We start from the raw sequence: 57,671 nt of genomic DNA on the forward strand, positions 1-57,671 counted from the left end.
TCCAAAACCAGGCAAGCCGCATCCCGCTTGAAATCTGTCGAAAAATATCGTCTGGTCAAACTACACCTCGTCGTTGGGCGTAGATTACCGCCCTTTAGGGGTGTCCAGAATCATTAAGCCAGATCAAAAGTAACGCCCAACCCACCAGAAACCGATCCCGCATCCCCCTACGATTCCCTCAACCCCAAAAAACTCCACGAAGCCGCCGAGCGCGCGCTCGATCACTACCTCCTTCCCGCCGGACACATCATGGCCAGCGTCAACGAGCCCGAGCGCATGTACCTCGCCAACCCCAAGTACGACTCGGAATCCCTCTTGGCCAATGCCAGTGAAACGCTGAGTTCCGCCTCGGAAATGCTCAACAACTTCGCCGCAGCACTCGAACCCTCGCACCGCAAAACCGCGTTGGGCATCGCGCAGGTGGTGATGTTGGGGGAGTTGGCGGTGAATCAGGCGTTGGATAACGTTGAGGTGAAGGCGTGAAGCCTGTCTCGCCATGGGCAGGTGAAATGCTCGTTCACTGATAACAAAAAGCCGTCACTTCCAAGTGACGGCTTTCGCTTGCAGATCTAACCAAACTGACTCGCCGACCCAACCGCAGATTTCGGCTTCCTCAACCGCGTCAACTGATAAGCAATCGCCAACCAGACAAACCACCCCGGCATCACCATCAGCGCAATCCGCGTGTCAGGCCGTAACGCCAGTAACCCCAGCACAAACCCCAAAAACGCCAACGAAAACCAAGCCATCGGCACACCGCCCGGCATCTTGTAAGCCGACTTCGCATGCAGATCCGGGCGCTTTTTGCGGTAGGCGATGTAAGACGCGAGGATGGTCGACCAGGTGAAGATCACCAGAATCGCCGACACGGTGGAGACGATGGTGAATGCGGTCATGACTTCCGGCACGATGAATAGCACCAGCACGCCGACCAGCATCAACAGTGTGGTGAACGCCAGGCTCAGCAGTGGCACGCTGTTGCTCGACAGTCGGCGGAATATGCCGGGGGCGTTGTCTTGGTTGGCCAGCCCGAACAGCATGCGGCTCGATGAAAACACGCCGCTGTTGGCCGAGGAGGCCGCCGAGGTCAGGACCACGAAGTTGACGATGCCGGCCGCTGCGGGAAATCCGGCGACGAGGAACAGTTCGACAAACGGGCTCTTGACCGGGGAGACCTGTTGCCACGAGGTCACGGCGATAATGCAGGTAAGCGCGAGTACGTAGAACAGGATGATCCGCAGCGGAATCGAGTTGATCGCTTTGGGCAGGGTCTTCTCCGGCGAGCGGGTTTCGGCGGCGGCGGTGCCGATCAGTTCGGTGCCGGCGAAGGAGAAGATCGCCATTTGAAATCCGGCGAAGAAGCCGAACAAGCCGTTGGGGAACGCTGCCTGTTTGTCCACGAGGTGACTCAGGGACGCGGTGACGCCGCTGGGCGAGACGAACGAGCTGGCGATCAGCACGGTGCTGACGCCGATCAGGGTCACGACGGCAATGATCTTGATGATCGCGAACCAGAATTCCACTTCACCGAACAACCTGACGGTCAGCACGTTGAGGGCGAACAAGGTTGCCAGCATGCCGACGGCGGGTATCCACGCGGGTACGTCGGGGAACCAGTACTGGAAGAAGCCGCCGACCACGACGGCATCGCCGATCACCGCCACGCTCCAGCTCAGCCAGTACGACCAGCCGAGGAAGAACGCCGCGCGCGGTCCGAGGTAGGCGCCGGCGAAGTCGGCGAAGGTTTTGAAGTTGAGGTTAGACAGGAGCATTTCGCCCATGGCGCGCATGACGAAAAACACGAACAGGCCGATGATCATGTAGATGAGGATGATCGACGTCCCGGAGAGGGCGATGATTTTCCCGGAGCCCATGAACAGGCCAGTACCGATGGCACCGCCCATGGCCATTAGCTGGATGTGACGATTGCTGAGCGTGCGCTGCAGCGCGGGCTGTTCGAGCAGCCCGGAAGGGGTCGATTTCATTGCAAAACCTCTTGATTTTATGTTTTTGAGTTTTGGCAGAAAGTAGGTGTCGAGCGTTCTTGTTAGAGGTGCAGCGGCTAATCACAAGGTCAATCGCCCCCTTTCGCTTGGGGGCGGTCATGACCGATCAACTGACGGTGCGCAGACGCGAGGCTTTGGCCGGTTGCGGATCCAGCAGTTGGAAGAGGTTTTTGATGTTGGCTGGTGTCGGCACCAGGTGGATGCGCTGGCCGATTTGCTGTGCCTGAGCCAGGTCGTTGAGGTAGCGCAGTGAGGAAAAGTCTTCCAGAGCAAAACCCACCGAATCGAACACCGTCACCTGCGCATCGTTTTCGCGTCCGGTGACTTCGCCCAGCACAATGCGGAAAAACTCGATCACCGGGGAATTGCCTTCCAGTTGCTGAATGTCGCCTTCAATGCGCGTTTGCGGTTCGAATTCGACGATGACCCGGGCGTTGCGCAGGATGTCGGCGTGCAGCTCGGTTTTACCCGGGCAGTCACCGCCGACCGCATTGATGTGCATGCCGGGCTCGATCATTTCGGGGGTCAGAATGGTTGCGTAGGCTTTGTCGGCGGTGACCGTGGTGACGATGTCCGCGCCTTTGACCGCGTCCTTCACCGAGCTGGCCAGAACCACGTCGATGTCCGGGAACGCCGCGAGGTTGTGCTTCAACTTGAGTGAAGCGTCGCGATCGATATCGAAGATGCGGATTTCGTTGATGCCCAACATTTCGTGAAAGGCCAGCGCCTGAAATTCACTTTGCGCACCGTTGCCGATCAGGGCCATCGAGGTCGCACCCGGACGAGCCAGCGATTTCGCCACCAGCGCCGAGGTTGCGGCCGTGCGTACGGCGGTGGTCAAGGTCAGTTCGCTGAGCAGGGTCGGATAGCCACTCTGCACATCGGCCAGCAGACCAAAGGCCATGACCGTCAGCAAGTTCTGCTGGCCGTTGTTCGGGTGGCCATTCACGTATTTGAATGAGTACTGCTGGCCGTCGTCGGTCGGCATCAGCTCGATCACGCCGTCTGCCGAGTGATTGGCCGTGCGCGGTGATTTATCAAATTGCGCCCAGCGTGCGTAGTCCGCTTCGATGTAGCCGGCCATTTCGCGGATGGCGCGGCGGATACCGACTTGGGTGAACAGGCGTGCAGCATCATCGACATCAATAAAAAGCGTCATGTTCTTGTTCTCCGATTCAGATTTTGAAAGGCTGTAGAGCGCGGCTAGGCTCAGCTGCGTTTGCTCTCGAAACCGTGCAGCACGTTGACTGCATTGATGCCGATTTCATCGACCATGTAGCCGCCCTCCATGACGAACAGGGTCGGGCAGCCGACGCTGGCGATCAGTTCGCCGATGCCGATGAAGTCCTCGCTTTCCAGCAGGAAGTGGCTGATGGGATCGTCCTTGAACGTGTCGACTCCCAGAGAGATCACCAGCACTTCAGGCGCGAACTGCTGGAGTTTTTTGCAGGCGTGGAGCAGGGCGTTGCGATAGCTCTCCCACGTGGTGTTTTTCGGCAGGGGATAGTTGAGGTTGTAACCTTCGCCGACCCCCGCGCCGACTTCGTGGCTGTAGCCCGAGAAGTACGGATAGGACACCGCCGGTTCGCCGTGCAACGAGACGAACATGACGTCGCTGCGCTGGTAAAAAATGTTCTGCGTGCCGTTGCCGTGATGGAAGTCGACGTCGAGCACCGCGACACGTTTGGCGCCCCGGGTGATGGCTTGTTGTGCGGCAATGGCGGCGTTGTTGAGGTAGCAATAACCACCCATGTATTCGCGCGCGGCGTGATGGCCGGGCGGGCGGCACAGGGCGAAGGCACTGTCGTGGCCTTCATCGATCAGGGCCAGGCCGGTGAGGGCGATATCGGCGCTGGTTTTCACCGCTTGCCAGGTTGTCGCGGTGATCGGCGAACCGGCGTCCATCGCATAAAAGCCAAGCTTGCCGTCGATGAACGTCGGCACCTCTTCGCCGGCCAGATCGCGCACCGGCCAGACCAGTGGCAAGGCGTCGTGGGTGCGACCGGTTGCGCACCATTCGCTCCAGGCAGTTTCGAGAAAACTGACGTAGCGCTCGCTGTGTGCTTTGACGTAGCACGAGCGATCAAATGCGCGCGGTTCGACGATCTGCCCGAGGCCGACCTGTTTTACGCGGTTGTGCACGGTGTCGGCCCGACTCGGTTGTTCGAACGACGGCTTGAGCACGCCGTCTTTCAATTCGGTGCCGTGGTGCAAACGGTGGGAATCACTGAAAACTGTAAACATTCTGCGCATCCGTTATTGTTAGCCAGTGCAAATATTCTGTTCCGGCTGGGCTGCGCTTTCTTTGCTTTGTGTTCGTGGTTTGGTGGATTGATCGGGCGTTTTTACTCAGGAATGGCGTCATGCAGAAAAAAATATCCAAACGCATCAGCCTCGACGAGACCGACCTGGCGATTCTTGAGTTGTTGCAGGAAGACGCCAGTATTTCCAATGCTGAACTCAGTGAGCGGCTGTCGTTGAGCCTTACGCCGTGCTGGCGGCGGCGCAAGCGCATGGAGGAGGCGGGAGTCATCAAGGGCTATCAGGCCAATCTGGATCGGCGAATGCTCGGGCTGGATATCATGGCGTTTGTGCACATTCGTTTTTCCACCCACGCCGACCACGCGCCGGACGCTTTCGAGGCGGTGATTGCGCAATTGCCGCAGGTGGTGGCCTGTCACAAGATCACCGGCGATGCCGATTATGTGTTGCAGGTGTTGGCGGAGGATCTTGATCACTACAGTGACTTTATCGAGCAGGTGCTCAGGCGTCAGGTGGGGATTGCGTCGATCCAGTCCAGCCTGGCGTTGCGTGAGGTCAAGTCCGGTAGCCGTATTGCTATTCCCAAGCCGGGAAAGGACTGAGTCGGCAGGCATTTAAATCAGCCTTTTCAACTGCGGTTTACCCCGATAGCGATGTGCCACAAATCGTGATGGCAATGCGTCATCACGCCGGTCAAAAAGTTCAACGATTGTACAAAAATATAAAGTTGTACAAGTTTTCGCAAAATTACTAGCATCCCTCCAGACACCTTTGCTGAAACGATAAATCCAGCGTGCAGACGCCCTGTCTGCGACGTGATGGTTTTGTCTGCCGATGCTCGCGTCGGGTTTCTTTTCGACGCTTCAACAGCATCCGCATTTTGCATTTCCGGGACAGCTGGAGCGTCCCGTATTACGCCTTGGATGACGACCCCCGAATATCTGGACGGTGACTGTGGTTACCGGAGATCAATTTTTTGTGCCTGGCGTTTCGCGTCAGGGCGTTTGAGGCTGAATATGGCAGTTGCATCGAATTTCCTCGGAGATATCAAAGTTTCCCGCAAGCTGGGCACCGGCTTTGGCATTCTTTTGCTGGCTGTTTTGGCGGTGGCCTTCATTGGCTATAACAGCAACAGCGTGCTGGTTGATCGCTTGAGTACGACGCGTCTGATCGGCACGTTGAATGACGCGACGCAAGATATGCGGCTGTCCGAGAAACAGTACGAAGCCGCCGCTGACGCAGCGTTCGCCGATTCCTATAACGCTCAGTTGAATGTTTTGCAGGGTCTTGTCAGCAAGGCCCTGGAAACGTTGACCCGCGCTGAAAACCAGCAAGCCTTGAAGGCCTTGCAAACCACGATTGTCGCCTACGACCAGAAGGTCAAACGGCTGATCGCTGCCGATAAGTCGACCACCGATGCCCTGAAACCGCTGACTGCACTGTCGGACAAGTACGCGCAAACTTTTGCCGGCATGCTTGAGGCCACCACGACGAGTGCGCTGGCGTCTGCCGATGGCGAACGCATTCGGGATCTGCGCACGGTGGCCGACTTGCGCAATGGCATGACCACGTTTCGCCTGATGTTGCGTCGTTACATTGCGGTGCCCAACGACGCGAACAAAAACCTGCTGATGGAAACCATCGATACCTTTTTGAGTGATATCACCAAGGCGCGTAGCAACTTGCCGGCGACCCTGTCGAGCCAACTGGAAGAAGCGCACGCCGGGATGCGTCGTTATCGCGAAGTATTGGTGGAAGTGGCCGGGCTGTTTGAGCAGAAGCAGAACATGCGCGAGCAGGTCGACCAGGAAAGCAAGGCGATGGACAAGATCATGAATGGCCTGATGGACACCCAGCAGCGCCTGGCGCGTGAAGATCAGCACTCAGCCTTTATTCAGATCGCCGTGTTGACCGTGTTGGCGCTGGTGATCGGGCTGATTGCTTCGGTGGTCATCTCGCGCCAGATCACTGCGCCGCTGGCGCTGACGGTTGAACTGGCTCGACGGATCGCCAAGGGCGACCTGACGGTACAGGCCAAATCAAACCGCAAAGACGAGTTGGGCGATCTGCAAAATGCAATGCAGGACATGGCGCAGAACCTGAACACGCTGGTGCAAGGTATCGGCAATGGCGTCACGCAGATTTCCACTTCTGCGGAAAAACTCTCGGCCATGAGCGAGCAGACCAGCGCGGGCGTGCGTCAGCAAAAAAGCGAAGTGGATCAAGTCGCCACGGCGATGCACGAAATGGCTTCGACGGTGCAGGAAGTTGCGCGTAACACGACCGATGCGTCCGCCGCCGCGACCTTGGCCGATCAACAGGCTCGCCACGGCAGTACAGTGGTGAAGCAGGCGACTTTGCAGATCAGTGAACTCGCTGCGGCCATTGAAGCGTTGGGCGGCGCGATGAACGTGCTGTCCCAGGACAGTGAGCAGATCGGCAAAGTGATCGATGTCATCAAAGCCGTCGCCGAGCAGACCAATTTGCTCGCATTGAACGCCGCTATCGAAGCCGCGCGAGCGGGAGAGCAGGGGCGTGGGTTCGCCGTGGTCGCAGACGAAGTGCGCTCGCTGGCGCAGCGCACGCAGGACTCGACCAAGGAAATCGAAGCGCTGATCATCACCCTGCAACAAGGCGCGCAAGCGGCCTCGACACTGATGGCCTCCAGCCGCGAGCGCACCCTCGATACGGTGGTGTTGGCGCAGAAGGCCGAGCTGGCCATTACCGAGATCAATCAGTCCATCGGTACGATCCAGGAGATGAGCCTGCAGATCTCGGCCGCTGCCGAGCAGCAAAGTGCCGTGGCCGACGAAATCAATCGCAGCATCGTCAGCGTACGGGATGTGGCTGACCAGTCGGCTGTTGCCAGTGAAGAGAGTGCGGCTGCGACGGTTGAGTTGGCGTCACTGGGGCAGGACTTGCAGCGAATGACTGCGCATTTCCGCACTTGATTTTTGGAACGATGAACCTGCGGCGATTTCGAATATTCAAGCGTCGCAGGGCTACCGATGGGGCGTGGTGAGCAGGTGACTCGGTTCAACAGCAGTTTTTTACCTATAGCCAAGCAAGGTTATAACCCGATATCAGGGGGTGTCATGACCGACTTTCCAGAATCATTCGCGTCTCGCGGAGGCTGCCAGGGCTGTAAGGACAAAGGCGTGCCGGACATGGATTTCGCCTTCGCTTTTCAGCCCATTGTGGATGTGCGTGATCAAACGATTTTTGCCCATGAGGCCTTGGTTCGCGGCGTGAAGGGTGAGGGCGCCTTGTCAGTTCTGGAGCAGGTGGACGATCAAAACCGTTATCGATTTGATCAACTGTGTCGAGTGCGGGCGATTTCCACGGCGGCTGAGTTAGGGATGACGCAGTACTTGTCGATCAACTTTTTGCCGAATGCCGTTTACCGCCCGCAAATGTGCATTCGCAGCACGCTGGAGTCGGCGCGTGCTCACGGCTTTCCACTGGAGCGCCTGATCTTCGAGGCGGTGGAGGGCGAGCACGTTGAAAGCAATAAGCACTTGATGAATATCTTGCGTGAGTATCGTGAGTTTGGGTTCAAGACGGCGATCGACGACTTTGGCGCAGGCTATTCCGGCCTTAACTTGTTGGCGGATTTTCAGCCGGATTTGATCAAGCTGGATATGGCGCTGATCCGCGATATTCACCGTGACCGGGTTCGCCAGACCATCGTGCGTAATGTGGTGAACATGTGCAGAGAGTTGGACGTGGAGGTGATCGCCGAGGGCATAGAAGTTGCCGATGAAAGAGACTTTCTCGCCGATTGCGGCATTTACCTGATGCAGGGGTACTGGTTCGCCAGGCCTGCCTTCAAATCGTTGGCGCAGATCCCGACAAGTGCGTGGCTGAAGCGATGATCGCTTTCAGCTCGCGCTGATCCGCTCGATAACCTGGCTCAGCGCCGGACGTTTGTTGAGCCTTTGGCGTTGGTAATCCCCTGTCGATGAGCAAAGTTTCATCTTGCCGGGTTCGGCGCAGGCCTAGGATGTTGGCACAAGATCGTCGCTTTTCATCCCGAGGGGAATCGTGCCATGCGCCTTAATGTCGTCAAAGTGCTGTTGATTACTGCAGCGGTATCGGTGTTGAGTGCCTGTTCGGGCGCGGGTGGCCTGACCACCACCAGTTGTTTCTCCAGCGACTGTCAGTCGCCGGAGGGGCGCAACGCCAATACGTTGAAGTTTGGCGGCAACAGTATTGGCAGCAGTCTCAATCAGTACAGTTCTGGCATGTTGAAGGATGACTAGATAAATCAAACCCTGTATGTAAAAAGCCCCGCGTATGCGGGGCTTCGTGTTTAGCTGCTGGATTCAGTTCCAGGCGCCTTGTGGGCGGTTTGCACGCAGGTAGTCGGCAAATGGATCGCTGTTGGCAACTGCAACGCCGTGTTGTTCCAGATAGACACCCGGCTTGAAGTTCGTGCCTGGCGACGGCGGGTTGATGCCGCTCGCCCATGCCCGTACATAGCGTCGTACATCCTGCTCCTTGCTGTTGAACACGCCGGAATCAAGGATGGTTTTGACATCCAGTTTTTCCTGTTGCGCACGCACGGCCGCCTGAGTACCGATGGCTTCCAGTTCAGCGACATATTTGTCCATGTCGAAGTAGCTGGCGGACGCATCATGGCTGAGCGTGGCAGCCTGTTCGTACAATTGGCTGGAGTTGGCCAGGGCAAATATTTTCTGAACCGCGCTATCGACATCCAGGTAATCAGCGATGCAAGACTCACGCAAGCCACACGTCGACAGAAAGTCGGAAATGCCTGTGGCCTTGTCGAAGCAAAGTACTGGAAGGCGAGCGCCCATGGCGTCGATGGCGACGTTTGGCAAAGGGTCCAGTCGGGACGAAATAAACAGCAAATCCGCTTCTTCGTAGGCAACTTCGATTGCCGATGTTTCATCCAGCATCACGAAACGATCCTGCAGCCCGGATCGCTTGATCTGGTCGGCCAAATATACCGAATAGCCATCTTCTACATCAGGGTTGAATCCCTTGCCGATCCAGACGAAGCGAAACTTCTCGCCGCCAGGCGTCAGCATGGTTTTGATGGCGCACTGAATGAAAAGATCGGCACCTTTGCGGAAGTTGACGTAGCCGGCGCCGAGGATCACGAACTTTCTGTCGGTGTCGCTGGCAGGGCGCATTTTGTTGCGCAAGTAGTTGGCGTCATCTTGCTTCTTTTGCGCATCGGTTGCCTGCTGAGGCAGTACGCAGTGCCCCTGCGGAATGATGTGCGCGGTCAACGACAGCAGGGCCGGGCAGGAATCCTGTGCGCTTCTCCAGGTCAGGTCGGCGGAGAACACCAGGTCGCTGGACCACAGTTTCGCATCGCTGAACAATGCGTTCGACTGAGGGTAGGCAGACGCAAATTCGTGGATCAGAGGGATGGCAGGAACAAAGTGTCGGGCCAATGGCTCCAGAACGACACGGCACTCCATGCTATTAACCAGTGCGAATTTGAAGTTGTAATCACTGCACAGTTTCTCGATGGCGAACTGTGTGTATTGAACGTTGTTCTTCAGCCGAGGGCTGGCCATTGTGGCGACGGCAGCGGCTTCGAAAGATTCAAGAAGTGCGCCTTGACCCAACAACAAAGCCACCACGTTGTAACGGCTGGCCAAGCGCTCGACCAGATTGAGTGCAAGTATTGGAGCACCGGAACGGGACGCTTCATGGCTGACCACCATGACTGTTTCGCGCGCCGGATCAAAAGCGCGGTTATTCGACAGCTTGATTTCTGGCAGGGTGACTATCCGCCAGCTTTCTTGATGACCGTGGTTCAGATAGTGAGCGACCGGATCCATGGCTGTACCCAGGTCCGGATTGAGCTTCAGGTACAGCGCCGGGTCGAAATTCGCCGGAAGCTTAACGCGATTGGCGACAGTGGCCTGGCGTTTAGCAACCACTGGCTCAACCGCTTCAACGGCCGGGATGGCTGGAACGGCTTCGGCTTGAACAGAGATCAATGGCTCGCTTTGAACCGGCGCAGACACTTCAGGAGTTCTCAGGATTTCTGATTCTTTGTTGGAAAACTTGAGAAGTTTTGAGAGAAACCTGTTGCGAGCCAAAATCTGTTCCTTTTAATTGAGCTGTATCAAAAACGAAGTCTACCGGGGAGATTACCCATGGGAGGCAGAGGCTGCCGGGGTGCGCCTCTGGTTCTCTTTATAAAGTAATATCCGCGGTCAGCGCATGGCTGACAATTACTGCAATTCGTCGTCAACCGAGCAGGGACGGCGCTTCCGTGCCGGTTGTGCATCATACACATTTTGTACAGCTTTCAGATGAATGTTGACATGCAAGACAGGTGTTTTTTCAACTTCGTTACACAGTTGTGACCAGTTGATGATCATTTCTCGGGTGTTTACCGCCGAAACGCCAATACTTTGGCGATATTGGTGTGCGGAACATTGGCGCTTTGCGGATTGAGAGTGCTTCAAGAAGACCTTGTCGGCACCTGTGAAGTGGACTCGGTTTGAGACGCCAGTTTTAGAGGGGCGCAGGCACCGCAATCCATTCGCTCAAAGTTTTCTGGTAAGTACCGGTGACTTTGCTCAAGTGCAGCCACTGATCGACATACAGTTTCCAGCTGATGTCATCGCGCGGCAGCAGATAAGCCTTCTCGCCATATTGCATGTACTGATGCGGATTGACCGCGCACAAGCCCGGTTTGAGTTTCTGCTGATACAGCGCTTCCGAGGCGTCGGTGATCATCACGTCGGCCTTGTTGTCGAGCAGTTGCTGGAAGATCGTCACGTTGTCGTGCAGGGCCAGTTGCGCCTTGGGCAGGAAGGCGTGGACGAAGGCCTCATTGGTGCCGCCAGCGGGTTCGACCAGACGCACAGCGGGCTGGTTGATCTGTTCGACGGTCTGGTACTTGCTGACATCGGCGCAGCGCACCAGCGGAATCTTGCCGTCGGTGTCGAGGGTATTGCTGAAGTAGGCTTTTTTCTGCCGTTCGAGCGTCACCGAGATGCCGCCCATGGCGATGTCGCACTTGCCGGCCTGCATGTCCGGCATCAGGGTTTTCCAGGTGGTTTGCACCCATTGCACTTTGACCCCGAGGCTGTCGGCCAGCGAACGGGCCATGGCGATGTCGATGCCTTCGAAATCGCCGTCGGGGCGTTTGAAGGTGTAGGGCTTGTAGTCGCCGGTGGTGCACACGCGCAACTGGCCCTGTTGCTGAATGCTGTCGAGGTGCGAAAGGGTTTGCTCGGCATGGGCGCCGGCGGCCAGGGTCAGCAGGCCGCAGAGGATCATCGTGCTTTTTAGTGTTGTCATTGCGATCGGGGCTTCTGATAAGGACGGTGGCCCAGTGTAGTGAAAGGCTTTCCCGGGTGTCATCCTGCTTCCGGGCTTAACGTGCCGAGCCACGCTACCAGTGCCACGATCAACAATGCGATTGCCAGTTCAACTACCACGCTGCGCCTTAGCGCATTGGCCGCGATGGCATGCTGCCCATCGCGCAACGATTGTTGCAGTGACGGGCCAAGGTGAAAGCGATTCAGCGCCGCCAACACCAGCATCCCTGCGAACAACAGAATCTTGATCGCCAGCAGAATCCCGTAAGTGCCGAGCAAGACTTCACCCAGCTTCGGGCCGACGATAAACAGGTAATTCACCACGCCGGTAATCGACAGCGTCAGCACAATTACTGCACCGATCCACTCAAAGCGCCGAACCGCAAACGCCAGCGAACGAATGCGAGCCTCATCGACCGGCCCCCGCGCCATCAACACCAGCGCCAGCATCGCACCCAGCCACGCGCCCGCCGCGAGCAGGTGCAGAATGTCGCTGAGAAAATGCCAGAACCGCAGTGCTCCGTCGTCCATCGCCCCGTGTCCGCTCCAGGCCAAAGAGGCGAGGGCGACAGCGCCGGCAATCGATGCGAGCCATAAACCCGGTCTGATCAACAGCACAATCAGGGCAATCATCCGCACTGCCCACGCCAGCCCGATGTCGGTTTCCAGCAGCATCATTTGCAGATGCGGCCACAGCGCCGCGAGCGCCGTTTCGCCGCTCATGGCGCGGGTCATCAGCAACAGTCCCGCCATCGACAACAGCGCCCCGATCAACGCCATCCCGCGCAGCATCGGCCGCAACCGCAGCAGCGCATCAGTGCTGTACAGCGCAAACAACGCCAGCCCGAACAACAGCAGCAAATCCACATACAACGTAAACCGCAGGACGATGTTGATCAGCTCAGCCATCGCTTACTTCACTTTGAACGTGACGTTGCCGGTGATCGGGTGCGTGTCGGAAGACACCGCGCGCCATTGGACTTGGTAGGTGCCGGCGGGCAGCGGCGCGAGCGGGGTGATCAGCATGCTTTTCGGGTCGCTGCCGGCGCTGACTTTGGCTTTCATCGGCATTGGTGAGTGGGCCATGCCGGGCATCTCGGTCATGACCAGTTTGGCGCCGGAGAATTGGGTCAGCAGGTTCTCGGAAAAGTGCAGTTCGATCTTGCCGGGCGCGGCGCCGTCGGCACCTTCGGCGGGCGTCGACGAGAGCAGTTTCGGGTGGGCTTGAGCGAGGCTGCTGAGGAGCAAGCCGCTGGCGAGTACAAGGGTGATTTTCAAGGTGCGCATGCAAGACCTCTGGGTTGTTTTCTATTGGAATTCAGAACCACATCCGCACGCCAAGCACGAGCCGCGCTTCGCTGCGATCCTCGCCTTCTTCGCGTGCGTAATCGGCGCTGTTGCCGTAGGTGCGGTTCCACGTCACGCCGATGTAAGGCGCAAATTCGCGGCGGATTTCATAGCGCAAACGCAGGCCGACTTCGCTGTTGGATAGCCCTGAACCGATGCCACGTTGCGCATCGTTTTTGCCGTAGATATTGAGTTCAGCGGTGGGCTGCAGGATCAGGCGATTGCTCAGCAGGATGTCGTAGTCACCCTCGAACCGCAGCGCGCTCTGGCCGCCTTCGCCGATGAACGCAGTGGCCTCGGCTTCGAAGTTGTACAGCGCCATGCCCTGCACACCGAACGCGGCCCAAGTCTGCGGCGCGCCGGGTTTGAAGTCCTGACGCACGCCGCTGACCACATCCCACCACGGCGAAATCGCGTGGCCCCAGAGCGCTTGAATCTCGGCGTCTTCGGTCTTGCCGTTGCTGCGTTCACCTTCGGAGCGCAGCCACAGGCGATCGATGTCGCCACCGATCCAGCCGGACAGATCCCAGGCCAACGCGCTGCCGTCATCGGCGTCCTGCCATTCGAGTTTGTCGGCGAGGAAGTACGTGTTGATCGCGCTGTCGTGGACTCGATGACCGCCGGGGCTGGTGAATACGGCGGCGCGGTCGGCGTCGGTCAGTGGCGGGATCGGCGTGCGGCTTTCGGTCGGCGCGGCGGGCTGCATCATGCCGTCGTCCATGCTTTGCATCGCGGAATGATCCATGCCGGACATCTGGCTGTGGTCCATGCCCGGCATGTCGCCGGCGGCCATCGCCGAACTGCCGATCAGTAACAAGGAAAGCGCGGTAAATCGAGTCATCATCGGCCCCTTCATTCTTCTACCCGCACTTCGCGGAACATGCCCGTTTCCATGTGGTACAGCAGGTGGCAGTGATAGGCCCAGCGACCCAGTGCGTCGGCGGTCACGCGGTAGGAGCGGCGGGTGCCGGGCGGCATGTCGATGGTGTGTTTGCGCACCTGGAAGTCGCCGTTTTCGTCTTCCAGATCGCTCCACATGCCGTGCAAGTGAATCGGGTGGGTCATCATCGTGTCGTTGACCAGCACCAGACGGATGCGCTCGCCGTACTTCAGCCGCAAGGGTTCGGCGTCGGAGAATTTGATGCCGTTGAACGACCAGGCGAATTTTTCCATATGGCCGGTCAGGTGCAACTCGACCGTGCGGCTTGGATCGCGGCCATCCGGGTCTGCGAAGGTGCTGCGCAGGTCGGCGTAGGTGAGCACGCGACGGCCGTTGTTGCGCAGGCCGAGGCCGGGGTCGTTGAGTTTCGGCGCGGTGGTCATGGCTTGCATGTCGACCAGCGGGTTGTCTGTTTCGCTGTCGGGATGGGATTGCATCGGACCCATCGTCGAGTGATCCATGGCGCTCATGTCCATCGAGCCGTGATCCATGCCACCCATACCCATGTCGTCCATGCTCACCAGCGGGCGCGGATCCAGAACTGGTACGGGCGCCGATAGCCCGGCGCGAGTGGCGAGGGTGCCACGGGCAAAACCGCTGCGATCCATGGCCTGAGCAAACAGGGTGTACGCCTCGGCGTCCGGCTCGATGATGACGTCGTAAGTCTCGGCCACGGCGATGCGCAATTCATCGACGCTGACCGGTTTGACGTGCAGGCCGTCCGCCGCGACCACGGTCATTTTCAGCCCGGGAATACGTATGTCGAAGTAGGTCATCGCCGAACCGTTGATCAGGCGCAGGCGCAGTTTTTCGCCGGGGCGGAACAACCCGGTCCAGTTGTTATCCGGCGCGTGGCCATTCATCAGGAAGGTGTAGGTGGCGCCACTGACGTCGGCAATGTCAGTGGGGTTCATCTTCATCTGCGCCCACATCTTGCGATCGGCAACGGTGGCGCCCCAGCCTTTTTCGCTGACGTCATCGATGAAATCGCCGACGGTGCGTTTGTCGAAGTTGTAGTAGTCGGACTGTTTTTTCAGGGTCTTCATCAGGCTGGCCGGGTCTTCGTCGCTCCAGTCACTGAGCATCACCACAAACTCGCGGTCGTAGTGGAATGGCTCAGGGTCTTTGGCGTCGATCACCAGCGGGCCGTAGACGCCGGCCTGTTCCTGTAGCCCGGAATGACTGTGATACCAGTAGGTGCCGTTCTGCCGCACCTTGAATTGATAGACGTACACGCCACCCGGTTCGATGCCGTGAAAACTCAGGCCCGGTACGCCGTCCATGTTCGCCGGCAGCAGAATGCCGTGCCAGTGAATCGAGGTGCTGGCGCTGAGCCGGTTGCGCACCCGCAGCGTCACCGTGTCGCCTTCGCGCCAACGTAGCAGGGGGCCGGGCAAGCTGCCGTTGATGGTCATCGCCGTGCGTGGGTTGCCGGTGAAGTTGACCGGGGTTTCGCCGATGAACAGCTCGAAGTCGCTGCCGCTCAGTTCATCCAATTGACCGGGCGCATTCAGCGCCCAGACCGGCGTGCGCCACAGGCCGAGGCCACCGAGCAGACTGCCGGCGGCGAGGCCTTTGACGAAGGTGCGTCGTGATGGGTTGGAAGGCATGCGCTGGAAATCCCCGTTTGACTCATGACGAGGAGGCTAACCAGCGCCGGCTTTCAGTTAGCTGAGTAGGGGATTACAGTTTTGACAGGTTCAGCCAATTGCTCAATGCGGCGTTGGAGTTGGAAGACCTGTGGCGATAGGTGAATCGGCTTGAGAATGGCTGAGCGCAAGTGATCCCAGCCAACGACGTGTTCAGCACGCTGCTGCCAGCTGAGTAGCGGCGCAAGCCCTGGACGCAACGGTTTCTGAGTGACCTTGCTGTTACGTGTGGCGATGCAAAAGTGTGTGTAGCGAGGCAATTCATACAGGTTCAAACGCTGCAGGTCTCTGCTGCACAACAGCAAGATGTCGCCAAAGGTGAACAATGGAAACGCCGTGACTTCGATCTTTTGTTTTTCATTGAGTGTGGTTCGCCAAAGTCTGTTATCCAGATCGTCCAGGCTGATGTTTTCGTCAAGTATGAATCGCGCCGGCTGCTGACGAATCGCCAGATTTCCAGCGGCTGCGTAGGTGATGCTTGGCATTGCACCTGGCGATAAAAGAAGAAACCCGCTGAACAGAACCAGTGCTGTTGCGATTCCATAAGCGATACGCGCAAAGACATGGCCTCTGCTGATATAAAAAATCAAAATCGGGACGAGACTGAAAATGAGTGTGCCGAGGGAAAACAACCCGACAACCACTACCGCCTGCGCATTATCTTCGCCGACGTAGGTCTCGAGGATCAGCAATGTGGGGAGTGACGCACACAGAACGGCTAAGCCGATCATGCTACCGATCAAGAGTCGGAAACCGTTTTTCTTCCAGCCTCCCATTCGTCGGGTGTTTTTGTTGAAAATCTTTCGAAAGCGTTTGAACAGGAAAAGTGCGAAGTAGGCCAGCAGGGTCATGGAAAAAACAAACAGCATCGAACCTGCGGCGCTGAATGCGTTCGGGAAATTGAAAAGCAGAGAAATGAAGGTACCAAAGCCAAAACACATAGGAAGCAGCAAAAAGGCAGCGATCTGTTTGTGCCTTTTTGGCACTTTTTCGAACATCGAAACGGTGATTCCGTAGAACCATGCGCTGGCGGAGAGTACGCCAAGGTAGCCCACCATGATCAGCACGATCAGTAAAAGCCAGATAGCAAGGGCTGACTTGGCATCGCTGCCTGCCAGGAAAAGGTCAGTACGACCAATTGCCCGGGTGTAGACGTAAAGCCCAAGGATTGCCAACCCCGCGCCGAGAAAGCCCAGAGTGACGGTGATCTGGCTCCAGTAATCAAGAACACGTTTGAAGTTGCGCTTAAAAAACTGGGTGAACGTTGGTGCGGTCGAAGCATCCATGCGTAAAGGCTTTCCATCGATTTTGGTTTGTGGGTCCTGTAACGACAAACGGCCAGAATTCTTTAGGAAGTCTGGCCGTTGAAATGGCGGGCCCGTGTTGCTCCGGGCAGGAGCTCTTGTGGTGGCGTGGAGAATTTAAAGTCCCAATCCTTCCTGCACCGCCAGCAACAGATTGTTTTCGGTCAGCGCAATGGCATCCAGCTGCTGGCCTGTTTCAATCGACTGCATCCACCAATGGCTTTCACCGTGCTCATCCACGGTACGCAGCAGATAAGTGTCTGTGGCTGACGGGCTGATCTGCACCCGCCCGGCGCCATCCTCGGTAAACCGCGCAATGGGATCGAATGTCAGGCTTTGATGGTTGGCTTCGATCACCAGTTGGTCGATGGCGTAATCGTGGGATTCACCATCCGGTGAAGTTTCGCAAACATGCGTAGGATTTCGCCGAATCTTCAGTCCTACTTCGGTGACGGGCTGCAACCACGCCTCAATGCGGTGGTACAAGTCATACACCTGAGCAGGCCAGCAATCGATTTCCAGTGCCGCATCCGCGTGGGTATGCCGGGTTTGCTTGAGTTTGGCGGCGAGTTCGTCTGCTTTACTCATTTTGGTTCCCTAGGTTTGGTGGCTGCCTGTTAATCGTAGACCTTTCAACGGCGTACGGCGTTGCCTTGCGTCATGCGCTTGCAACACAAGCGTGTCGAAATCAGCGCTGGCCAAGTCGGTCAGGATCGAAAACCATGGACGCAGGCGTCCCAAAGGAGTGGGTACATGAAAAAGCTGTTTACAATTTTGGCAGTGATTGCGCTGACGGCCGGTAGCATCGGTTTGAGTTCGGCGCGGCAATCGCAGTCGAGCAAGGCCCAGACGGAATCGGTGGCGGGGGTATTCGATTACTACCTGCTGGCGTTGTCCTGGTCGCCGACTTTTTGTTTGACGCACAAGGATGACTCGCAGTGCACGGGCAAGGGCTACGGCTTCGTGCTGCACGGGTTGTGGCCGCAATACGCCAAGGGTGGCTGGCCGGAATCCTGCCCGCCGCTGACCACGCTTAACGCAGCGCAAACCAGCCAGGGCCTGACGCTGTTTCCGACGAAAAAACTGCTCGACCACGAATGGTCCAAACACGGCACCTGCAGCGGTCTCGGCGCGATGGGCTATCTGGATGAAGCGGACAAAGCCGTTGGCGCCGTTAAAATTCCGCAGGAACTGCAACCGTTCAGCTCCTCGTATTACTTCGAGGCGCAGGAAATCGCCGACCTGTTCCGCAAGGCCAACCCGGGCATTCCGGCCGATGGCATCGCGGTCATTTGCAGTGGCCCGGAACTCTCGGAAGTGCGCGTCTGCATGGGCAAGGATCTGCAGTTCGGCGCGTGTGGCAAGGGTGTGAAAACCCAGTGCCGGGCGGGGGATATTCGGGTGCCGCCGTCGCGTTGAGACGAGCGGTTTCCACGTATAAAAAAGGCGCCCGATCGGGCGCCTTTTTTGGTCTGATGGTTTGAAGTACCCGACGAACTCCCGCATGCTTGCACCCCCGAAAGGATGACCACGTTACATTGCAAGGAGCTGTTCATGAGCGGAAAACCCGCCGCCCGCGACGCTGGACAGCACCGGTGGTCACGGCAATGTCGTCATCGGCGGTTCAGGCACGGTGATCATCGGTGACACGGTGACAGTCGCGCCCTTCAGTGGCTTGTTGCCGATGCCGGTGCATTTCACTGACCGGTTGAAACTGGTCAATGACGTAACCGGTGAGCCGATGCCTGATCATCCTTACGTTATTCAGCGCGCTGACGGACGTCTGGAACATGGGGTGTCTGACGCGAACGGATTTACTCACCCAGTCAGCTCGCACCTGCCTGAAACCATCAAGTTGTTTTTGGAGGAGTGAGGCATGGCTGCTGAAACGGTAACGTGCGCGAAGGGCAACAATTACAAGCTTCACAAGGAACATGCGCTGACGGACAAGAAGGATGTCAGTGACAAGACTGTGCCGGTGGAGAGTACCAAGGCGATTGTGGTTTTTATCGGAGGTGCGGGAGATAAGGAGAGTTATTATTTTTCGGGTCCTTATGAAAACATCCAGGATGCACGACTTGCATTTGATAGGCGCACTGAGACATTAAAGGCAGAAGGGAAATATAAGTCGCAATGGTTGGGTTACAACGAAGTCAGAGGAAAGCAGGACATTCAACGGCACGTGCTAAGCCTTATTCCGTATAAAAGCTGTCCCGTCTATATCGTCGGCCATAGCCTCGGCGGCTGGAATGGTGCGCACCTGTCCAAAATAATGTCGGATTGGGGTTACAAGGTTCAGATGCTGATCACTCTGCATCCTGTGGGTGAAGGGGCTTTGGTGTAGCTGGGCTCAGACATTTATCGCGAACGTCCCGCGCCAGTTTCGGTTGATTGGATCAATATCAAGGCAACACCTTCCAAGAGAGACCCATCAGACGGGGTCGCGGACTTCGGGGAAAAATGGATTATCTCCTGCGGACCGTCAATTAACGTAAATGTCGACACGAATCACGCTAACGCACTGGGATTGCTAAACGCCCCAATCGCTGATGGTAAATCTGCAAGTGACTTGCTGTTTGATTCAATCATGAAGGAGTTTTCGTGATGTACAGGTTTTTCCTTTGTGTGGTTCTGGCTGTCTGTTCGGGATGTGCAAAGGACCATTTACAGCCTCCGGCAAATTTAAGTTATGTGTCCGTAGATAGGTCGAGTTCCCTTTTATATGTCATCAAATATCAATCCGATGTGGATGTTTTGAACCTGTTTGGCCGAGGCGAAAGGCAAGGGATGGCTTCGGGGACATTGAGGTGCGCGTTAGCGGATGACCACGATTTTTCTGTTGGTAAAGCTATTCAGTTTTCTGCGGTGGGGCTGGTAGATTCTGATATACGCGAAAACGGCAACTCCAAATTCTCCTTTTCGACCAGTACATTCATCACTGAAACATCCAGCGACCGAAGTACGGAGAGAGATCTGTCAGCGGCAGAACTGAACCAACTCCTCGCCAACAAACAACAAATCCCCTGCAAAGTCGTCGTCACCGCCTACGGCTACAAACCCTACTACTCCAACACCATGAACATTCCCGTCGCGGATCTGCTGCGGGAAATCAACAAACCCCAATGATAAAAACGGGGGGGATTTCAGGCGAATCCCCCCGCATCCACCCCCAACTCCCCACGCAAAAACTCCACCAAACCACGTTGCAACCCGGTCAAAACCCCATCACGACTGACCAACGCCAATTCCGTCGGCGCCAGTTCCGGCAAATCCGTACACACCTGATGCTCAGGCAACACCGCCGACACTGGCAGCACCGACACCCCCAACCCCGAGGCCACTGCCGCTTGAATCCCGGTCAGGCTGTGACTGCCGAACGCGACCCGCCAGGGGCGCTGGGCAACATCGAGCAAACGAATGGCGCGCTGCCGATACAGGCAGCCTTGCGGAAACAACGCCAACGGCAACACGCCGGTGGACGAATCAAATTCCGCACCTTTGACCCACACCAGCCGCTCCGGCCAGGTCGCCCACGCCGGGCCGCTGTCGGGTTCACGTTTGATCAGGGCGATGTCGATGTCGCCGGCATCCAGACGCTGGCGCAGATCGAGGCTCATGCCGCTGATCGTTTCCAGCCGTGCTTGCGGATGGCTGCGGGTGAAGCCGGCGAGAATCAGCGCCATGCGCCGCGCGTCGAAGTCTTCCGGCATGCCGATCCGCAGTATTTCCAGATCGAGGTCGCTGGCCAATGCTTCGGTGGCTTCAGCGGACAGCGCCAGTAATCGGCGCGCGTAGTGGATCAGTAATTCGCCGTGTTCGGTGACGGCGACATTCAGCCCGGTACGGTCGCGCAGCAGCAGGGCGTGGCCGACCAGCTCTTCGAGTTTGCGCACCTGCTGGCTGACTGTTGACTGAGTGCGGTGCACGCGCTCGGCGGCGCGGGTGAAGCTGCCTTCGTCAACCACGCAGACAAAGGTTTTCAGCAATTCCAGGTCCAGCATGGCGGCGCTCTCGATAGTGGTTTTTCAACTGACGATTGGCTATTTATTTAATTTCACACTATCACCGGGCGCTCATAAGCTGAAGTCCTCACCACGGAGGATTCGACCAATGACACTCATCCACACCCCGCGCCCGCAATGGCTGACCTTCGATTGCTACGGCACTTTGATCCAGTGGGACGAAGGCCTCAAAGCTGTGGTCGGCGAAATTCTCAGCGAGAAGGGCGAACATCAGGTCGACGCCGGGCACCTGATCGAAGTTTATGATCGCCATGAACATCGACTCGAACAAACCCCGCCGCACCGATCGTTCCGCGAACTCAGCACCCTCGGCCTGCAATTGGCCCTGGAAGAATTGGGGCTGCCCAGCCTGCCTGAAGACAGCCAGCGTCTGGCCGCCGCCATCCCGAAAATGCCGCCGTTTGCCGAGGTGATCGAAACCCTTGCGCAACTCAAGGCGATGGGCTTCAAACTGTGCATCGTCTCCAACACCGACGACGACATCATTGCCGGTAACGTCGCGCAGCTCGGCGGCCACATCGACCGGGTGATCACCGCGCAACAGGCTGGCGCCTACAAGCCGGCGCCGCGCCTGTTCGACTACGCTCATGAGCAGTTGGGCGTCAGCCGCGCAGAGGTGGTGCACATCTGCGCCAGCCCGATGCTCGACCATACGGCCGCGCGGGACATGGGCTTTCGCTGTGTATGGATCGATCGTGGCACTGGTCGCCAGATGCTGGCGGACTATCGCCCCGACGCGATCCTCAACCGCCTCGATCAAGTGTTGCCGCTGTTCAAATCCCTCGGTTGGTAACGGAGAATCGTCATGGCTCACACCCTGACTGCCAGTGCGCGGGCCGCACGCCCGACAGCGCTGAACCTCGACACAGAAGCCATCATCACCGCGCGCACTGAGCTGGCGGCGTGCTTTCAACTGGCCGCGTTGCATGGCCTGGAGGAGGGCATCTGCAATCACTTTTCGGTGATGGTGCCGGGGCACGACGATCTGTTTCTGGTCAACCCCTACGGCTATGCGTTTGCCGAAGTGACCGCGCAGAATCTGCTGGTCTGCGACTTCGACGGCAATGTGGTTGAAGGCGAAGGCTTGCCGGAAGCCACGGCGTTTTACATTCATGCGCGTCTGCACAAGCAACTGCCGCGAGTGAAAGTCGCCTTTCACACCCACATGCCTCACGCCACGGCGTTGTGCCTGCTACAAGGGCCGCCACTGTTATGGCTGGGGCAGACCGCGCTGAAGTTCTACGGGCGCACGGCGGTCGACGAGGACTACAACGGCCTGGCGCTGGACGCGTCCGAAGGCGACCGTATCGCCGGGGTCATGGGCGACGCCGACATTCTGTTCCTGAAAAATCACGGTGTGATCGTTGCCGCGCCGACCATCGCCGAAGCCTGGGACGACCTCTATTACCTGGAACGCGCCGCGCAGGTGCAACTGCTGGCGATGGCCACGCAACGGGAACTGAAGCCTGTGCCCCACGCCATTGCGCAACGGGCCTATGAGCAGATGCGCGAAGGTGATCCGCAAAGTGCGCGAGCCCACCTGCACAGTGCGATGCGGCGCCTGGCCCTTCACAACTGACTAACCCTAAAGGAGCGATCGAAAATAAATCGGCGAACAGCGATCATCCAAACTCGTTGTGCGCCGATATACCTGAGCGGGACCGGGGCGTTTGCCCCGTAGATTCCGGTGGGCTACGCTCACAAACATAAGGGTTTTGCCGCTGGCGCCCTTGTCGTACCTGCCCAGGACTTGCTTTTGCCTATCCCTATTCACGATCCGCATCAGGCCCCCGGAGGCACCCTTAAACGCCTGCCGCTGCGCAAAGCGGCGGTGTTGTTTATCGTTGCGGTGGGGTTGTGCCTGTCCGGTTTGCTGTACCTGCAACTGGAGCAGTCGCGTCGTCAGGATCTGGCCGTGGCGAAAATGGCCTCGAGCAACCTGACCCGGGCGATGGCGCAGCAGGCCGAAGACACCTTTTTGGCCGCCGATCTGGTGATGACCAGCCTGGTTGACTGGATTCAGGATGACGGTTACGGCGCGGCGCAAAGACCGCGCCTGCAGAAAACCTTCGCCCGGCGCGTGCAGCAACTCGATCAGCTGCACGGCATTTTTCTCTTCGACACGCAGGGCCAGTGGGTGATTACTTCATTCGCTGATCTGCCCCGTGGCAATGGCGTGGCCGATCGCGAGTACTTCAAGTTCCACCAGCAGAACGCCTCGACGCTGGCGCACATCGGCCCGGCGATTCGCAGCCGTGAGAACGGCGAGTGGATCATCCCGATTTCCAAACGCGTCAATGATCACGCGGGCAATTTTCAGGGGGTGTTGCTGGCCGGGATCAAGATGTCGTATTTCGACCGCTTTTTCGAAAGCTTCAGCCTCGATGATCAAGGCATCATGTTTCTCGGCTTGAGTGACGGCACCTTGCTCGCCCGTCGGCCGTTCGATGAAAACCTGATCGGCACGTCGCTGGCGCAAGGGCGGATTTATCGCACGTTACTGCCCGAAGCGGCGGCCGGCACGGCGATGATCAACTCGGTGGTCGATGGCGTGGTGCGTTTGTACGGTTATCGACGCTTGTCGGCGTATCCGCTGGTGGTGTCGGCGGCGACCTCGCGCGACACGATTCTCGAGGGTTGGTACGCACGGGCCTTCCAGTCGAGTGTGATTGTCGCCTTGGTGATTCTTGGCGTCGGCCTGTTTGGCTGGGTGTTCATTCATCAGGTGCGCGATGGTGAACGGATCGAAAAAAACCTGCGCAAAGCCCAGCGTACGCTGGAGCAGATCGCCACTCACGACAGCCTGACCGGGTTGGCCAATCGACGTTTGTTCGAGCGCTCTCTGGAAGTCGAATTCGCCCGTGGCGCTCGGCAGGTCAGCCCGGTCAGCCTGATCATGCTCGATATCGATTTCTTCAAGCGCTACAACGACGCCTATGGTCATGTCGCCGGGGATCATTGTCTGACTCAGGTCGCCCAAGTGCTGCAGACGTGCTGCCAGCGCAAGTCGGATCTGGCGGTGCGCTACGGTGGCGAGGAGTTTGCGGTGCTGTTGCCGGACACCGACATCAACGGCGCACTGGCGATTGCCGGGCAGATCCGGCGCAGCGTGATCGACAAACACATCATCCACAGCGGCTCGCCAACCGGGTATTTGACGGTGAGTCTGGGCTGTTATTCGTTTATTCCGAGCGGCAATGACAGCCTGGAAGTGTTTATCCAGCGTGCCGATGCGGCGTTGTATCAGGCGAAAAATGCCGGGCGCAATCGTGCGGCGGTGTTGTCACTGGACAGCGGCCTGGCCGAATTGATGCGCTCCGATCGCTAACCCAGAGCCTGGCACAAACCCTATGGGTGAGAGGGGATTGTGTGATTGTCGCAGGAACTTGTGGGAGCTGGCTTGCCAGCGATAACGGTCGGTCAGTCAAGGAAGATGTTGACTGTGCTGACGCTATCGCTGGCAAGCCAGCTCCCACAGTGATTTTCATCAAGCCAAGGTTATGTGAATACCCATACAACCGAGGGTTTTCACCACGGGTGGCTCTTGTTCGTTCAGCCGCCAGTGCCACCGCCCGCACCGCCAGTGCCGCCGCCGGCCGATCCGGTACCGCCGCCAGCCCCGGAACCCGAACCACTGGCCCCGCCATTGGTGCCAGTCCCGGAACCCATACCCGAAGAGCCGCTGCCACCGGAAGGCGCGCCCGGCGTGTTGTCTGGCGGCGTAGTTGTGCTGGTCGGGCCGCCGGACTTGGTGCCGGTGGCGTCAGCGCCGTCGTTGGCGGCGAAGCTGGCGGCCGAGGCGCTGGCGAGCAACCCGGCGAGCAATAACGAAGTGAGTTTGCGCGTGATCATGATCCGTCTCCAGAAATGGCATGTACCTGATATTGGTCTGACGCGCAGAACCCTTGGTGCCGAATGGCTGACGAGCGGTCAGCGGGAAAACCGAGTGGCCTCCTGATCTTCTGGAATATTGGCTATTTGTCGAACCGGGTGTGAGGGCTAACGTAGCCACACATTCACTTGCTACCCGGAGCTACCATGCAACCTCGTACCGATTTCTACACCGCCTCCCCAGACGCCTTGAAAGCGATGATGGCTCTGGAAACTGCCGTGTCCAAACTGCCGCTGGAAAAGACCCTGATCGAATTGGTCAAGTTGCGCGCCTCGCAAATCAACGGCTGCGCATTCTGCATCGACATGCACACCACCGATGCAATCAAGGGTGGCGAAACCCCGCGCCGCTTGTTCGCGGTGACGGCATGGCGTGAAGCGCCGTTCTTCAGCGACCGCGAACGCGCCGCGCTGTTGTGGACTGAATCGCTGACCCAACTGAGCCTGACCCACGCCCCGGACGAAGATTATGACGTGGTCGCGGCGCAGTTCACGCCCAAAGAAATGGTCGACCTGAGCGTGGCGATCAACACCATCAACAGCTGGAATCGCCTGGCTGTGGGCTTCCGCAAAACCCCACAGGCTTAAGCCTCAACGCATAACCCCTGTGGGAGCGAGCCTGCTCGCGAAAGCGGAGTGTCAGATAACAACCATGGTGACTGACACGACGCCTTCGCGAGCAGGCTCGCTCCCACAAGGGAAATGGGCATGGCTATTAGAATAGCGATCAATGCCCATCCGCGCTCGGCGCCGCCGGTGGTTGCACCTTGCGCATCAAGGGCACCATCGCGGTGGCGATGACGAAGCACACGCCGATCATCAAAAAGGTGTCGCCGTAGGTTTGCGTCTGCGCCTCGCGGTAGGTCAGCAGCCACAACTGGCGCAGGCTGGCGGTGACACCGACGTCGCCGCTCTGGCCCAGATTCGCCAGGTTGCCGCCGACCTGCGACAGCCATTGATTCATCGCTTCATTGCTGCTGTTCAGATGCTCGGCCAATCGCGTGAAGTGCAGGTTGGTGCGGTCATTGAGAATGGTCGCGCACGCTGCAATACCAATCGCACCACCCAGATTGCGCATCAGGTTGAACAGGCCAGATGCGTGTTTCAAACGTGCGGGCGCCAACCCGCCCAAGGTCAGCGTCACCGCTGGCGGCACCGCCAATTGCTGGGCAATCCCGCGCAACGCTTGCGGCAGCATCAATTGCCCCGCGCCCCAGTCGTGAGTGATCGGGCTGAACTCCCACATCGATATCGCGAACAGACCCAGACCGATCATCATGATCCAGCGCAGATCGACGCGATTGGCCAGAAAGGCATACAGCGGAATCGCCATGATCTGGAACACGCCGGTGGAGAAAACCGCCAGACCAATGTCCAGCGCGCTGTAGCCGCGCACCCGGCCGAGGAACAGCGGCGTCAGGTAGATCGTCGCGAACAGGCCGATGCCGGTGACAAACGAAAAGAAGCAGCCGAGGGCGAAATTGCGATCCTTCAAGGCGCGCAGATCGACGATCGGATTGGCCACGTGCAAGGTGCGGCCAATGAAGGCCAACCCGGCGAGGCCACTGATCCACGCGGTGGTCAGAATGGTCTGATCGCTGAACCAGTTCCAGCGTGGGCCTTCTTCGAGGGTGTATTCCAGGCAGCCGAGAAACAGCGCGAGAAACACCATGCTCAGATAGTCCGCACCTTTGAGCAAGGACAGTTCCGGCTGGTCGATTTTCACCAGCATCGGCACCGCCACAGCGACGAAAATCCCCGGCACCAGGTTGATGTAGAACAACCAGTGCCACGAGGAAATATCAGTGATCCAGCCACCGATCACCGGCCCCAATGTCGGCGCCAGTGACGCGACCGCACCGATGGTCGCGGCGGCAATCACCCGTTGTTTGCCGGTGAAGAAAAAGAACGCGGTGGTGAACACCAGCGGGATCATCGAGCCGCCGAGAAAACCTTGCAGCGCCCGAAAGGCAATCATGCTCTGGATGTTCCAGGCCACGCCGCAGAGCAGGCTGGCGAGGGTGAAACCGACCGCCGACGCGCAGAACAACCAGCGCGTGGAGAACACTCGCGACAGCCAGCCGGACAGCGGAATCACGATGATTTCGGCGATCAGGTAACTGGTCTGCACCCACGCGGTTTCATCGGTGCCGGCGGACAGTCCGCCGCCGATATCGCGCAGTGACGCCGAGACAATCTGGATATCCAGCAGCGCGATGAACATGCCAATGCACATGGTCGCGAAGGCGAACACTTTGGTGGCGGTCGCCATGTCCGCTGCGTTGAATGGCTGTGCAGGAGCGGCGAGGGCGGTGCTCATGGCGCGACGGCCACGGCGCTGGTTTCCGGTTGTGCGCGGGTGTCGACTTCCGCCGTCACCGACAAGCCCGGACGCAAGTGACCGAGCACGCCGTCAGCCGGATCAAGGAGGATGCGCACCGGTACGCGCTGGACGATTTTGGTGAAGTTGCCGGTAGCGTTTTCCGGTGGCAGCACACTGAATTGCGAACCAGTGGCGGGGGCGAGGCTGTCGAGGCGGCCGTGGAATTCCTGTCCGGAAAGGACGTCGGCGCGGATGCTCACGCGTTGCCCGGGTTTCATCCGCGCCAATTGGTCTTCCTTGAAATTGGCATCGACCCAAAGGCCGCTGGCCGGCACCACCGACAACTGTTGCGAACCGGCCTGAGCATAGGCGCCAACCCGTGCACGGCGATTGCCGATCACGCCATCGACCGGTGCGCGCAGTTCGGTGTAGCCGAGGTTCAGTTGCGCCAGATCGCGTTCGGCGCGGGCTTGCTGAAGGGCGGCGCGGGCCTGTTGTTTCTGGGTGTCGATCACCGCCAGTTGGCGTTGCGCGGCCAGCAGTTCGGCCTGTGCACGGGCGCTCAGGGCTTGTGCGGTTTTGAAGGTAGCGTCGGCGCGTTGTGCGCTTTCTACGGACACGGCGTTAGTGGTCACCAGGCGTTTGTAGCGTGCGTTGTCGTCCCGCGAACGCGCGGTTTCTGCGCCGGCGGCGTCGATGCCGGCGCGGGCCTGGCCGATCACCGCTTGTTGCAGTTGTTCGGTGGCGTCGAGGTTGGCCAGCAGCGCTTCTTCGGCGGCGACGGCGCCTTCGGCCTTGGCCAGATTGGCGCGATAGTCGCGGGCGTCGAGGCGGATCAACACATCGCCGGCCTTGACGTGCTGGTTGTCGCTGACCAGCACTTCGTCGATGTAACCGGCGACTTTCGGCCCGATCACCGTGACATCGCCACCAATATAGGCATCGTCGGTTTCTTCTAGAAAACGCCCGGCGCCCCACCAGTGCACGGCGTACAGACCGGCAAAGATCAATGCGAGCAATCCTGCGCCGGGAAGCAGCAGGCGTTTAAGCAGGGGCGGCCTGGTCTTTACCACAACAGGTTCGAGGGTGGGCATGCTGGTCATGGCGGGATACCTGCGCAAACGGGTCGTTATTACGTCCGTAATATGACGCAGATAATATTTAGTCGCAAATTATTTCTGCTGCCAATCGTCAGTTGCTCACTTGAGCCAGTGGCCCGGCGTGCTGCCGGTCATGGCTTTGAAGAAGGCGATGAAGGCGCTGTCGCTGGCAAAACCCGATTCGAACGCGCAGTAACTCAGGCTGCGCCCGGTGGCGAGCAACTCCATCGCGCGCATCAAGCGCCACTGCTGGCGCCATTGCTGATAACTCATGCCGGTTTCGCGCTGGAAGATTCGCCCGATGGTGCGACTGCTGGCGCCGATCTGCTGTTCCAGCACTTGCAGCTCCGGAGGCAGACGTTCGGGCGTTTGTAGTAGCGGCGCGAGGCGTTTGTCTTGAGGTAACGGCAACAACATCGGTTGTTGCGCCGCTTCAGCGATTTCGCTCAGGCACAGACCGAGCAAGTGGGCGAATTTTCCTAGCTGCCAATCGGTGGCGAAATCGGCCAGCGCCATGGGCTCCAGCACCGCACGCAGCAAAGGGCTGACTTCAATCACGCAGACCTGCTGCGGCAGTGCAGCGCACAGTTCGGGGATCAAGTAGATGGAGCGGTAATCGACACTTCGCTGCATCACTGCCCGATGGCTGACACCCGGCGGAATCCACGCCGCCCGCGACGGCGGCAACAGGCACAGTTGCTGCGCCAGAGTAATCCGCGTGCAGCCTTGTCGCGTGTACAGCAGTTGCCCGCGTTGATGACGGTGCAGGCCGGAGTCGTGGTCGCCCAAGGTAGAGGCGATGCCAATCACCGGCGCCTGAAAGCGATCTGCGTCGAATGTTGCGTGGGCATCGAGCCAGGCCATGGGTTGTCCGATTTCAGCGATAAGTTGGCAGGATTTGGATAATACGCCAGTGGCCGGTTCTTAAACTCCTCGGCGGTTCAAGTGAGGAGTGATGAAGGATGAACAACAGATATTTCTTGTGGCTGGCAATTGCGCTGCTGATGTTTCCGCAGATCGCGCAAACCCTGTACAGCCCGGCGCTCGGCGATATCGGGCGTGCGTTTAACGTTGGCCCGCAAGCCGCCGCGCAGACCTTGTCGGTGTATTTCCTCGCGTTTGCCGTCGGGGTGGTCGTGTGGGGGCGTTTGTGTGATCGCATCGGTCGGCGCCCGGCGATGCTCGCGGGCCTGGCGATCTACGCCGCTGCCACACTTTTCGGTCTGCGGGTCAGCAGTTTCAACGGCTTGTTACTGGCGCAGATGTTGGCGGCTTTCGGTGCTGCGGTGGGCTCGGTGGTCACGCAAACCGTGTTGCGCGACCGCTTCAAAGGCGCCGAACTGGCGCAGGTGTTTTCCCTGGTAGGCATCGCGCTGGCGGCCAGTCCGGCGATTGGCCTGTTCAGCGGCGCCAGCCTGGTTGAGGTTTTCGGGTATCGCGGTGTCCTCACTGCATTGCTGTTGCTGGCAACGCTGTTGTGGCTATGGAGTTGGTACATCCTGGCGGAAACCCGGCCAGCGCCCTGCAGCCATGTCGGTCTGTTCGAAACCCTTGGGCGCATGCTGCGAGACTGGGGGATCTGGCGCTCGGCGCTGTGGATTGCATCGTTCAACGTGGCGCTGTTCAGCTATTACAGCCTCGCACCGTTCATGTTTCAGCGGCTGGACGTGGACGCCAGCGGGTTCGGCTACAGCGGCGTGATCCTCGCGCTGGGCTCAGGTTTTGGAGCATGGTTCAACCGGCGTTTATTGACGGCCGGGTTCAAGGCATTGCAGTTGATTCGCCTCGCGGCTGGCATCGCCTTGCTCGGTGGCGTGGGCGTGTGGTCGCTGCAAGGCAGTGTCGCGTTCGTGCTGCCGATGCTGCTGGTGGTGTTGGCGTTTGGCCTGGCAATCCCGAACATTCTCGGTTCGGCCCTGGCCAATTACGCGGATCGATTGGGCACCGCCGGGGCGTTGTTGGGTTTGATGTATTACCTGCTGATCGGCGCGGGACTGATGCTCGCCGGCTGGTTTCAAGCCCTCGGGGAAACCCTGATAGCGTGCAGTGCCGTGGCCTTGCTGCTGACAATAAAGCCAGGCAAAGCAATTGTTTAAGAAATGTAAGCGCTGTAGGAAGCGTCTTGCATTTGTGTAGGAGGGCTCCGACTATCACGATCATTGATGACATGGCATTACGCCATTTGATGATCGCAAGGATGTTGCGTGCCGTTTCCGTTTCGCGCTGTTTTTCGCCGTCGTTCCCCGCTTTGCCCGCTGTTGTCGGCCTTTGTGTTGAGTGTGTGTGCCTCCTCGATTGAAGCCGCCGAACCTGTCGCGCCGGGCCAGGAAGTGCTGCGCCAGCAACAACAGCAACAGCGCGATCTGCAACAACTGCAACTTGAGCAAAGAAAGCGGCAGTTGGAGCGCGGCGCGTTCGGTCCGGCGCCGGTCACCCCGGTCACCCCGGCCATTCCGCCAACCGTCACCGCCGATGAACGTTGCTGGCCATTGAGCGGTGCGCGCATCGGCGGCGTCACGCTGATCGACAGCGCCAAACTCAACGCGCGGATCAAACCGCTGCTGGCGCCGTGCATGGGCGTCGGCCAGATCAATCATCTGTTGGCGACCATCACCGCGAGCTACGTCGACAAGGGCTATATCGCCAGCCGTCCGTATCTGCTCAGCGCACCGGCAGCGGGGCAGTCACTGGATATCCGCGTTGACGAAGGCTACATCGAGTCCATCGAACTGGCCGATCAGAGTCTGCCGGTGTCCCTCGGCGGCGCGTTTCCGGGGATGCTCGGCGAGCCGCTGAACCTGCGCGATCTGGAGCAGGGCCTTGATCAACTGAATCGCCTGCGCTCGATCGATCTCACCGCCGATATCGCTCCCGGCAGCCAGCCCGGTGCCTCGCGGATCATCCTGCGTTCTCGCACCTCCGCGCATTCGCGCTGGGCCTTGAACGCGGGCATCGACAACCTCGGCAGCGCCAGCACCGGACGTGATCGCGACACCGTCAGCCTCAGTCTCGACAGCCCGTTGCAACTCAACGACCTGTTGAGCCTCAGCGCCAGCGACACCCTCAATCAGGGCGATCGCTACAGCCGCAACGCCAGCCTGTATTACGCGATTCCCTACGGTTACTGGACCTACAGCGTGTTCGCCAGCCATGCCGAATATCGCGCGCCATTCAAACTGCCAAGCGTGATCTTTCACAACACCGGCATCACCGATCAGGTCAGCCTGCGCGCCGACCGTGTGCTGTGGCGCGACCAGAGCCGTCAGCTCAGCGCCAACCTGCAACTGGCGCACAAGGATGTCGACAGCTACCTGCAAGACGTTCGCCTCGGTATTCAAAGCCCGACGCTGACGGTGGCTGAGGCTGGCCTCAATCTGTTCTGGCTCGACCGCGCGGTGTGGAACCTTGATGTCAATTACGCTCAGGGCCTGCGCTGGTTTGGCGCCGACGACGACTCACAGCAGCAGATCAACAATCTGCCCAAGGCGCAGTTCCGCAAGTACCGCGCCGGCCTCAGTCAGTGGCGCAATGGTCAGCTTGGCGCGCTGGCCTGGCAGTGGCAGAGCCAGCTCAACGTGCAATACAGCCCGGACCCGTTGCCAGCGATCGAACAGTTACTCGGCACCGATGATTCGGCGGTGCGCGGCTATCGGGTCAGCAGTGCCTCCGGCGCCAGCGGCGCGATCTGGCGCAACACCTTGCGCTTGCCGCTGCGCAGTCAATGGCCGGTGCAGATCACCCCGCGGGTGGGCCTCGACCACGGCTGGATCAAGGCCGATCACGGCGCGCAGGGCCAACGCCTGAGTGGCGCCAGTGTCGGTCTGAATCTGGGCTGGAAGAATCTGCAAGTGGACGTCGATTATCAACGCGCGCTCAACACCCCGAGCGGTCTGCAACACGAACCGCAAACCTGGCTGATGCGCGTCGGGGTGCAGATATGACGCTACCGCAACGAACAACGCAGTGAACAAACAGCCGTCGGATCTGAGCGCGTCAGCCACGGCCAAGACTAAACGCGCGACGTGATGCCGTACTCACATGGAGACGTTTTTATGCCAGCACACACCTTTGCATTTCATCTTTCGCCGCGGGGCAAATTGCGCTGGGCTATTGCCAGCCTGTTCTTCGCCGTGCACCTGCCGAGCGCGCTCGCCGGCGGCGTCGTGGTCGCACCGGGACCCGGCGGCACCGCGCAATTGCAGACCCAGGGCGGTGTGCCCATCGTCAACATCGTCGCGCCCAACGGTTCGGGCCTGTCGCACAACCAGTTCCTCGATTACAACGTCGACCGTCAGGGGCTGGTACTGAACAACGCCTTGCAGGCCGGGCAATCGCAACTGGCCGGGCAACTGGCGGCCAACCCGCAACTGCAAGGCCAGGCGGCGAGCGTGATTCTCAACGAAGTGATCAGCCGCAATCCGTCCGCCATCAACGGCGCGCAGGAAATCTTCGGTCGGCCTGCCGATTACGTGTTGGCCAACCCCAACGGCATCTCGGTCAATGGCGGTAGTTTCATCAATACGCCGAATGCCAATCTGGTGGTCGGTCGCCCGGAATTGAATGACGGCAAACTGCAAAGTCTGAATACCCGCGACGCCAGTGGTCAGTTGCAGATTCACAGCGGTGGACTACGCAACGGCGAGGGCTCGATCAACCTGATCGCGCCGCGAATCGACAGCCAGGGCGCGATCACTGCGCGCGACCAGTTGAACCTTACGGTCGGGCGCAATCAGGTTGATTACGCCAGCGGCCAGGTGAAAACCGTCGACCCTGCCGGCAACACCGGCGATCAACGCATCGACGCCAGTCTGTTCGGCGCCATGCAGGCCGGGCGCATCAACATTGTCAGCACCGCCGAAGGTGCCGGCGTACGGGTTGGCGCGGTGCAAGTCGCCGGGCGTGATGGCGTGCAGATTCGCTCGGCCGGTGACCTCAGTGTCAGCGGTGAAGCCGTGGCCAACAGCCTCGACGTGACCCGCGCCGGTCTCCGCAGTAGTCAGGGCGATGTGGCTTTGCACAGCGGCAAGGATCTGACGTTGGCGGCTACCGATGTCAGCGCTCGCGACGTCACGCTCGACGCCAAACGCAACCTGACCCTGTCAACGGTCGAAAGCCGCAAGCTTCAGGAAAAGCGCGAAAACTGGAACAACAGCACCATCGGCATCACCTGGGAAACCTACGACCGCACCCAGATCGACAGTGAATCGCGCCAGCACGGCAGCCAGATTATCGCCAGCCGCGACGCCAAACTGTCGTCCGGTAAAGACACCGAACTGAAAGCCGCCAAAGTCGAAGCGGCGAAGACTCTCGATGTGCAAAGCGGCGGCGACTTGCGCCTGACCGCCGCCACTGAAAGCCATACGCAGACCGATCAAGGTAATCACCGCAAACACCTGTGGAAAGCCGACTGGAACAGCAGCAGCGAGGAGCAGCGCAGCGTCACCAGCCAACTGAAGGCCGGCAACATTGCTCTGCAAACCGCCGCGTTGTTGCGCTCCGAAGGCGCCGAGTTAAACAGCTCCGGCGACGTGCAACTGGCCGGCAAACAGGTGGAAATCACCACGGCCACTCTTACCAATCGCAGCAGCGACAACCGTTACTCCGGTGACTTGGTCGGCGGTGGTTTCTTCGGCAAGACCGGCGATGCCGACAAGGGCAAGACCCAGCATCAGGGCAGCAAGGTCAACGCCAGCGGCAAACTGATCGTCAAGGCTGACGACGTGCGCATCAGCGGCAGCCAAGTGCGTGGCGGCACCGACGCCAGCGTGATCAGCGACAAGGGTTCGCTGGTGATCGATGGCGTGCAGGACACCTCGCACAGCAATAACCACGACAAGGACAGCAAGTTCTTCGGCATCAGCAAGGACGAGTCGCGGCAGAACAGCAAAGACAGCAGCACCGTGCGCAGCGAACTGGTGTCCGACAGCAACCTCAAGCTCAAGAGCGCCAAGGATATCGAAGTGGCGGGCTCGACGGTCAAGGCTGGCGGTGCGCTGACGGCCGACGCGGCAGGCGACGTCAATGTGCATTCGGCGCAGAACACTCACGACAGTACTGACACCACGCACACCCGTGGCTTCGATGCGTACGCCAAAGAGCAAACGCCGGAACAATACCGCGCCGGGATCCACTACGAAGACAAACAGCAAACCGTCACTAGCAACGACGTCACTCAACAAGGCTCCAGCCTCAGCGGCGGCAGTGTGCAGGTGAAGGCGGGCGGTGACGTCACGCTCAAAGGCGCGGAGGTGAAATCCACCGTTGGCGACACCACGTTGAGCGGCCAAAACGTGTCGTTGCTGACCGCAGCCGACAGTCACAAAACCACCACCGACACCTCCAGCACCGGCGGCGGTTTCTACTACACCGGCGGCCTCGACCGTGCCGGCAGTGGCGTCGATTTCGCCCACAGCACGGCGCAGGATTCGACCAGTAAAACCACCGCGCAAACCAGTAGCGTACAGAGCAGCGGCAGCCTGACGATCAATGCCGACAAACTCGCCACTGAAGGTGCGCAACTCAAGGCTGGCGACGGTCTGAAAGTCGCCGCGAACGAGATCGACAACCGTGCGGCCAGCAACACTGACAGCAGCACGCATAGCGAGAGCAACTGGTCGGCGGACATCGGCGCCAACGTCGAGTACAAAGACATCGCCCGGCCGATCGCGGGCGCAGTCAAAGACGTGCTCGGCGGCAAGGTGCCGGACAAGGATTCGCTGGCCAATCTCGGTCAGCCGAATGTCGGCATAGACGTCGCAGTCGGTCATGGCAGCGCCAGCAAAACCGAGCAAAACAACAACGCTGTAGTCAGCCGTTTTGACGGCGGCACTGTCGATGTGAAAACCACCGGCACGTTGCACGACCAAGGCACGCAATACCACGCCAGCGCCGGCCAAGTGAACATCAGCGCTGACCAACTGCTTGCCGATGCCGCCAGCAATACGCACAACAGCAGCGCCAACGCGGTGGATGCCAAGGTCGATGTGCGCGTCTACACCAAGACCGGTGAAGACGTGAATGTCGCCGGCAGCGGCGCGGGTGGCAGCAGTGCGTCGAGCAAGGACAACTCCAGCGCCGTGGTCGGCGGTTACGCCGGTAGCCAGGGTGTGAACATCAAGGTCGGCGGCGATGCGCAGTTCGAAGGCAGTCGTTTCGACGGCGGGCAGGGCGGTGTGAGCATCAAGACGGGCGGTGATCTGGCGCTGAATCAGGCCAATGACCGGCAGACCAGCAATGACAGCAGCCTGCGCGGCAATGGCTCGCTGACGGTCGGCACCTTGCCCGGCACCGATGGCACCAACGTTGATCTCGGCGCCGGTTTCCAGCTTGATCACAGCGGCAAGCAAAGCACTGACACTCAGGCCCATGTGGCGAGCATCACCGGCAACGGTCCGGTGCAACTCAGCAGCGGCGGCGATCAAGTCCAGCAAGGCACGAAAATCGACAGCGCTGGCGCCATCGATCTGCACGCTGATGGCAAGTTCGATCTGCAAGCCGCAACCGACACTCACACCGCGATCGGCAGCAACCTCGGCGGCGGCTTGAAGGGTGGCGGCAGCAAAACCAGCAGCGAGAAGAGCCGCGATCAGGGCGGCAATCTGAGTGGCAACTTCAATATCGGTCGGGTCAACGAGGATTCGAAAACCCTTACCGCTGGCCAACTCAACAGCCAGAGCGGCATCGCGTTGAGCGGTGATTCGATTCATCTGCAAGGCACGCAAGTCAGCGCACCGAACGTCAGCATCGACGCGCAAAAGGGTGGTTACGTGCAGGAGTCGGCGCAGTCCACCGACCACCGCAATAACTGGAATGTCGCGCTGAATGCCGGTGGCAACCTGAGCAGCAAAACCCCGACCGCCGCTGATGAGAAGGCCAGCAGCGACCACGGCTTCAACGCCGGGGCCAAAGTCGCTGTGGATTACTTGCAGGGCAGCACCCAGCAGAACAGCCAGATCAAGGCTGACAGCGTGGTGTTGAACAGCGCTGGTGATGCACAGCTGGCGGGTGCGCGGATCGACGCTAAAGATGTCAGCGGCAAGGTCGCGGGTGATCTGACCGTCGAAAGCCGTCAGGACGCGAGCAACCACGCCAAGGTCGATGTTGATCTGGGCCTGACTGCGAAGAAAAATCCACCGAGCGACAAGGAGAAGCTCGCCGGCACCGACTACAAACCGACACTGAAAGCGCAGGGTGAGTACGCGCACAAGGACAGCGTTGCGCAGGCGTCCGCGATCAGTGCCAGCCAAGGCGTGAACCTCGCAGTCGGCGGCGCGACACAGCTGACCGGCGCGCGGATTTCGGCGACGCAAGGAAAGGTCGATCTCGGTGGTTCGAAGGTCAGCAGCACCGATCTGAGTAACCGTGACTACGGCGTGAAAGCGGGCCTTGATCTGCCGCATAAAGCCGAGGAAAACGCACCGAAGGTTTCCCTGGAAAACGGTACCTTGAAAGTCGGCCCGGTCACCCTGAGCGGGCATCTGGACAGCCAGACCCTGCAAGCCGGGATCGACGAGAAAGGCTGATCCAACGGCCAGTGGTGGATGCACTTGACCCCGCATCCACCACCCAACCCTGTGGGAGCGAGCCTGCTCGCGAAAGCGTCCTGTCAGTCAATGCAACCAGTGACTGATGTACCGCATTCGCGAGCAGGCTCGCTCCCACATTGTTTTGCGCCAGGCGTTAAATCTCGCGCATCATGCGCGACCTTAAAAAACGCCAGGGAGGCAAACAATGAAAACCGCATTCGTCGCTGTACTCGGGGCTTTGTTGATCGCCCAACCATCCGTGTCCTTCGCGGATAACAGCAACGGCAAAAACCTCTATTCGCAGCGCTGCGCTGTGTGCCACGGCGCCGATATAAAAGGCAGCGGACCGTTGGCGCGTAAAAGCAATCCGCCCACACCCGACCTGACCACCTCCGCGTTCAAAAAACGCCTGAGTGAATATCCGGGGGTGATTGTGTCGTCGATCATCCTTCGCCCGAACGGCAACCTGATTCCAAAAACGCTGCAGGAAAACGGGGTAAAAATACCGCCGCATGCCTGGAGCGTTAAGGATCTGCGTGACTTGCATGACTACATGAGTGGTGTGATTTCGATAAAACGCTGAGCTCGCGAGGCGACCCGGACGGTCGGATTTGAGGAATCCATTGCTTCGGCTTAATGGTAACCATTACTATTCACACCCTTTTCCTCAGCACGCCGCCCATACCCCAATGCGTCCCCGCAGACCCGGCTTTTTCGAGCATTACGAAGAGTTGATCGGCACCTGGACTCGCCGCCTGCGCAATCGCGCGCAGGCCGAGGATCTGGCGCACGACACCTTTGTGCGGGTGCTTGAGTCGGATTCGGCGGCGGTGCAGCAGCCCCGGGCGTATTTGCACCAGACCGCGCGTAATATCGCGGTCGACGGTTATCGGCGTGAGGATCGGCGCGGCGCCATGGAGTCCCAGGCCATCGATCACAGTGAGCCGTCATCCGGCGACCCGGAGCATTACATGCATGCGATCCAGTTGGCTGACTCCATCGAACGGGCGCTCGCTGAATTGCCGGTCAATTGCCGCAAGATCTTCGTCTGGCAGAAGATCGAAGGCCTGACCCAGGCGGAAATCGCCGAACGCCTGGGCCTGTCCAAGAACATGGTCGAAAAGTATATGATCCGCACCCTGCGGCATCTGCGTGATCGCCTCGACGGGTTGCAGTCATGAACCGCCGCAGCTTTTCATCCCTAGCCCAACAGGACATTCCATGATGGATACGCGTGATTGCGCGTGCGGGCAAACAACGGTGCGCGATGACGCGGCTCGCTGGTTTGTGCGTTTGCAGGAGCCGGCCGTCAGTGCCGACGAGCAGCAGCGCTTCGATGCCTGGCTGAATCAACATCCGCAGCACCGTGACGAATTCCAATTGCTGCAGGGCTTGTGGTCGGCGGCGGATTTGCTCCCGGCGCCACGCCTCAAAGCCCTTGTTGAAACGCCGCCCACTCGCCGCGAGCGCCGTCCGATGCTGCGTTATGCCGTGGCCGCGAGTGTGCTGGCGGTGGCGCTCGGCCTGGGTTTGTTCAGTGGTTTGAATCATCCCGGCGGCTACAGCGCCGAATTCGCCACGGCGCTGGGTGAGCGCAAACACGTGGCGCTGCCGGACGGTTCGGTGATCGATCTGAACAGCCGCAGCCGCTTGCAAGTGCACTATGAAAAGGATCGTCGACTGATCGAGTTGAGCGAAGGCGAAGCGCTGTTCAGCGTTGCGCACGATACCTCGCGACCGTTCGTGGTCGAGACCGGAAATGGCAAGGTCACGGTCACCGGCACGCGTTTCGATGTGCGCCGCGATGTCACACAAACCCGCGTAGCGGTGGAGCAGGGCACGGTGAAAGTGCAGGGGCGCGATGCAGCGGATGATCACTTCATCAGCCTGACCGCAGGCCTCGGCACTTATGTCGATGCGCAGGGCAAAGTCGCCGCCGCCTATGCAGTCAACCCGGCGGAGCTGACAGCGTGGCGCAGCGGCAAACTGGTGTTCAACAACGCCAGCCTCAGTGAGGTCGCGGCCGAAGTCTCGCGTTACCGTGAGCAGCCGCTGACCGTGGCCAATCCGGCCGTGGCCAGTCTGCGCCTGACCAGCGTGTTCAAATCGGACAACACCGACGCTTTGCTCAAAGCCTTGCCGAGCATCCTGCCGGTGGCCGTTCACACCCTTGCGGATGGCAGTCAGGAAATAATCGCAAAATAAAATTCAGGTTTTTTTCGAGTTCATCGTCTTCCTGTTCAACTGCAACTGGTTTGCATTAACAGCCGCACACTCTTGCGATCCACAGGACTACGTACGACGTGAAAAACACCACTGCCAACAACAAAAAATCCCCTTGGCTGCCGCTGGCCCTAGCGCTGGCGGTCAACGCTGCCATGCCGCTGGCGTTTGCCGGTGAAGCGATTCATATCCGCGCGCAGCCATTGGGTCAGGCCCTCAGCGAACTGGGCCAGCAGACATCGCTGCAAGTGTTTTTCAGCCCGGACCTGGTCGCCGGCAAACAGGCGCCGGCAGTCGACGGTGATATCTCGCCGGAGCAGGCGTTGCGCCAATTGCTGCAGGGCAGCGGTCTGGATTATCAGATCAACGAAGGTTCGGTAACGCTGTCGCCGGCCGCGAGTTCCGCCGCCAGCAACGGCCCGTTGGAACTGGGCGTGACCGACATCAAGGTGGTTGGCGACTGGCTCGGTGATGCCAACGCCGCCGTGGTGCAGAACCATCCCGGCGCGCGCACGGTGATCCGCCGCGAAGCCATGGTCGAGCAGGGCGCGATGAACGTCAGCGACGTGCTCAAGCGTGTCCCGGGCGTGCAGGTGCAGGATTCCAACGGCACTGGCGGCAGCGATATTTCCCTCAACGTCGGCGTGCGCGGTCTGACCTCGCGTCTGTCGCCGCGCTCCACCGTGTTGATCGACGGCGTACCGGCGGCATTCGCCCCGTACGGTCAACCGCAACTGTCGATGGCGCCGATTTCCTCGGGCAACCTCGACAGCATCGACGTGGTGCGTGGCGCCGGTTCGGTGCGTTATGGGCCGCAGAACGTCGGCGGGGTGATCAACTTCGTCACCCGCGCGATCCCGGAAAAAGCCACCGGTGAAATCGGCACCACCCTGGAAACCACTCAGTACGGTGGCTGGAAACACATCGATACGGCGTTCCTCGGTGGCACTGCCGACAACGGCATGGGCGTGGCGTTGCTGTATTCGGGCGTCAACGGCAACGGTTACCGCGAGCGCAACAACGGCAACGACATCGACGACGTGTTGCTCAAGACCCATTGGGCGCCCACCGATCAGGACGATTTCAGCCTCAACTTCCACTACTACGACGCCACGGCCGACATGCCCGGCGGTCTGACGCAAAAACAGTACGACGCCAAACCGTATGACTCGGTGCGTGACTACGATCAGTTCACCGGTCGGCGCAAAGACGTGTCGTTCAAATGGATCCGTCAGATCGACGAACGCACCCAGGCGGAAATCCTCACTTATTACACCGACAGTTTCCGTGGCAGCACCATCGCCGCGCGCGACCAGAAAACCCTCAGCTCCTATCCGCGCTCGTATTACACGCTGGGCATCGAGCCACGGGTCTCGCGGGTCTTCGATGTCGGCCCGACCACGCAGGAAGTCAGCGTCGGTTATCGCTACCTGAAAGAGGCGATGCACGAATCGTCGAGCCGAGTGGCGCTGGTCAATAATCAGCCGGTGCTCACGCCGACGTCTGATGGTCATGTTTTCCAGGATCGTACCGGCGGCACCGAAGCCAACTCGGTCTACCTCGACAACAAAATCGATGTCGGCAACTGGACCATCACCCCGGGCATCCGCTTCGAACACATCAGCACCGACTGGCATGACCGCGCGGTGCTCGACACGGCCGGCAAACCGGTGCAGGCAAAAAACCGCAGCATCGAGAGCAACGAGCCGCTGCCGGCGCTGAGCGTGATGTATCACCTGTCGGACGCGTGGAAACTGTTCGCCAACTATGAAACCTCGTTCGGCAGCCTGCAGTATTTCCAGCTCGGTCAGGGCGGCTCGGGTGATCAGACCGCCAATGGCCTGGAGCCGGAAAAGGCCAAGACCTACGAGATCGGTACGCGCTACAACGATGATGTGTGGGGCGGTGAGGTAACGCTGTTCTACATCGACTTCGATGACGAGCTGCAATACATCAGCAACGATGTCGGCTGGACGAATCTCGGCGCGACCAAGCACCAAGGCATCGAAGCGTCGGTGCACTACGACATGGCGGCACTGGATCCGCGTCTCGATGGCTTGACCGCCAACGCCGGTTTCACTTACACCCGCGCCACGTATGAAGGCGAGATTCCGGGTTTCAAGGGCCGTGATCTGCCGTTCTATTCGCGTCAGGTGGCGACCGTCGGTTTGCGTTACGACATCAACCGCTGGACCTACAACCTCGACGGTTTCGCCCAGTCGAAACAGCGCTCGCCGGGCACCGGGGTTAACGCTGATGGCAGCTTCAACGGCAACTACATCACTGACGGCACCGCAGACGGGCAGTACGGCGACATTCCGGGTTACGTGACCTGGAACGTGCGTGGCGGCTATGACTTCGGACCGCAGGTGTCGAACCTGAAGCTGGGCGCCGGGGTGAAGAACGTCTTCGACAAGCAGTACTTCACCCGCTCCAGCGACAACAACTCGGGGATGTATGTCGGCGCGCCGCGTACGTTCTTTGTGCAGGCCAGCGTCGGTTTCTAAGATGCTGTTGTGGCTGAACCGGTTTCACACGACTCAGTCACAACAGGCCTGAAGCTATTGAGGAATCAGAAAGTCGATGGTCGGTCCGGGATTCCCCGCCAGGTCTGCGCCTTTGAGGCAGACGTTCTGCCGGCCATTGGCAACGGAAACATGGAACACGCCCGTGGAGGGCGATACGCGCTGGAATCCCAGCCCGTCATTGCAGTTGATGCTCCCGGGCTGCCCGGACTTGTATTGAAATTGAAAGGGATCCAGATCCGGTGAGACCGGAAAAACCCTGACATCGTAGTCATCGTCACCCACCCATTCGATTTTATAGGCCGGCGCCAACGGCGCTGGTGCTTCCAGCAACCACCGCCAATAGATGCTGGGGGTTTTTCCATCCGATTGTTTTGGCACGTCCGTAGGCCGCTGTTGGCCAATCAGGCAGAGAAAATATAGCCCCGCACCTCCTTTGAGTTCATGGCTCAACTGATTCTCGGAGCCAGGGCGAGCGGTTTGTACCTGGCTATACCCAGCAAGCGACTGGCATTCGTCCAGCGTGCGCGTATAGCGATAGCGGTAGTAGGGAGCGCTCAATGCGAAGGTTTGCAGCCAATGCCATGGCACGACTTGTCCGTGCTCGTCACGCTCGACTTTGATGTAATCGCTGTTTTGCGATGATGTCGGAAAAGACCATGCCGCTCCCAGCGGGCAGTCACCCGGACGCGGGTCGAAACGCCCCTTGGTGAAGCAGGCACCCAGGCCTTCGGTTGTGGAGGCGTAGTTGGTGTCAGTTCGCTTGTTGACCTGCCCGGCAACGACTTCACAGGGGGCGCCCTTGTCACATCGATTACGCTCACTTCCGCGCGTGGTAGTGCCCAACACAGCCACGACTTCATTGGTATAACGCGCAAGCAACGGTGAGCCGGATAATCCACTGACAACATCGAGGCAACGGTTGCTCGATTGTCCTACCCATCGCCACGGGCCTTCGATGACCGCTGCCGAATGTTCCTGTTTGCATGCCATTCGCTGAATGAAGCCGTTCACGGGCGCGCCGGTGATCAAAATGTTTTCTTCGGGGGGCAAGGGGGCATGCGCCAGTTTCAGAGGCTCGATACCGTCGCTGATCAACTGTTCCAGAGGCTGTTCAAGTTCAACGATGGAGATGTCTTGGCCACGCAGCGTGCTCCAGCCAATCCGGCTTACCGCATAGGAGCGACTGTGCGGTTGCGTGTCGAAAAAATAATTGAACGTAACCCGACCCTTTGCAGGCTGATTGACGATGACCTCGTTATTGCCTATCTCCGGATGTGTGCAGTGTCCGGAGGTCAGTACATAAGCCGGATTCGACACAGTACCGGGTTCTCGTGTGTCAATGAGTGTACCGGAGCAGGTCATGCCGCCTTCAACTTCGACACGGCCAATGGCTTGCCAATGCGCATAACGTCCGTTGGCATTGGCCAGCCGCTCAGCGGGAGCAAAGTTGGCTCCGCCTTCGCCCCAGTCGTATCGATTGACGGAGGCGCATCCCTGGAGAAGAGCGATAAGTGCAACAGCCGATCCAATTCGAATATTCATGACAGATTTCCATTTCCGCGTGGCTGGAAATCACCATGATTCAAAGGGTCAAGGCCTGTCTACTGTCAAACCTGACAGGTGTCGCGCCAATCTTCATACTTTCAATGTCTTACCGCCGATGGCCACCGCGACCAACAATACCGCCATCAAGCCAAAGGCAAAGCTCAAGCTACTGGCATGGGCGACAAAACCGATTACCGCCGGCCCTGCCAGAATCCCTGCATAGCCCAAAGTGGTAATCGCCGGCACCGCGATGCTTTCCGGCATCACCGTTTGCTTGCCCACCGCCGTGTACAGCACTGGCACGATGTTCGAACAGCCGGCACCGACCAGCGCATAACCCACCAGTGCCGCTTGCCAGCTCGGCGCAAATGTCGCCAGAAACAGGCCAGCCGCAGCCAACAGACCGCCAAACAGAATGATCCGCGTGGCACCGACAATCCGCACAATGCGGTCACCCAGCAAACGTCCGGCGGTCATGGTCAATGCAAACGCCGCATAACCCAACCCCGCGTACGCCGTGTCGATCCCGCGTTCCTGCGCCAGAAACACCGCACTCCAGTCCAGCGCCGCGCCTTCAGTCAGGAACACGATGAAGCACATCCCGCCAATAAACAGCACGATGCCGTGAGGGATGGCGAATGCCGGTCCGGAGCTTTCACTGCCGTAAGGCAACATGTGCGGCACGCATTTGAACAATGCCGCGATCAGCACCACGACCACCACCAACATGGCTGCGAGAGGCGTCAAGCCGAGGCCGAGCAGGGCGCTGACACCCGCCGCGCCGACAATCCCGCCGAGACTGAACAAGCCGTGAAAACCCGACATCATGTTCTTGCCGCTGGCGCGTTCGACGATCACCGCTTGCAGGTTCACCGTCGAATCCACCGTACCGAGGCCGGCGCCGAACATGAACAGGGTAGCGATCAGCGCCGGTATCGACGACACCGTCGCCAGTAACGGCAGCGCCGCGCAGATCAGCAGCGTGCCGCCGGTGGCCACCCGCCGACAGCCAAAGCGTGTGGCCAGAATCCCCGCCAACGGCATCGCCAGAATCGAACCGACGCCGAGGCACAACAGCAGCAACCCCAGCGTGCCTTCATCCAGTCCGGCACGGGCCTTGGCGTACGGCACCAACGGCGCCCACGCGGCAATGCCGAGTCCGGCGATGAAAAAGGCGATGCGCGTGGACATCTGTTGCAGGCGTCCGGGGACGAAGGTGTCTTGGGGGTTGAGGCTGGTCATATCGATCCTTGGCAAAAAACATCGCGTCCCCGAAGGACACTGATTCAGCGACGAGGTTCGATCGCCGATGCTCGGGGACGTGCAGACGACATCCTACCCTGTGGGAGCGAGCCTGCTCGCGATAGCGGCTTGTCAGTCAATATTTTTTTGCCTGATACACCGCTATCGCGAGCAGGCTCACTCCTACAGGGGATTCGGTTTACAGTGGGATTCTTCGGTAGCAGGGACTAAGGTTGATGACGCAATTCTACGATGCACGGGGCAATATCTATGGGGTGATTGCGCCGCAGGCATTGCGCGACGCGGGCATTGTTTTGCCCGTCAGCGCCACTGAATGCGCCTCTGCGCGTCACTCTTGGAGCGCAGCGGCAATCAAACTCTGCTGCGACTGGCCCGAAGACCAACGCCCGGCAAACAGCAAGTCCCACCGCAGTGACGGCCTGCTGATCGGCCCGTTCCAGACGTCGCCGCCATTCGACGTGCTGATCGTCAACACCGACGGCACGCTCGCCGAGCGCAGTGGCAATGGCCTGACGATTTTCTCGCAGGCGCTGACCGAGCAAGGCTTGATGCCAGAGGAGGGGGTTTTGTTGCGCGTGCATCACGACAAGGGTTACGCCGTGGAGACCTCGGCGAAACCGGCTGAAGTCGAAGGTGTTAAAGGCTTCTGGCTCGATCTCGGCCAACCGCGATTTGGACCGGATGCGGTCGGTGCGCAGACTGTTCAAGGCATTGAGTTCAATGCTCGGGACGTGAGCCACGTTCAGCCCTTGGCACAACTTGATTCCGACTGGGCGCATAGCCAATTCGTGCGCATTGGCAATCCGCATTGCGTAACGCTGCTCCGCGATGTATCTACTTTGCCGAGCAACGAGCAAATGCGTGAATCACCCCTGAACGAAGGCCTGACCGAAATCGCCTACGCCATGCCCACCGGTGCCGGAGATCCATGCCCGGCAGGTGTCAATCTGCAATGGGCGGTGCTGGAATCACCACAGAAAATCCTCGCGCGAGTATTTGAACGCGGCGAAGGGCCGACGGCGTCCTCCGGCACCAGTGCCAGTGCCGTGGCATCGGCGGCTTGGCGGGTGGGTTGGGTCGAGGCGGGAGAAGTGCAGGTGGTCATGCCCGGCGGCACGGCGCCGATTTTGCTCGAAGAAGCAGAGGGTGAATTGCGGCGGGTCAGGTTGTTTGGTACGGCGCGGTTGATGGGCTGAATTCAAAGACCCTATCGCTGGCAAGCCAGGCTCCCACAGGGGTTTTGTGGTGAACACCTCATTTGTGTACGCCACTGAACCCTTGTAGGAGTGAGCCTGCTCGCGATAGCGGTAGATCAGACATTATCTTTATTGAATGCCAGTGCGCTATCGCGAGCTGGCTCACTCCTACATTGGATCTGCGGTGCGCCACAGATCCTTGTGGGAGCTGGCTTGCCAGCGATGGGGCCATCAGCCCCGCCGCAGATCTCAGCTCAGCTCAGTTCACCACTGAACTCCACCACCGGCATCTGCCGCTTCATCAACACCTTGCCGCCGCGAATCGAGTACAACGGCAAGCCCTGACTGCGGATCACCTCGTAATCACTGTCCGCCGAGAGAATCAGCAGATTCGCCGGACGCCCCTGTTCCAGGCCATAACGCTCACCCAGGTGCATGGCTTTGGCGCTGTTATCCGTGACCAGGTCCAGCGCACTTTGCAGGTTGCGGTAACCGAGCATGTGGCAGATGTGCAGCCCGGCCTCAAGCACGCGCAGGATGTTGCCGTTGCCCAGCGGATACCATGGGTCGACGATGGAATCCTGGCCGAAACAGACGTTCATGCCGGCTTCGAGCAATTCATTCACACGGGTCACGCCCCGGCGTTTCGGGAAGTTGTCGAAACGCCCTTGCAGGTGAATGCTCTCGGTGGGGCAGGAGACAAAACTGATCCCGGAGTGGCCGAGTAGACGGAACAGTTTGGCGCAATAAGCGTTGTCGTATGAGCCCATCGCTGTGGTGTGGCTGGCGGTGACGAGGGCGCCCATGTCGCGGCTGCGTGCTTCTTCGGCGAGGACTTCAAGAAAGCGTGAATGCGGGTCGTCGGTTTCGTCGCAATGCACGTCGACCAGGCAACCGGTGCGCTCGGCCAGGTCCATCAGGAACTTCACCGAACTGACACCCTGATCGCGGGTGTACTCGAAATGCGGAATGCCGCCGACCACGTCCGCGCCCATGCGAATCGACTCTTCCATCAACTCGCGACCGTTGCGGAACGACTCGATGCCTTCCTGCGGAAACGCGACGATTTGCAGATCGATGAGGTGGCGGCTTTCCTCGCGCACTTCGAGCATGGCTTTGAGCGCGGTAAGTTGCGGGTCGGTGACGTCGACGTGGGTGCGCACGTGCTGGATGCCGTGCGCGGCGAGGGCTTGAATGGTTTTCTTGGCGCGGGTCTTGGTGTCTTCTTCGGTGATGGTGACCTTGCGCTCGCCCCAGCACTCGATGCCTTCGAACAATGTGCCGCTCATGTTCCAGCGTGGCTCGCCAGCGGTCAGCGTGGCGTCGAGGTGAATGTGCGGTTCGACGAAGGGCGGCACCACCAGATTGCCGCCGGCGTCGAGGTCATCCGGGCCGAGAGTGGGCGCTTCGGTCTGCCGGGCGATGCTGCGGATCAGGCCGTCTTCGAGGTGTAATTCGTGCAAACCTTCCTGGTTGCGCAAACGGGCGTTGATGATGTGCATCAGGCGAATCCTTTTTATAGGTCTTGTAGTGGCGCGCTCGCGCTGCGAGCGCCGAGCACGCCGGTGACGATGACATACGTTAGCGCGGCAGCGGCGATCCCTACCAGTGGCGCGACCCAAGGCGAGCTGAACGCGGCGACAGTGCCGACCGCATAGGCCCCGAGGCCCGGCCAGTTGAACGCCGGCAACCGTGCGTCGGCCAGACGCGGATAGCGCCCGCGCCAACGGAAGAAAAAGTCCGCCATGATCACCCCGCCAATCGGTGGAATCACCGTGCCGAGCAGAATCAGGTAAGGCACGAGCATGTCGTACATGCCCAGCAGCGCGAGGAGGGTGCCAATCACTGCGCCGGCGAGGGTCACGGTTTTGCGCCGGCCGGTGCGCAGCAGGTTGCAACCGGCGACGGCGAAGTTGTAGATGGTGTTGTCCTGGGTGCTCCAGATGTTCAGCAACAGCATGGCCATCGCCGCCATGGCGAAACCTTGCAACAGCAGCACTTCAACCACGTCGGGTTGTTGGTAAACGATGGCGCCGTAAGCGCCGATCAATACCATCAGGCCGTTGCCGATGAAGAAACCGATCAGGCTGGCCAGCACCGCCACCCGGGCCGAACGCGAGAAGCGTGTCCAGTTGGTCGCCTGCGTTGCGCCGCTGACGAAGGTGCCGAATACCAGCGTAATGGCCGTCGACCAGTCCAGCGAACCGCTTGGCACAACGCTGAGCAAACCCTCGAATCCTCCGACTTTCACCGTCGCCACCCACATCGACAGCATCAGCAGCAACATCATTGCCGGCACCGCGATGTACGAGAGGATCTCCAGTCCGCGATAACCGACGTAGGCTGTGGCGCAGAACAGCAGACCGAACAGCACCATCAGGCCGAGCACCGTACTTTCGTCGAGATTGAAATATTTACCGATCACGACGGCAGCCGTCGCCGTGCCCCAGGCGTACCAGCCGATCTGGGTGAAACCGAGGATCAGGTCGCTGAGCTTGCTGCCGACTTCGCCGAAGCAGAAACGGCCCATCAACACCGAATTGAGGCCGCTCTTGAAAGCGATGTAACCCAGGCCTGCCGCGTACAAACCCAGCAGCAGATTGCCGACGATGATCACCGCCATCATCTCGCCGAAACTGAACGCCACGCCGAGCTTGCCGCCGGCAAACATGGTTGCGGTGAAAAACGTGAAGCCCAGTAACACCATCGCCGTGGAGGCCAGGCCTTTGCGCGCATGCATGGGGACTTCGCTGAGGGGGTAATCGTTGCCGGGATCGTTCTGCGTCATGGGGCGGTCCTTGCTGGAATAGAGGAGACGCGGGGGAGGGTTGCAGTGGTCGTGCCAAATGCCGGATGGCGCGGGTTATGTATAGACGAGTCGCGTCGGCAAGCGCGAAAACAGTGCACCTGAATACACCGGAGCCCCAATGTAGGAGCTGCCGAAGGCTGCGATCTTTTGATCTTGTTTTTGATCGTTCCCACGCAGAGCGTGGGAACGATCAAGGTCAGAGGAAGCGCAGCAGGGCGGCGACGATGGCTTCGGGGGCGTCTTCCTGGACGAGGTGGCCGGCGTTGGCAATCGGGTGGAATTGTGATCCCGGGATCATTTGATGTAACGCTCGGCCACGCTCGATGGGGATCCACTGATCCTCCTTGCCCCAGAGTATCTGCACCGGGCAGCGAATCGTCGGATACAAGCTTTCTGCCTCACGGGTATAGCACTCGTCCATCTGCGCAATCTGCCGATAGAACGCCGCTTGCCCCGGGTCGCCCAGCCACGGCTGCACGTAGGGCGCCAGTTCGTCATCGGGGATATCGCGGTGAATTGCCCCGCGAATATAGGTCGGCACGATGGCGCGCTGGATGTAGTCGGGCAGGCCACTGAACGCCGCTTCATGCAGGCGCACATGTTGCACGAATGGCGAACCCCAGGGCGTCAGGGCCACAGGGTCGATGAGTGTCAGGCTGCGATAATCCTTGCCGTTGAGCAGATGCGCACGCAACACGGTGGCGCCGCCGAAGTCGTGGGCGACGACGTCGGGGTTTGCAATATTCCAATGGTCGAGCAACTGCGCCAACAGTTGGTTTTGCACGCCGAGGGAGACGTCGGCGTCAGGTTGCTCGGAGCGCCCGTAGCCCAGCAGGTCGAAGTAATGCACGCGGTGTGTGGCGAAAAAGTGCGGCGCGATCCGGTGCCACACGTATGACGAAAACGGCGTGCCATGCACGAACACCAGCGGCGGGCCGTCGCCGCGTATGGCGTAACGAACGGGATGCCCGTTGAAGTCAAAGACCTGATCCAGCAGCCAGTCTGTCATGGGCCTGTCCTCTTGGCGGGTGGGAGCCAAAAAGCATAGGCGTAAAAAAACAGCCTCGCGGGCTGTTCTCTATTTCCCAGACAAAACACCAATCCCCCTGTAGGAGCCTTCGGCAGCTCCTACGAGGGAGATCTACGTCAGGTTATTCACCGCGATAGATGCAACCGCTGGTGCACGTCTCGTGAATACGGATCGCGCTCAGTTCCGGCAACAACGGCTTCATTTCATTCCAGATGAATTTGGCCAGCACTTCGCTGGTCGGGTTTTCCAGACCGGGAATGTCGTTCAGGTAGTTGTGATCGAGACGCTCGTACAGCGGCTTGAAGATCGCTTTGATTTCAGAGAAATCGCGGATCCAGCCGGTGTGCGGATCGAGGTCGCCGCTGAGGTGAAGCGCCACTTTGAACGAGTGACCGTGCAGACGCCCGCACTTGTGGCCGTCCGGGACGTGCGGCAGGCGGTGGGCGGATTCGAAAGTAAACTCTTTGAAGATTTCCACGGTATTTTCGGCTCTGTTCAGATGGCGTTCGCCGCAGCGATTCGGGCAGGCGGCGAGTTTACCAGCTTGTCTTTGGCCGTGCTGACTAAAGGGTCAGCAAGCGCTCGGCGAGGCGACCATTGGCAGTCAGTTCAAGGAACTCATCGCCGAGGCGACGGCTCTCGTCCATCGCTGCGTGCCAGTATTTCTGCCGGCTCGGCGCATCGCCCATGAAGCGTTTGAAATCATTACGATCGGGCAGTTTGCCGTAGGGCAGGCGCGCCAGATATTCCTTCGAAGGCGCGAGCAGCAGCACGTCCTGCAAGCGCTCCACCGAGGCCTTGCGCCATGGCAGGGTCTTGTCGAACCAGCCGGGAATCACCCGATCAGTGAAGTGCGGATAAAGCACGATGCCGTCGCCGCTGTAGGGCAGGTCAAGGTGGTAGTCGAGCAGGCCACCGTCGCGGAACGTCCCGGCACCGGCGCCCGGCAGGTCGCGTACGCCTTCCATGACCATCGGGATCGATCCCGACGCCAACAAGGCCTGACGCAGATTGCCGGCATTCAGGGCGACAAAGCGCGACGGGAAATCGTTCAGCGCATTGACCGGCGGGGCGAGGCGTGGGTCGTGGATGATCAGTCGTTCGAAGTGCCGCGACAGCCGCGCGCGACCGCGCAGGTTGTCGGCAATCACCGAGCCCAGTGCCAGACCCAGTCGGCCGCGATGGTCATCGGCCAGACGCCCCTGACTTTTCACCACCATGATGTTCAGCCGGTAATGCGCGTTGTCGAGGATGCTCGCGTCGCGGCCGTCGAGCAGGTCGTTGAGCATGCGCTGCGAACTCTGGCTGATCTCGGCCATGGTCACGCCTTTGTTGAAATTCTGCTCGGCGTACAGATGACCGAGGCGGCGAATGCCTTCGGCGGCGTCCGGCAGGCAGGCGCTGGCGAAGCGCCAGGAACCGACCGAGGCGCCGATCAGCGAACGCTCACGCGGTGCACTCGGCAGCCATTCACCGAACAACGCCAGATCCAGTCCCTGAATGCCCAACGCCTTCGGTCCACCGGCCGCGCCGGGCAGGGTGCCGACATCGGCGGCGTTCAGGCCTTGGGCACGAATGCGCGCCATGGCGCGTGGGCCGGCCTTGAGGGTGAGGGCGGGGAATTTGATGTGGATGGCGGTCATACCGGTCTCGATCGTTAGCAAGCGAACAATTATAAGCACATGTTACAAAATCCTGTAGGAGCTGCCGCAGCCTGCGGCAGCTCCTACACGGGGGCATGTGTTGAGCTGGGGCAATGATGGCAATTCAGTTTCAGTTAAGTTCATCTCGCTAAGGTGCCCACCGTAAGCAACACATAAAAATACGGAGACCCCATGAAAACCCTGACTGCCCTGTCCATTGCCGCGATCATCGGCTTCACCGCCAACCTCGCCCACGCCCGCGATCTCGGCCCCGACGAAGCCCTGCGTCTGCGCGACGCTGGTACTATCGTCTCCTTCGAGAAGCTCAACGCCACGGCGCTGGAAAAACACCCAGGTTCGACGATCACCGATACCGAGCTGGAAGAGCAGTACGGCAAGTACATCTACCAGATCGAAATGCGTGATCCGCAGGGGCTGGAGTGGGATCTGGAATTAGACGCGGTGACTGGGCAGGTTCTCAAGGATCATCAGGATACGTAATGAAGGTTAATGTTCGCGCCACCCGCCGTACGGCGTTGGCGCTGGTGATGTGTTGCTCGACGGCCATGGCCCGCGACCTCGGTCCGGACGAGGCGCTTGATCTGCGCAAGCAGGGCGTGATCCTGCCGCTGGAGCAAGTGCTGCAGCAGGCGATGGATCGTTATCCCGGCGCAAAACTGCTGGAAGTCGAGCTGGAAGAAAAACACGACGTCTACATTTATGAAGTCGAGTTGCTGACCGTCGAAGGTGTCGCCCGTGAGCTGCACTTGAAGGCCGATACCGGCGAACTGGTGAAAGACAAGGAAGATTGATCGATGCGTTTGCTATTGGTGGAAGACCACGTACCGCTGGCCGACGAATTGCTCGCCGGCCTGCAACGCCAGGGCTATGCAGTCGATTGGCTGGCGGACGGCCGCGATGCGCTGTATCAGGGCAGCAGCGAACCCTATGACCTGATCATTCTCGACCTCGGCCTGCCCGGTGTACCGGGGCTTGAAGTGCTGGCGCAGTGGCGCGCCGGCGGCCTGGCGATTCCAGTGCTGATCCTCACGGCGCGCGATTCCTGGGCCGAGCGCATCGAAGGCCTGAAGGCCGGCGCTGACGATTACCTGACCAAACCGTTCCACCCCGAAGAGTTGCAGTTGCGCATTCAATCGCTGCTGCGTCGCTCCAAAGGTCAGGCCAATCAACCCACATTGCAGGCGGCCGGTCTGCATCTGGACGAAGGTCGCCAATGCGTGGTGCGCGACGGCGCCGACATTCAATTGACCGCCGCCGAATTCCGCCTGCTGCGCTATTTCATGCTGCACCCGGAGCAGATCCTCTCCAAAAGCCACCTCGCCGAACACCTCTACGATGGTGAAACCGAGCGCGATTCCAACGTCCTCGAAGTGCACGTCAATCACCTGCGGCGCAAGCTCGGCAAAAGTGTGATCGAAACCCGTCGAGGTCAGGGTTACCTGTTCGGCGGGCAAGCTTCGTGAGGTCGATCCAACGTCGCTTGAGCCTGGGTTTGATCAGCGTGATGGTGGTCGTCGGTGTGGTGGTGGCGCAAACCAGTCTGTGGTTGTTCGAAGTGGGTTTGCAGCGCTATCTCGAAGCCGGTCTGCGCAACGACAGCGAAAGTCTGCTGGTGGCATTGGTGCGCGGGCCGCAAGGCCTGCAACTGGATGAGCGGCATTTGTCGCCAGCCTATCAGCGGCCGTTTTCCGGGCACTATTTCCGCATTGATTTTGCCGACAGCCATTGGCGTTCGCGTTCGTTGTGGGATCAGGATCTGCCGCTGCTCGACCATCCCGGGCTGCACAGCAATCTGCAACTGGGGCCTGACGGTCAGCAATTGCTGGTGCTGCGTTCGGACTATCGACGCCTGGGCCAATCGATTTCGATCAGCGTCGCGCAGGATTACACGCCGGTGCGCGAGAGCTTTCAGCGCATGCGCCAGATCGGCCTGGGCCTGGGTCTGGCGGCATTGCTGTTGATTCTGCTGCTGCAACGGCTGACCGTGCGTCGCGCCTTGAAACCACTGGAAAAGGCCCGCGAGCAGATTGCGCAATTGCAGCAGGGCCAGCGTTCACAACTCGATGAACAGGTGCCGGTGGAACTGGAACCGCTGGTGGCGCAGATCAACCATTTGTTGGCGCACACCGAAGACAGCCTCAAGCGCTCGCGCAATGCCTTGGGCAATCTCGGGCACGCCTTGAAAACGCCGTTGGCGGTGCTGTTGAGCCTGGCGTCCAGCGAAAAACTCGATGCGCATCCCGAGTTGCGCAAGGTCCTCAAGGAACAACTGGAGCAGGTGCAGCAACGGCTTAATCGCGAGTTGAACCGTGCGCGGCTCTCCGGTGATGCGTTGCCAGGTGCGCTGTTTGATTGCGATACGGAACTGCCGGGATTGCTGGCGACCCTGAACATGATTCACGGCGAGCATCTGGCCTTGAGTTATGTCGCGCCGGCGGGATTGCAACTGCCGTGGGATCGTGAGGATTTGCTGGAACTGCTCGGCAACTTGCTGGACAACGCCTGCAAATGGGCGGATGCCGAAGTGCGCCTGAGCGTGATCGAGCGTACGGATGGCTTTGCCCTGAGCGTGGAAGATGACGGTCCGGGGATTCCCGAAGAACAGCGCGCCGAGGTTTTCAGTCGGGGCACGCGGCTGGATGAGCAGACCCACGGGCATGGCCTGGGGCTGGGGATTGTCCGCGATATTGTCGAGACCTGGGGTGGTTTGCTGGTGTTGGGCGAGAGTGAGTGGGGCGGGTTGAAGGTGGTAATCGAGTTGCCTCGGCGGTGAGTCTTTAGAAGCCCCTCACCCTAACCCTCTCCCGGAGGGAGAGGGGACTGACCGAGGTGTTTGTTCGAGGTACGCCGACGTGAGATACCGAGTCGAACTCAGGGTTTGAAAGCTTCCCTGTGACGTGAGACACCGAGTCGAACTCGGGTTTTGAAAGCTTCCCCATGACCTGAAATGCCGAGTCGAACTCAGGTTTTGAATGGCACGGAGATCGGCTCCCTTTCCCCCTCGCCCCCCTTGGGGGGAGAGGGCTGGGGTGAGGGGGGAATCTCACTGACACCCCACAACCTGCGAATCAAACCCGAAACTGATCCATTAAACTCTGCTGCTGATTTGCCAGACTATTGAGCGACTGACTCACCCGCGCCGACTCATTCGCCTGCCCGGACAACGACTCGGTCACATCGCGAATCGTCGCCACGTTGTTATTGATCTCTTCCGCCACCGCACTTTGCTCTTCCGCCGCACTGGCAATCTGCAGGTTCATGTCGCTGATCACCGTGACCGCATCGCCGATCTGGCGCAGCGCCGTCACAGCCTGGCCAACCTGCTCGACACTGCCCTGAGCCTGACGATGGCTGTTGCCCATCGAACCAACCACATCTTGCGTACCGGTTTGCAGTTGCTCGATGACCTGACGGGTCTCTTCCACCGACTCTTGTGTGCGGCGGGCGAGGTTGCGGACTTCGTCGGCGACCACGGCAAAACCGCGTCCGGCCTCACCGGCGCGCGCCGCTTCGATCGCGGCATTAAGCGCGAGCAAGTTAGTCTGCTCGGCAATCGCACGAATGGTTTCCAGCACCGCGCCGATCTTCTCGCTGTTGGCGGCCAGGCCTTCGACTTGCACCATCGCCGCACTCATATCGGCGGCGAGGGTGTCGATGCTCGCGGTGGTGCGGTCGATCACGGTCAGGCCCTGACGAGTCGCGCGATCAGCATCCTTGGCGGCTTCGGCAGCCTGCGCGGCGCTGCGGGCGACGTCTTGCGCGGTGGCGCTCATTTCGTGGGAGGCAGTGGCAACCTGATCGACCTGGCGGTATTGCTGCTCCATGCCGGCGCTGGTTTGCGTGGCGATGGCCGAAGACTGGTCGGCGGTGTTGCGCGCGTCCTGCACCGAGCGTTTCACCTCGGCAATGATCGGCTGCAACTTGTCGAGGAACTTGTTGAACCAACCGGCCAGTTGCCCGAGTTCGTCCTTTTTGTCATAGGCCAGACGGCGGGTCAGATCGCCTTCGCCGCTGGCGATGTCTTCAAGCATGTGCGCCACGCCGAGGATCGGCTTGGTCACGCTGCGCGCCATCAGCCACACCAGCAGCAAGCCGATCAACGCGGCCAGCACGCCGAGGCTCAATTCGATCAGCGTGCCGGAGTTGTTGCTCGCGTCCAGTTGTTGCTTGAGCGCTTCGGCGCGGCTGACCAGGACTTTCTCTGGCACATCCAGCAGCACGCCCCACGACGGACCCCCGGGAATTGGTTGAAATGGCGACAGCACTTTCAACTGGCCGTTGCTGTGCAGGCTGCTGACGCTTGTGCTGGAGGCGAGCTTGCTGAGCAACTCGGCGCCGCTGGTTTTATCCACCGCATCCAGACGCTGGCTGAGTTTGCCGGCATCCGGGCTGTAACCGGCGAGCAGGCCGGCGGGGCTGATGATGCTCACGGCGGTCTGGCCGTCGTAGAGCTTTTTGCTCGCGCCCTGACTGATGGCTTGCAGGCTGTTGAGGTTGATGTCGACCGACAGCGAGGCGATGACTTTGCCGTTGACCATCAGCGGGAAGACGATGCTGGTCATCAGCACGTTTTGCCCGTCGATCACATAGAAGTACGGTTCGATCACGCACGGCTTGAGCGTGGCGCGCGGGCAGGTGAACCAGGCGTTGGCCGCTTGACCGCTGGGACCGGTGCTGGTGTCGGCCATGTCGCTTTCCGGCAGGGCCATCGAGGTGACTTTGCCCGGGGTCGGTTGCGACCAGTACAGAGCGAAACGGCCCTTGTCGTTGCTGCCCAGTTCAGCCTGGCCGGCGAACAGTTCGTCTTTGCCGTCCAGTGCGTTGGCTTCGAACACCAGCGATAGGCCGAGCAGGTCCGGGTTGGCTTGCAGCGCCGATTTGACCTGACGGGTCATGTCTTCACGTAGATCGAAAGCATCGAGGAAGCGCTTCTCGGCCTGTTCGCGCAGGAACAGCACCTGCCGCGAGAAACCGTGGCCGTACTGATAGGCGTCCATGAATTGCTGGCGAATGCCGGCAGCCTGCACTTCACCTTGCGACTCGATGCGCGCTTGCGCCGACTCGGTGAGCATCTCCATGCTCGAAGCTTTCACCAGTTCAGAACTGTGCTCCATGCGATACAGCGAAAGACCCACCAACAGGGTCACGATACCGGCCAGGCAGAGGCCGGCGAGCAGGGTGATTTTCCATTGGATGGAAAGTTGTCTGAGCGACATGGAGACGTCCTTATTCGATAAATATCTGAGACTTTGCACTGTAACGGCCGCGTTTCGGCTTTCTTTATCCTTGAAACACAATATGACCGATTGCCGCAGCCGAAATCGCCCACTCGCTTTGACACTGCGGCCACTCTGCGGCACAGTGCGCGCCCTTCTAATAAGACCCTCTTTGCAAATCCGCCGGTGAACCGTTGGCGGACTCATTCTGTCTGGCGGTCGGTTTTCCACCGCAGTGTTTTTCGAGGAAGTGAAATGAATGCAGTCATAGCGGCAGTCGGCGTCATGCTGATTCTCAGCCTGTCCCGCGTGCACGTAGTGATCGCCTTGATCGTTGGCGCGCTGGTCGGCGGCCTGACCGGTGGCCTGGGCATCGACGCCACGCTCAAGGCGTTCAACAGCGGCCTGGGCGGCGGGGCGACGGTGGCGTTGTCCTACGCGTTGCTCGGCGCTTTCGCCGTGGCGATTGCCAAGTCGGGCCTGGCCCATGCCCTGGCTGACAAGGCGCTGGCGATGGTTGATCGCCAGCATGCGACCGGCGGTGGCAGCGTCAAATGGCTGCTGATCGGCTTGCTGTGGGTCGTGGCGATCGCTTCGCAGAACATCCTGCCGATCCACATCGCGTTCATTCCGCTACTGGTGCCGCCACTTCTCTATGTACTGACCAAGCTGCAACTCGACCGCCGCTTGATCGCGTGCGTCATGACCTTCGGTCTGATCACGCCGTACATGTTCCTGCCGGTGGGCTTCGGCAACATCTTCCTCAATGAAATCCTGCTGGCCAACGTTGCCCGTAGCGGTGTTGATATCAGCGGCATCAATGTCACCCACGCCATGGGCATTCCGGCGCTGGGCATGGTCTTCGGCCTGGCGATGGCGTTCATCACTTATCGCAAGCGGCGCGTATACGACCTGGCGAAGATTGAGCAGGTCGAGCAAGTGGCGGTGCAGTACAACCCGCTGAGCCTGATGATTGCCGGTGTGGCGATTGCCGCTGCGTTCATCGTGCAACTGCTGCTGGACTCGATGATTATCGGGGCGCTGGTCGGTTTCCTGATCTTCTCGGTGTCGGGCATTGTGAAATGGCGCGAGACCGATGACCTCTTCACCGAGGGCATGAAGATGATGGCGATGATCGGCTTCATCATGATCGCCGCCTCCGGGTTTGCCGAGGTGATGAAGGCCACCGGTGAGGTACAGACCCTGGTCGAGTCGTCGGCGTCGTGGATCAATCACAGCAAGGGCATCGGCGCGTTGTTGATGCTGCTGGTCGGGTTGCTGGTAACCATGGGGATTGGTTCGTCGTTTTCCACGGTGCCTATTCTGGCGGCGATTTTCGTGCCGCTGTGCGTGCAACTGGGCTTCAGCCCGATCGCTATCGTGTGCATCGTCGGTACCGCTGGTGCTTTGGGCGACGCCGGCTCGCCGGCCTCGGACTCGACGCTGGGCCCGACCTCCGGTCTGAACATCGACGGCCAGCATCACCACATCTGGGACACCGTGGTGCCGACG

The 57,671-nt window shown here is 59.6% G+C and carries 47 protein-coding genes and 5 pseudogenes (1 of these 52 running past the window's edge); 27 read left to right on the forward strand and 25 right to left on the reverse strand.

Going from position 1 to position 57,671, the window contains the following annotated elements; all coding sequences use genetic code 11:
• Window positions 1-126: 126 nt before the first annotated feature.
• Window positions 127-483 (forward strand): annotated as a pseudogene (locus CKW38_RS26065) (DUF6124 family protein); the annotation flags it as partial.
• A gap of 86 nt (window positions 484-569) precedes the next feature.
• Here the strand turns inward: CKW38_RS26065 and CKW38_RS26070 are convergent.
• From CKW38_RS26070 to CKW38_RS26080, 3 genes are all read right to left on the reverse strand, one after another.
• Window positions 570-1,985 carry an amino acid permease gene (locus CKW38_RS26070; protein WP_095114233.1) on the reverse strand — a complete coding sequence of 472 codons (1,416 nt, stop codon included), beginning with the start codon at window positions 1,983-1,985 and terminating at the stop codon, window positions 570-572.
• A 127-nt stretch (window positions 1,986-2,112) separates the two neighbouring features.
• Complete coding sequence (locus CKW38_RS26075; RefSeq protein ID WP_095114234.1) at window positions 2,113-3,165, reverse strand: ornithine cyclodeaminase; 1,053 nt, start codon at window positions 3,163-3,165, stop codon at window positions 2,113-2,115.
• Window positions 3,166-3,215: 50 nt separating this feature from the next.
• Window positions 3,216-4,250 carry a histone deacetylase family protein gene (locus tag CKW38_RS26080; protein ID WP_095114235.1) on the reverse strand — a complete coding sequence of 345 codons (1,035 nt, stop codon included), beginning with the start codon at window positions 4,248-4,250 and terminating at the stop codon, window positions 3,216-3,218.
• A gap of 119 nt (window positions 4,251-4,369) precedes the next feature.
• On the opposite strand from CKW38_RS26080, the gene CKW38_RS26085 reads away from it, so the two are divergent.
• The 5 genes and pseudogenes from CKW38_RS26085 to CKW38_RS26100 all read left to right on the forward strand — a co-directional run bounded on the left by CKW38_RS26085 (window position 4,370) and on the right by CKW38_RS26100 (window position 8,530).
• Window positions 4,370-4,870, forward strand: coding sequence for an Lrp/AsnC family transcriptional regulator (locus CKW38_RS26085; protein ID WP_007915532.1), 501 nt, complete (start codon window positions 4,370-4,372; stop codon window positions 4,868-4,870).
• A 414-nt stretch (window positions 4,871-5,284) separates the two neighbouring features.
• A pseudogene (locus CKW38_RS30725) lies at window positions 5,285-6,361 on the forward strand (methyl-accepting chemotaxis protein); the annotation flags it as partial.
• Between the two features lie 78 nt (window positions 6,362-6,439).
• Window positions 6,440-7,219 (forward strand): methyl-accepting chemotaxis protein, encoded by a 780-nt coding sequence (locus tag CKW38_RS30730; protein ID WP_371857974.1) that lies wholly within the window; start codon window positions 6,440-6,442, stop codon window positions 7,217-7,219.
• Window positions 7,220-7,363: 144 nt separating this feature from the next.
• On the forward strand, window positions 7,364-8,143 hold the full coding sequence (locus CKW38_RS26095) for an EAL domain-containing protein (protein WP_095114237.1): 780 nt from the start codon (window positions 7,364-7,366) through the stop codon (window positions 8,141-8,143).
• A 174-nt stretch (window positions 8,144-8,317) separates the two neighbouring features.
• Complete coding sequence (locus CKW38_RS26100) at window positions 8,318-8,530, forward strand: hypothetical protein (protein WP_095114238.1); 213 nt, start codon at window positions 8,318-8,320, stop codon at window positions 8,528-8,530.
• A 63-nt stretch (window positions 8,531-8,593) separates the two neighbouring features.
• On the opposite strand, the gene CKW38_RS26105 is transcribed toward CKW38_RS26100, so the two are convergent.
• The 8 genes from CKW38_RS26105 to CKW38_RS26140 all read right to left on the reverse strand — a co-directional run bounded on the left by CKW38_RS26105 (window position 8,594) and on the right by CKW38_RS26140 (window position 17,412).
• The gene (locus CKW38_RS26105; RefSeq protein ID WP_256588451.1) at window positions 8,594-10,351 is read right to left on the reverse strand and encodes a glycosyltransferase; all 1,758 of its coding nucleotides are present in this window, start codon (window positions 10,349-10,351) and stop codon (window positions 8,594-8,596) included.
• Window positions 10,352-10,772: 421 nt separating this feature from the next.
• Window positions 10,773-11,564, reverse strand: coding sequence for a transporter substrate-binding domain-containing protein (locus CKW38_RS26110; RefSeq protein ID WP_176472372.1), 792 nt, complete (start codon window positions 11,562-11,564; stop codon window positions 10,773-10,775).
• A 59-nt stretch (window positions 11,565-11,623) separates the two neighbouring features.
• Window positions 11,624-12,493, reverse strand: coding sequence for a copper homeostasis membrane protein CopD (copD, locus tag CKW38_RS26115; protein ID WP_095114240.1), 870 nt, complete (start codon window positions 12,491-12,493; stop codon window positions 11,624-11,626).
• A gap of 3 nt (window positions 12,494-12,496) precedes the next feature.
• Window positions 12,497-12,871: a copper homeostasis periplasmic binding protein CopC gene (gene copC, locus CKW38_RS26120; protein ID WP_007915538.1), complete on the reverse strand. Its 375-nt coding sequence runs from the start codon at window positions 12,869-12,871 to the stop codon at window positions 12,497-12,499.
• 31 nt (window positions 12,872-12,902) lie between these two features.
• The gene (locus CKW38_RS26125) at window positions 12,903-13,772 is read right to left on the reverse strand and encodes a copper resistance protein B (protein ID WP_095114287.1); all 870 of its coding nucleotides are present in this window, start codon (window positions 13,770-13,772) and stop codon (window positions 12,903-12,905) included.
• Between the two features lie 11 nt (window positions 13,773-13,783).
• Window positions 13,784-15,481, reverse strand: a complete 1,698-nt coding sequence (locus CKW38_RS26130; protein ID WP_095114241.1) for a copper resistance system multicopper oxidase — start codon at window positions 15,479-15,481, stop codon at window positions 13,784-13,786.
• Window positions 15,482-15,534: 53 nt separating this feature from the next.
• Window positions 15,535-16,806: a hypothetical protein gene (locus tag CKW38_RS26135; RefSeq protein ID WP_095114242.1), complete on the reverse strand. Its 1,272-nt coding sequence runs from the start codon at window positions 16,804-16,806 to the stop codon at window positions 15,535-15,537.
• A gap of 135 nt (window positions 16,807-16,941) precedes the next feature.
• A complete protein-coding gene (locus CKW38_RS26140) occupies window positions 16,942-17,412 on the reverse strand; it encodes a hypothetical protein (protein ID WP_095114243.1) in 471 nt (156 codons plus the stop codon).
• Between the two features lie 165 nt (window positions 17,413-17,577).
• Between CKW38_RS26140 and CKW38_RS26145 the strand changes: the two genes are divergently transcribed.
• From CKW38_RS26145 to CKW38_RS26160, 4 genes and pseudogenes are all read left to right on the forward strand, one after another.
• A complete protein-coding gene (locus CKW38_RS26145; RefSeq protein ID WP_095114244.1) occupies window positions 17,578-18,243 on the forward strand; it encodes a ribonuclease T2 in 666 nt (221 codons plus the stop codon).
• A gap of 157 nt (window positions 18,244-18,400) precedes the next feature.
• Window positions 18,401-18,697 (forward strand): annotated as a pseudogene (locus CKW38_RS26150) (hypothetical protein); the annotation flags it as partial.
• Window positions 18,698-18,700: 3 nt separating this feature from the next.
• Window positions 18,701-19,429: pseudogene (locus CKW38_RS30735) on the forward strand (alpha/beta hydrolase).
• Window positions 19,429-19,950: a hypothetical protein gene (locus tag CKW38_RS26160; RefSeq protein WP_007915560.1), complete on the forward strand. Its 522-nt coding sequence runs from the start codon at window positions 19,429-19,431 to the stop codon at window positions 19,948-19,950. The pseudogene CKW38_RS30735 and the gene CKW38_RS26160 overlap by 1 nt, the downstream one beginning before the upstream one ends.
• A 17-nt stretch (window positions 19,951-19,967) precedes the next feature.
• Here the strand turns inward: CKW38_RS26160 and CKW38_RS26165 are convergent, their stop codons facing one another.
• On the reverse strand, window positions 19,968-20,825 hold the full coding sequence (locus CKW38_RS26165; RefSeq protein WP_095114246.1) for a LysR substrate-binding domain-containing protein: 858 nt from the start codon (window positions 20,823-20,825) through the stop codon (window positions 19,968-19,970).
• Window positions 20,826-20,934: 109 nt separating this feature from the next.
• On the opposite strand from CKW38_RS26165, the gene CKW38_RS26170 reads away from it, so the two are divergent.
• From CKW38_RS26170 to CKW38_RS26180, 3 genes are all read left to right on the forward strand, one after another.
• Window positions 20,935-21,639 (forward strand): haloacid dehalogenase type II, encoded by a 705-nt coding sequence (locus tag CKW38_RS26170; RefSeq protein ID WP_007915562.1) that lies wholly within the window; start codon window positions 20,935-20,937, stop codon window positions 21,637-21,639.
• Window positions 21,640-21,651: 12 nt separating this feature from the next.
• On the forward strand, window positions 21,652-22,425 hold the full coding sequence (locus tag CKW38_RS26175; protein WP_095114247.1) for an aldolase: 774 nt from the start codon (window positions 21,652-21,654) through the stop codon (window positions 22,423-22,425).
• A gap of 177 nt (window positions 22,426-22,602) precedes the next feature.
• Window positions 22,603-24,174 carry a diguanylate cyclase gene (locus CKW38_RS26180; RefSeq protein ID WP_095114248.1) on the forward strand — a complete coding sequence of 524 codons (1,572 nt, stop codon included), beginning with the start codon at window positions 22,603-22,605 and terminating at the stop codon, window positions 24,172-24,174.
• Window positions 24,175-24,398: 224 nt separating this feature from the next.
• On the opposite strand, the gene CKW38_RS26185 is transcribed toward CKW38_RS26180, so the two are convergent.
• Window positions 24,399-24,698, reverse strand: a complete 300-nt coding sequence (locus CKW38_RS26185; protein WP_007915566.1) for a hypothetical protein — start codon at window positions 24,696-24,698, stop codon at window positions 24,399-24,401.
• Window positions 24,699-24,884: 186 nt separating this feature from the next.
• Here CKW38_RS26185 and CKW38_RS26190 point away from each other — a divergent pair, with 186 nt between their 5' ends.
• Window positions 24,885-25,325, forward strand: coding sequence for a carboxymuconolactone decarboxylase family protein (locus tag CKW38_RS26190; protein ID WP_095114249.1), 441 nt, complete (start codon window positions 24,885-24,887; stop codon window positions 25,323-25,325).
• Window positions 25,326-25,464: 139 nt separating this feature from the next.
• Here CKW38_RS26190 and CKW38_RS26195 read toward each other — a convergent pair whose 3' ends face one another.
• The 3 genes from CKW38_RS26195 to CKW38_RS26205 all read right to left on the reverse strand — a co-directional run bounded on the left by CKW38_RS26195 (window position 25,465) and on the right by CKW38_RS26205 (window position 29,024).
• Window positions 25,465-27,057: a DHA2 family efflux MFS transporter permease subunit gene (locus CKW38_RS26195; protein ID WP_095114250.1), complete on the reverse strand. Its 1,593-nt coding sequence runs from the start codon at window positions 27,055-27,057 to the stop codon at window positions 25,465-25,467.
• The gene (locus tag CKW38_RS26200; protein ID WP_007915569.1) at window positions 27,054-28,163 is read right to left on the reverse strand and encodes an HlyD family secretion protein; all 1,110 of its coding nucleotides are present in this window, start codon (window positions 28,161-28,163) and stop codon (window positions 27,054-27,056) included. Before CKW38_RS26200 ends, CKW38_RS26195 begins: the two co-directional genes overlap by 4 nt.
• Before the next feature lie 96 nt (window positions 28,164-28,259).
• Window positions 28,260-29,024, reverse strand: a complete 765-nt coding sequence (locus tag CKW38_RS26205) for a helix-turn-helix transcriptional regulator (protein ID WP_095114251.1) — start codon at window positions 29,022-29,024, stop codon at window positions 28,260-28,262.
• Between the two features lie 98 nt (window positions 29,025-29,122).
• Here CKW38_RS26205 and CKW38_RS26210 point away from each other — a divergent pair, with 98 nt between their 5' ends.
• From CKW38_RS26210 to CKW38_RS26240, 7 genes are all read left to right on the forward strand, one after another.
• The gene (locus tag CKW38_RS26210) at window positions 29,123-30,256 is read left to right on the forward strand and encodes an MFS transporter (RefSeq protein WP_095114252.1); all 1,134 of its coding nucleotides are present in this window, start codon (window positions 29,123-29,125) and stop codon (window positions 30,254-30,256) included.
• Window positions 30,257-30,364: 108 nt separating this feature from the next.
• Window positions 30,365-32,101, forward strand: a complete 1,737-nt coding sequence (locus CKW38_RS26215) for a ShlB/FhaC/HecB family hemolysin secretion/activation protein (protein ID WP_095114253.1) — start codon at window positions 30,365-30,367, stop codon at window positions 32,099-32,101.
• A gap of 111 nt (window positions 32,102-32,212) precedes the next feature.
• Window positions 32,213-36,682: a hemagglutinin repeat-containing protein gene (locus CKW38_RS26220; protein WP_095114254.1), complete on the forward strand. Its 4,470-nt coding sequence runs from the start codon at window positions 32,213-32,215 to the stop codon at window positions 36,680-36,682.
• 208 nt (window positions 36,683-36,890) lie between these two features.
• Window positions 36,891-37,268, forward strand: a complete 378-nt coding sequence (locus tag CKW38_RS26225; RefSeq protein ID WP_007915575.1) for a c-type cytochrome — start codon at window positions 36,891-36,893, stop codon at window positions 37,266-37,268.
• A gap of 106 nt (window positions 37,269-37,374) precedes the next feature.
• Window positions 37,375-37,866: a sigma-70 family RNA polymerase sigma factor gene (locus tag CKW38_RS26230; RefSeq protein WP_095114255.1), complete on the forward strand. Its 492-nt coding sequence runs from the start codon at window positions 37,375-37,377 to the stop codon at window positions 37,864-37,866.
• A 40-nt stretch (window positions 37,867-37,906) separates the two neighbouring features.
• A complete protein-coding gene (locus CKW38_RS26235; RefSeq protein ID WP_095114256.1) occupies window positions 37,907-38,890 on the forward strand; it encodes a FecR family protein in 984 nt (327 codons plus the stop codon).
• Between the two features lie 98 nt (window positions 38,891-38,988).
• Window positions 38,989-41,415, forward strand: coding sequence for a TonB-dependent receptor (locus tag CKW38_RS26240; protein WP_007915579.1), 2,427 nt, complete (start codon window positions 38,989-38,991; stop codon window positions 41,413-41,415).
• Between the two features lie 54 nt (window positions 41,416-41,469).
• On the opposite strand, the gene CKW38_RS26245 is transcribed toward CKW38_RS26240, so the two are convergent.
• Window positions 41,470-42,978: a serine protease gene (locus CKW38_RS26245; protein WP_095114257.1), complete on the reverse strand. Its 1,509-nt coding sequence runs from the start codon at window positions 42,976-42,978 to the stop codon at window positions 41,470-41,472.
• Window positions 42,979-43,071: 93 nt separating this feature from the next.
• Complete coding sequence (locus CKW38_RS26250; RefSeq protein ID WP_007915581.1) at window positions 43,072-44,223, reverse strand: MFS transporter; 1,152 nt, start codon at window positions 44,221-44,223, stop codon at window positions 43,072-43,074.
• Between the two features lie 236 nt (window positions 44,224-44,459).
• On the opposite strand from CKW38_RS26250, the gene CKW38_RS26255 reads away from it, so the two are divergent.
• Window positions 44,460-45,440 carry a diaminopimelate epimerase gene (locus tag CKW38_RS26255; RefSeq protein ID WP_095114258.1) on the forward strand — a complete coding sequence of 327 codons (981 nt, stop codon included), beginning with the start codon at window positions 44,460-44,462 and terminating at the stop codon, window positions 45,438-45,440.
• 254 nt (window positions 45,441-45,694) lie between these two features.
• Here CKW38_RS26255 and codA read toward each other — a convergent pair whose 3' ends face one another.
• The 5 genes from codA to CKW38_RS26280 form a co-directional block, all read right to left on the reverse strand.
• Window positions 45,695-46,942, reverse strand: a complete 1,248-nt coding sequence (gene codA / locus CKW38_RS26260) for a cytosine deaminase (RefSeq protein ID WP_095114259.1) — start codon at window positions 46,940-46,942, stop codon at window positions 45,695-45,697.
• Window positions 46,943-46,956: 14 nt separating this feature from the next.
• Complete coding sequence (gene codB / locus CKW38_RS26265) at window positions 46,957-48,228, reverse strand: cytosine permease (RefSeq protein ID WP_095114260.1); 1,272 nt, start codon at window positions 48,226-48,228, stop codon at window positions 46,957-46,959.
• Window positions 48,229-48,445: 217 nt separating this feature from the next.
• Window positions 48,446-49,258: an alpha/beta fold hydrolase gene (locus tag CKW38_RS26270; protein ID WP_007915587.1), complete on the reverse strand. Its 813-nt coding sequence runs from the start codon at window positions 49,256-49,258 to the stop codon at window positions 48,446-48,448.
• A 142-nt stretch (window positions 49,259-49,400) separates the two neighbouring features.
• Entirely contained in the window at window positions 49,401-49,757 is a 357-nt protein-coding gene (gene queD / locus CKW38_RS26275) for a 6-carboxytetrahydropterin synthase QueD (RefSeq protein WP_007915588.1), read from the reverse strand.
• A gap of 85 nt (window positions 49,758-49,842) precedes the next feature.
• Complete coding sequence (locus CKW38_RS26280; protein ID WP_007915589.1) at window positions 49,843-50,922, reverse strand: patatin-like phospholipase family protein; 1,080 nt, start codon at window positions 50,920-50,922, stop codon at window positions 49,843-49,845.
• A 192-nt stretch (window positions 50,923-51,114) separates the two neighbouring features.
• Here CKW38_RS26280 and CKW38_RS26285 point away from each other — a divergent pair, with 192 nt between their 5' ends.
• Genes CKW38_RS26285 through CKW38_RS26300 form a run of 4 tightly spaced genes read left to right on the forward strand, consistent with a single transcriptional unit; the run spans window position 51,115 to window position 53,716 of the window.
• The gene (locus CKW38_RS26285) at window positions 51,115-51,423 is read left to right on the forward strand and encodes a PepSY domain-containing protein (RefSeq protein ID WP_007915590.1); all 309 of its coding nucleotides are present in this window, start codon (window positions 51,115-51,117) and stop codon (window positions 51,421-51,423) included.
• Window positions 51,423-51,734, forward strand: a complete 312-nt coding sequence (locus CKW38_RS26290; protein WP_007915591.1) for a PepSY domain-containing protein — start codon at window positions 51,423-51,425, stop codon at window positions 51,732-51,734. Before CKW38_RS26285 ends, CKW38_RS26290 begins: the two co-directional genes overlap by 1 nt.
• A 3-nt stretch (window positions 51,735-51,737) precedes the next feature.
• Complete coding sequence (locus CKW38_RS26295) at window positions 51,738-52,406, forward strand: response regulator transcription factor (RefSeq protein ID WP_007915592.1); 669 nt, start codon at window positions 51,738-51,740, stop codon at window positions 52,404-52,406.
• Complete coding sequence (locus CKW38_RS26300) at window positions 52,403-53,716, forward strand: sensor histidine kinase (RefSeq protein WP_095114261.1); 1,314 nt, start codon at window positions 52,403-52,405, stop codon at window positions 53,714-53,716. The genes CKW38_RS26295 and CKW38_RS26300 overlap by 4 nt, the downstream gene beginning before the upstream one ends.
• Before the next feature lie 295 nt (window positions 53,717-54,011).
• Here CKW38_RS26300 and CKW38_RS30740 read toward each other — a convergent pair whose 3' ends face one another.
• Together CKW38_RS30740 and CKW38_RS30745 are read right to left on the reverse strand one after the other, a co-directional pair.
• Window positions 54,012-54,767 carry a methyl-accepting chemotaxis protein gene (locus CKW38_RS30740; RefSeq protein ID WP_371857720.1) on the reverse strand — a complete coding sequence of 252 codons (756 nt, stop codon included), beginning with the start codon at window positions 54,765-54,767 and terminating at the stop codon, window positions 54,012-54,014.
• A 102-nt stretch (window positions 54,768-54,869) separates the two neighbouring features.
• Window positions 54,870-56,366, reverse strand: a pseudogene (locus tag CKW38_RS30745) (HAMP domain-containing protein); the annotation flags it as partial.
• Window positions 56,367-56,414: 48 nt separating this feature from the next.
• Here CKW38_RS30745 and CKW38_RS26310 point away from each other — a divergent pair.
• Window positions 56,415-57,671, forward strand: the 5' portion of a protein-coding gene (locus CKW38_RS26310; protein WP_007920443.1) for a Na+/H+ antiporter family protein. The gene runs 60 nt beyond the window's last position; only the first 1,257 of its 1,317 coding nucleotides appear in the window; its start codon is at window positions 56,415-56,417; the stop codon falls past the right edge of the window.

Origin of the sequence: Pseudomonas sp. Irchel 3H7 (genome assembly GCF_900187605.1) — a bacterium.
GTDB lineage: Bacteria > Pseudomonadota > Gammaproteobacteria > Pseudomonadales > Pseudomonadaceae > Aquipseudomonas.

Coding starts and splice junctions, on each gene's coding strand:
- CKW38_RS26070 (WP_095114233.1), bottom strand. CDS start 1,985: ATGAAATCGACCCCTTCCGGGCTGCTCGAACAGCCCGCGCTGCAGCGC.
- CKW38_RS26075 (WP_095114234.1), bottom strand. CDS start 3,165: ATGACGCTTTTTATTGATGTCGATGATGCTGCACGCCTGTTCACCCAA.
- CKW38_RS26080 (WP_095114235.1), bottom strand. CDS start 4,250: ATGTTTACAGTTTTCAGTGATTCCCACCGTTTGCACCACGGCACCGAA.
- CKW38_RS26085 (WP_007915532.1), top strand. CDS start 4,370: ATGCAGAAAAAAATATCCAAACGCATCAGCCTCGACGAGACCGACCTG.
- CKW38_RS30730 (WP_371857974.1), top strand. CDS start 6,440: ATGAGCGAGCAGACCAGCGCGGGCGTGCGTCAGCAAAAAAGCGAAGTG.
- CKW38_RS26095 (WP_095114237.1), top strand. CDS start 7,364: ATGACCGACTTTCCAGAATCATTCGCGTCTCGCGGAGGCTGCCAGGGC.
- CKW38_RS26100 (WP_095114238.1), top strand. CDS start 8,318: ATGCGCCTTAATGTCGTCAAAGTGCTGTTGATTACTGCAGCGGTATCG.
- CKW38_RS26110 (WP_176472372.1), bottom strand. CDS start 11,564: ATGACAACACTAAAAAGCACGATGATCCTCTGCGGCCTGCTGACCCTG.
- copD (WP_095114240.1), bottom strand. CDS start 12,493: ATGGCTGAGCTGATCAACATCGTCCTGCGGTTTACGTTGTATGTGGAT.
- copC (WP_007915538.1), bottom strand. CDS start 12,871: ATGCGCACCTTGAAAATCACCCTTGTACTCGCCAGCGGCTTGCTCCTC.
- CKW38_RS26125 (WP_095114287.1), bottom strand. CDS start 13,772: ATGACTCGATTTACCGCGCTTTCCTTGTTACTGATCGGCAGTTCGGCG.
- CKW38_RS26130 (WP_095114241.1), bottom strand. CDS start 15,481: ATGCCTTCCAACCCATCACGACGCACCTTCGTCAAAGGCCTCGCCGCC.
- CKW38_RS26135 (WP_095114242.1), bottom strand. CDS start 16,806: ATGGATGCTTCGACCGCACCAACGTTCACCCAGTTTTTTAAGCGCAAC.
- CKW38_RS26140 (WP_095114243.1), bottom strand. CDS start 17,412: ATGAGTAAAGCAGACGAACTCGCCGCCAAACTCAAGCAAACCCGGCAT.
- CKW38_RS26145 (WP_095114244.1), top strand. CDS start 17,578: ATGAAAAAGCTGTTTACAATTTTGGCAGTGATTGCGCTGACGGCCGGT.
- CKW38_RS26160 (WP_007915560.1), top strand. CDS start 19,429: ATGTACAGGTTTTTCCTTTGTGTGGTTCTGGCTGTCTGTTCGGGATGT.
- CKW38_RS26165 (WP_095114246.1), bottom strand. CDS start 20,825: ATGCTGGACCTGGAATTGCTGAAAACCTTTGTCTGCGTGGTTGACGAA.
- CKW38_RS26170 (WP_007915562.1), top strand. CDS start 20,935: ATGACACTCATCCACACCCCGCGCCCGCAATGGCTGACCTTCGATTGC.
- CKW38_RS26175 (WP_095114247.1), top strand. CDS start 21,652: ATGGCTCACACCCTGACTGCCAGTGCGCGGGCCGCACGCCCGACAGCG.
- CKW38_RS26185 (WP_007915566.1), bottom strand. CDS start 24,698: ATGATCACGCGCAAACTCACTTCGTTATTGCTCGCCGGGTTGCTCGCC.
- CKW38_RS26190 (WP_095114249.1), top strand. CDS start 24,885: ATGCAACCTCGTACCGATTTCTACACCGCCTCCCCAGACGCCTTGAAA.
- CKW38_RS26195 (WP_095114250.1), bottom strand. CDS start 27,057: ATGAGCACCGCCCTCGCCGCTCCTGCACAGCCATTCAACGCAGCGGAC.
- CKW38_RS26200 (WP_007915569.1), bottom strand. CDS start 28,163: ATGACCAGCATGCCCACCCTCGAACCTGTTGTGGTAAAGACCAGGCCG.
- CKW38_RS26205 (WP_095114251.1), bottom strand. CDS start 29,024: ATGGCCTGGCTCGATGCCCACGCAACATTCGACGCAGATCGCTTTCAG.
- CKW38_RS26210 (WP_095114252.1), top strand. CDS start 29,123: ATGAACAACAGATATTTCTTGTGGCTGGCAATTGCGCTGCTGATGTTT.
- CKW38_RS26220 (WP_095114254.1), top strand. CDS start 32,213: ATGCCAGCACACACCTTTGCATTTCATCTTTCGCCGCGGGGCAAATTG.
- CKW38_RS26225 (WP_007915575.1), top strand. CDS start 36,891: ATGAAAACCGCATTCGTCGCTGTACTCGGGGCTTTGTTGATCGCCCAA.
- CKW38_RS26230 (WP_095114255.1), top strand. CDS start 37,375: ATGCGTCCCCGCAGACCCGGCTTTTTCGAGCATTACGAAGAGTTGATC.
- CKW38_RS26235 (WP_095114256.1), top strand. CDS start 37,907: ATGATGGATACGCGTGATTGCGCGTGCGGGCAAACAACGGTGCGCGAT.
- CKW38_RS26245 (WP_095114257.1), bottom strand. CDS start 42,978: ATGAATATTCGAATTGGATCGGCTGTTGCACTTATCGCTCTTCTCCAG.
- CKW38_RS26250 (WP_007915581.1), bottom strand. CDS start 44,223: ATGACCAGCCTCAACCCCCAAGACACCTTCGTCCCCGGACGCCTGCAA.
- CKW38_RS26255 (WP_095114258.1), top strand. CDS start 44,460: ATGACGCAATTCTACGATGCACGGGGCAATATCTATGGGGTGATTGCG.
- codA (WP_095114259.1), bottom strand. CDS start 46,942: ATGCACATCATCAACGCCCGTTTGCGCAACCAGGAAGGTTTGCACGAA.
- codB (WP_095114260.1), bottom strand. CDS start 48,228: ATGACGCAGAACGATCCCGGCAACGATTACCCCCTCAGCGAAGTCCCC.
- CKW38_RS26270 (WP_007915587.1), bottom strand. CDS start 49,258: ATGACAGACTGGCTGCTGGATCAGGTCTTTGACTTCAACGGGCATCCC.
- CKW38_RS26280 (WP_007915589.1), bottom strand. CDS start 50,922: ATGACCGCCATCCACATCAAATTCCCCGCCCTCACCCTCAAGGCCGGC.
- CKW38_RS26285 (WP_007915590.1), top strand. CDS start 51,115: ATGAAAACCCTGACTGCCCTGTCCATTGCCGCGATCATCGGCTTCACC.
- CKW38_RS26290 (WP_007915591.1), top strand. CDS start 51,423: ATGAAGGTTAATGTTCGCGCCACCCGCCGTACGGCGTTGGCGCTGGTG.
- CKW38_RS26295 (WP_007915592.1), top strand. CDS start 51,738: ATGCGTTTGCTATTGGTGGAAGACCACGTACCGCTGGCCGACGAATTG.
- CKW38_RS30740 (WP_371857720.1), bottom strand. CDS start 54,767: ATGGAGCAGCAATACCGCCAGGTCGATCAGGTTGCCACTGCCTCCCAC.